Below are 57671 nucleotides of genomic sequence, written 5' to 3'. Positions count from 1 at the left end.
GTTCAACAGTCCGTAATCAGGTTTTAAAGCATGCGGAGCCGGTATATTCAGGCTATCTTGCGCACCGTGTATTAATTGACTTTGACGATGCACTTGGTTTGGCTTCAAAGGAAAATATTTTGCGTATTTATGTAGACGGTGATAATTCCTTTTATTTATTGCCGTTAGAGCATCGCAATCAAGTGTCCGTAGATATCACGGTGCCAGGTAAATTTGCTTGGAAACCAGAATTAACAAAAGAAGAGATTTTAGCGAGCATTACAGGTTTTGGTCCAACACTTCAAAAATTAGTAGAGAATATCGCATTTGAAGACATTGTGACTCGTCCATTATGTGATTTAGAACCAATTGAAAAATGGAGCACGAAATCAGTTACGCTAATTGGTGATTCGGCTCATGCAATGCTCCACAATCAAGGGCAAGGTGCAAACATGGCCATGCAAGATGCGGAGGTATTAGCAAAAGCAATCCTAGAAGCGGATACAATTGCTGAGGCACTACAAGATTATGAAGAAAAACGTAAACCAATTACAAAGCTTTACCAAGAATTATCTCGTCTATTTCCATCAGATCAAGCTGAAACTGCTTTCCCAGAAAAAGCCCACTTCTAGAAGATTGCTAAAAATAAGAAGTTCCTTACCTATTCAATAGGTAAGGAATTCGATTCGTTTATTAAATGAATCTGAACGAAAAAAATAAGGAGGCTACTCACAGATGCCAGTACATCCCGAGATAAAGAAAGTTTTGGAGTTCATACCGAAATCAGATTTGAAACAAAAGGTGATTCCAGAAGAACATCGTAAAATATTTGATGCACCAGCTTTGCCAGTGGAACAAAGAGAACAAGTATATCGTGTCGAAGACAAAACAGTGTCAACGTCTGATGCAGAACTGACTGTTCGTATTTACACACCAAAAGAAACAGACGCTTACCCAGTTTTAATGTATTTCCATGGCGGTGCCTTCTTCTCTGGAAACTTAGAAAGTCATGATGATGTAGCGCGTTCCTTATGTGCAGCATCTGGCTATAAAGTCATTGCTGTTGATTTTCGTCTTGCTCCTGACCATCCTTTTCCTGCAGCGCTAGATGATAGCTATAATGTAACAAAATGGGTAACGGAACAGAAGGATGCATTAAAATGGGATGGTAAGAATCTGGCTCTTGCGGGTGATAGCTCTGGTGGAAACTTAGTTGCTGCTGTTTCTTTAATGGCCCGTGACAAAAAGGAGTTCACAATTACAAAGCAAGTATTATTCTATCCATCATTAGACCTTGATTTTAGTGAATTCCGTTATCCATCATTATTGGAAAATGGTACAGGTTATTTCGTGGAAAGTGATCAATTAGCTGAACTTAATAGTTTCTATTTGCTAGGTGATGTTAATACAGATAACCCGCTTGTTTCACCGATCCGTGAAGAAAATTTAGAAGACATTCCAGAATCTCTTATTATTACAGCAGAATATGACCCATTTAGAGACGAAGGAGAGTTATTTGGTGAGAATTTAAAGAAAGCTGGTGTACATGTGGAAGTGAAGCGATATGAAGGCGTAACGCATGGCTTCTTAGGGAAATGGACACATCTCGATGAATATAAAGACGTTTACAAGTTTACAGGTGATTTTCTGAATGCTAAGTAAAAAGTGTTTGTCTCCTTTATAATTTAATAAAGGAATGAAAAAACCTAGCCCAGTTCTTTTTAAAAGTGGGCTAGGTTTTTATTTGCAAACTGATACTATAGGAAACCGATACATAAAAATTAATGAAAGGTGATGCTGAAATAATTATAGACTTATGGATTAATCACAAGACCATCTTCAGCAGCTATAATTTCTCCTTTAAAACCTGCATCTGCAAATACTGCTGAAATATTTTTATTATCCACCTTACCAAGACCGATATGAGTTAGAACAACTTTTTTAACATCTGAATCTGCAGCCATCTTGGCAAGTTCTTCTGTAGTGGCATGAGATTTCTTTAAACCATTTTTTAAATTTTCCCGTGCTTGTTCAGGCACGTCTGTATAATCACTAGTTAGCATTCCATCAATAACTAGAATATCTGCATTCTTTGCAAATGAGGAGAAGTTTTCAGAAAAAGTTAAATCACCTGAAATAACTACACTTTGTCCATTTGCATCAAAACGGTATGCATAGGTTGGAACTGTGTGCGGGACAGGAATAGATGTAATTTTCACGCCATCAAGTTCAAAACTATATTTATCCTCTGTGAAATCTTTAATATTCACATTTGTTAAAAGTCCATCTTTTGGCCAGCCTAAACTAGCACGGTATTCTAAATCTTCCTTAAAAAAGTTAACAGTAATATCATAAAGTTCTTGGACTTGAGGTCCTATAAGATTAAGAGAACGCCTTCCTGTAGGTCCTTGCCATCCATCAATAAAAAAGTTCCAAAAGTCACCATTATGGTCAACGTGTTGATGTGTAAACAACATATTTGTAATTCTTTCCGCAGGTAGACCAATCTTTAATAGCGTGCTAGTTGTATTTGCGCCACTGTCGACTAAGAAAAATTTATCTTGAAATTGGACTAATGTACTTGGAGCTCCACGGTTAATCTCAGTTTTTGGATTGCCTGATCCAACTGTCACAACTCGAAAACCAATAGGAACTGTTTCAAATACAGATTGTTTTACTTTGCTAGAATTATTCTGGTGGCTGTTCACTTGATTTTGTTGAGTTTTCTCACTACCTGCAGCTACTTGGTTACTACAGCCACTTATTACTACAAATAAGCATAAAACAACAAATAGAAACTTTCTATTCATATATTCAACTCTCCTTCTATTATTAAATTTTTTAAAATATATGGTTAGCAAGAAGTCCACCTCTTCAGGAAGAAGTGGACTAAACTTTTTGTGAATTAAGGTTGTACTGAAACACTAGTGTTCACTACTGGTTCCTGTGTTTGATTAACTTTAGACGGTGCTGTTTCTTTAAAGAATAATGTGAATATAAATGCAATAAGACCAGCAACAGCGGCAACGTATAATGGTGTTTGAATACCGTACATATCTGCTAAAGCACCATTTACCATTGGATTTAAGAATCCACCGATTAACTCACCAATACCGATGGTTAAACCAATTGCAAGGCCAGAGTATTGTAGTGGAACAGACTCCACTGGAATAACTGACATCGACATACCGATTACACCTGAACCGGCAGAACCGATGAATAAAAGCACCATCATTAATGGAATAGAGTCAACAAATACGATACTTAGTGGCACAAGAATTAATAACAAACCAGAAACTGCAGAAGCCGGTTTACGACCAGTACGCTCTGAAAGGGTTGGGATTAAAAAACCGAAGATTGCATAACCAACCCCGAAAGAAGCCATTACTAAACTCATTGTTGTACTAGATAAACCTTTTGCTTGTACTAAGTATGTTGGTGCAAAAATTTGGAATGCCATTAATGTTGTCATAACTAAACTAAAAACAATAATAGACAACCAAATATTGCGATGTTTAAGAATATCTTTTACTTTCACTTTTTCAGTAGATTTTGTTTCATGCATGGAGTGGAATTTCGCTGGATCTGGATTCTTAACTCCTTTTAAAATCATAAAGCTTAAAATGATCCCTGGAATAATCGTTAAATAGAATGCAGTATGCCAGTCAAACTTAGTTGCTAAAGCAACGATTAATATAGGTGCTAAAATACTTCCGAATAATGCGTTACTTGTGTTCATCGTAAAACCTAAGTTAAATCCTTTACGACGCTCAGAAGATTCTATTGCTAAAATCGATTGTGTTTGTGGAATCAGCGGACCTTCTACAATACCCATTAATAGACGTAATACAAATAACATACCGAATGTTTGTGCTAAACCATGTAATAATGAGATCACAGAAAATGCCAGTACTAAAATTGCTAACATTACTTTCTTGCTTTTCACTTTATCCGAGATAAATCCACCTAATGGACCCGAAATCGACCAAGTTAATGCCAGTGCTGATCCCAGTAAACCTAGTTGCGTGTAGTTTAATCCTAAATCTTCAGAAATCATTGGGAATAAGTAGTTAATCGCTAAACGGTCAAAGAATACAAACCCTATTACAAAGAAGAAGATTATCGTTAATTTATTTTCATAGTTCCAAAATCTCTTTTTTTCCATTAATAAAACACTCCCTTTATTAAAATTAGAATATTAAGAAAACTTTAAGCGTTTTTCCCCCATTAACAGTACCTTCAAAGATATGTTAAATATCACCACCCTTGAATATCCATTTCCTGTGGATAAAGCGCTTACATATTATTGGAAAGCTATTCATAAAAATAACCCGTAAATGTAAAGTGGTGGTTTTCATTTACGGGATTACTTCGATTCATCGTTTAACGAAATGCTGCTTTAAATTCACTAATAATTTCTTGATGACCATTATTTGAGTCATATGTCTGCTCTTGTTCTAATTCGAAACGGTCCATGATTGGAATGTCGTTTACAGAGAATAGATAGGAATCTGTAGTTGCTTTATGTTCATACCAAGCCCAGTTAGGTACAACAAAGTAGTCTCCAGCTTTCCAGTCAAAACGTACACCGTTAATAACTGTGTAGCCTTCTCCTTTATGAGCGTGATAAACCGTTGAATGTGTATGGCGTAGTGCTTTTGTATGCATCCCCGCTGGCAAATGTTGCATGCGTGTTCCTAATGTTGGATTCGCAGATTTACCTGTTGATGGATTGATGTACTCGACAGCAAACCCATGATGTGGATTTGGGTCAAATGCCATTAAACCTTTAATACCATCAACCGTACGATCCCATTTATAGTTTGCTAAAGGTGCAACTGTAAATTTATCGTCACCAACTGGACGAATCATACCACCACGGTAGCGCTGCTCAGAAAAGTTATCTGGTACTCCAGGTTGTTGTAGTCCATCCTCGTATGGTTCAAAGAATGTACCACCGATTGAATATAGAGTTGGAATATCTAAAGCATCCATCCATAACATCGGCTCAGTGCCTAAATGTTCATGACCATGCCAGAGATTTTTAGGGGTAGTTAAGAAATCACCCTCTTCCATGAAAATACGTTCCCCTTGTACGATTGTATAGGCACCAGTCCCTTTTGAAATGAAGCGTAAAGCTGACTGCGAGTGACGGTGAGATGGTGCTTTTTCTCCTGGGAGCAGCATTTGAACAGCTGCATAAATTGTTTGGGATGTAGATGCCCATCCCCAAGGTTTACGATAAGTTAACCCAGGGTTTTGAAAGTAAATAGCGCGGCGCTCTCCACCACGGTCTGGCGTGAAAATTTCTGCAGCTTCAGCCATCTTTTTATCAATTAATTCCTTCGACCATAAATAAGCTTCAGCATGTGGCTTTGGCGTCTTATTCATGATTTCAGGTATTGCTTCCCAAAGTGGTCCAAGGTTATATTGAGCAATTTCTTTCGTAAAGTCTGTTACGATTTGACTCTTCATAAATTCTGCAACTTCTGGAGTTACTCCAGCCATAATTCCTCGACTTCCTTTCAAATAAGGTGATAAGTATTAAGCATTCACTAAAGTACCTGCTACAGTAGCTACTTTATTTTCTAAAGCACCTACTTGATCGATTTCAATACGAACTACATCGCCATCTTTTAAGAATGTAGGCGGTTCCATTGCAACCCCAACCCCACCGGGCGTACCTGTTAATACAACATCACCAGGTTCAAGCGTCATCAAATTAGATAAGAATGACACTAGTTTCTGCACTGAGAATACTAGATTAGCTGTATTTGTTTTTTGGCGAACTTCACCATTTACTGTTAATACAACATCTAAGCCAGATGGGTTTTTTAATTCATCAGCTGTGACTAAATAAGGACCCATTGGTGCAGAACCGTCTACAGTTTTGCCTTGGAGCCATTGTAATGTGCGACGTTGGATATCGCGATAAGTCACATCATTAGCAATCGTGTAACCAGCAACGTAATCTAGTGCGTCTTCCTCTGAAATATTGCGCGCTTGTTTTCCGACTACAAAAGTGAATTCTGCTTCATAATCTAATTGCTCCGAAATTGGATAATATGGGATATCATCTTCAGGACCTAGTATAGTGTTTGCAAATTTAGCAAAGACAACGGGATGTGAAGGCAATTCACGACCCATTTCTAAAATATGTTCACGGTAATTATGTCCTACACAAATAATTTTTCCTGGGTTCATAACAGGAGCTTCTACTTTTACTTCGTCTAGTGAAAAAATAGCTTTCTGAGCAGAAGCAGTTGGATTAGCCAACATGAAGTTTACAGCTTGTTGTGCTAGTTCAATTGATTTTTTCCCCCCTTGATATAGTTCATCTGTTGTAGAAGGTACATATGCATGGGCAATTTCCTTGTAACGATATTCTCCAGCTGTTTTCAATTGTGTTTCGTAAGCATAATTTAGGTCAATTACTTGTTCATCTACAATGGCTCCGGCACGTGTTGCACCATTAAAAGAATAGTTAATTAATTTCATTATAATCCTCCTTTTATCAAAATAGAATACAATGTTCTCTATTTATAGAAAATATAATATAAGATCCGTCCTTATGTCAATGATTTTATAGAATTTTTATTTTGTTTAGAAAATGTAGAACATTTAGATTTATCATTGACAAATACCTTGAATTTAAGTTAAATTTCATTATAAGGGAACTAAGTTCACTATTTATATAACATTATTTTATATTAGGAGGTTAATATTCATGACGAAAATCAGTGACATTATTGTAGTTGGTGGAGGAATCGGCGGTTTAGCGACAGCGCTTTCAATTGTACAAAGAACGGGCAAGTCTGTAGCGGTATTAGAGCAAGCACCAGAATTTGGGGAAGTTGGTGCGGGAATTCAACTAGGGGCAAATGCGTTATTTGTTTTAGATCAACTAGGTGTAAAAGAAGATATTGCAAAAGTTTCTGTATTTCCAAAACGTCTTGTTTTGAAAGATGTTTATACAGCAAAAGAATTAGCAGTTTTAGATTTAACAGAAGGTTTCCAAGAACATTTCAAACAACCATATGTAGTACTCCATCGTTCAGATTTACATCGTGTACTATTTGAAGCATGTCAAAAACATGGTCGTATTAAATTTATGAATGACGAAATTATTCAGACCGTTGAACAAGCTAATGGGCAAGCTACCGTTACAAACCAAAAAGGGGAAACATATAGTGCCGAAGCAATTATTGGTGCAGATGGTTTAAAATCAAAGGTTCGTAAATTGTTTTCAAATGATGAGCCTATTTGTTCTGAATATGTTGCCTATCGCGGAACAATTCCAATTGAAGAAATCACTGCTAAAGGTGATGTAGCAATGGATGATGTAATTATGTGGATTGGTCCAAACTTACATTTAGTCCAATATCCTGTACGTCGCGGTGAACTATACAATCAAGTTGTTGTGTTTAAAACATATGACTACAAACCAGAAGGAGACTGGGGTACACCAGAAGAAATGACGCAACGCTTTGAGGGAGCTCATCCATTAGTAGAGCGCGCATTAGAATTTATCTCTACGCAATTCCGTTCGCCAATGTTTGACCGTTTGCCTCTTGAAAGCTGGACAGAAGGTAATGTGACATTGTTAGGGGATGCAGCCCATCCAATGCTACAATATTTAGCGCAAGGTGGTGCACAGGCACTAGAAGATGCCTATGTTATAGGAGAAGCATTGGAAACCGAAGCTACTTATAATGAAGCCTTTAAAAAATATCAAGCGGAAAGACAACCTCGTAGTGCAATGGTTCAAACATCTGCACGTAAATGGGGAGAAATTATTCATGCGGAAGATGACATAACCGTTTTACTACGCAATACAATTTTCGGTAATCATAAAGCTACAAACTATGAAGTAGCGGATCATTTATACAATTACTTTAATGTTCGAAAAAACGAGGTAAAAGCTTAATAGAAAAAGAGAAAGAGGAGTTATTCCTCTTTCTCTTTATATCCGTATATAGCAGACATTTCTTTACTTAATAAAATAATACGTTGGATAATTTCTGAATCGAAGGCACTAGGTACGTCTTCAGTAAAACCGACAACAGAAAAAGCACCTACAAGCTCATGTTTGTAGTTAAGAATTGGAAAGCCGATAGACGATACATGACGCACAAGTGGCTCATAGGAATAAGTAAAATGTTCCGTCCTTATTTGCTTTAGCTCACGTTGAAATTTAGCTATGTTAAATTGATCAATTGATCGTTGTTCTTGTTCAATCCAATTTGTTATTTCCAATGAATTGGCATAAGCCGCAAATATTTTACCGGAAGCTGAGGATAATGGTAATTTTGTGCCTATCTGGGCACCAATATTTAACCCGTAATTGGTATTCCAAATATTCGTAATAACGGGTCCGTCATTAATCCAAGTTGCTAATAGAGTGGTCATACTCGTCAGTTTACTAATTTCTTTAAAATATGGAGTTAATCTTCCTATAAAATCAGCATTTTGCGATGCTGCTGTTCCGTATTCTAAAAATTTATAGCCTAATGAAAAATATCCCCGTTTCTGATCACGATATAATAAGTCCATTTGCGTTAATGTATTTAAATATTTGTATAAATTACTTTTGGAAATACCCGTAATTTCTTGGATATCTGAAAATTTTAAAGGAATATCACTTTGGGCCACGGCGTCGATAATTTGAATTCCTAAAGTTAAAGAGCCTATGGTTGTATTGCTAGACATTACACTCATTCCCTTCTTCTTTTGCTTATTTGTAATGCATCACAAATAACGGTTTAAAACCGACACTAAGGAGTATTTTACTATGACATTAGAAATTTTGAAAGAAAGTTCAACAATTATCCAATCAATTATTGAACAAATGGTTCGTCTAATAGAAACAACAGACGCACCTCTATTATATAAAAAGCCATCAGCTGAAAAATGGTCTCTTATGCAAATTGCTTGTCATGTCAACGAAGCAGTAGAATTCTGGGTAGCCGATTTAGAAGCATTATTAATCGTTCCAGGAGCAAAATGGGGGCGGAACCACGAGCATGTCCGACGCTTGGCTGCTGTGGAAGAAAATTATGTTACTTCTGTTTCGAAAGAACAAGCAATTACACGCCTTGAATCGCTAATTTCTCTTACAGAGCAAGCTTTAGGTAAAGTTCGAGCGGAAGATTTAAGTAACACTGCACCAAGCTATAACCCAAATTTTGATGGTAAACCGCTGTCTTTCTTAATCGATCATTTAATAATAAAACATATAGAGAGTCACCTAGGTCAAATGGAACGTCATTTAGAAAAAGTACAATATCAAAATAGTTAATAGCATGGTAGAAAGCACAAGAGACGCATAGGCGCGCTTTTGTGCTTTTATAGCGAATATGGCAATAAAATCGACCAAACAATGATAAAATGGCAGTATTAGCACTTAGGAGGTTTGTACGATGGACTTTTCTTCTTTGAAATATGAGTTTGAACAATCTAACTTTTTTAAGTATATAGGATTTGAATGTGTAAGCGTGGAATATGGGAAAGTAATCATTCAAATTCAAAAAAGACCCGATATTTCTAATTTGAAGGACATGTTGCACGGGGGAGTGATAATGTCTGGTCTTGATATAGTAATGGGCATAACATCTAGAACATTAGGAGTTAAGGCGGCATCAACCATTCAAATGGAAGTAAAGTTTGTAAATAGTGTCTTCGAAGGAACAACTGAAATAATTGGTGAGCTTATACATCGCTCGGACCATACAGCAATTTTAAATGGCAAAGTAATCGACGAACAAGGCAATTTAATAGCATATAGTACAGCTACATTCAGACTATATTCTTAAACGAAAGTAACACTGAAATAATCAGAGTTATTTTCAAAATGGTATGTAAACAAACAAAGAATGACAAGAAGAGTGGAACGAATATGGAAAAGACGCATTTGCAATTGAGCAAGTAGAAGTATTGAAAATTCCAGCCGTATGGAGAGAAGGGGTACCATACGAAGAAAGCTTCCGAATAACGGAAGCTTTTTGAATGAGAGCGTCTCTTTGAATAATTCTAGAACTTACTAGATTTATCAATAGCATTTCAAAATAATATTACCAATCATTTTTCAAAACAATTTTTCCTATTGCTTTACCTGATTCCATATATTCATGAGCTTTGGAGACTTCATCAAACGTGAAAATTTTGGAATCTAAAAGTGGACGCAGCTTCCCTTCCTCCACAACCTTTGCAACCTTTTTCAAAACTTCACCATTATGTTTATGCATATCTTTGTTTAATATTTTCAATAACATAAAAGTAACATGCAAAGAAAGTCCCTTCGAATGCATGGGAGAGAGGTCATGAGTTGAACGAGCGGCAATGGCTGTTACCGTTCCATGTGGTGCTGCCGCCTCAAAAGAGCGATCAAGGTTTTCACCCCCTACAGTGTCAAAGATGAGGTCAAATCCTTTCCCATTTGTATATTTTTGTACATAGTCTTTAACGCTTTCTTCTCGATAATTTATCGTTACATCAGCGCCAAGTTGAGTGCCAATCTCCAACTTCTCTTTCGATGAGGCAGTTGTATAGACAGTAGCTCCTGCCCATTTGGCTAGCTGAATGGCGATATGTCCGACCCCACCGGTAGCTCCGTGAATTAAGATATCTTGTCCCGGTATAAGCTTTGCTCGATTAAATAATGCTTCCCAAGCGGTAATGGAAACCAAAGGCAAAGCGGCAGCTTCTTCCATCGTCAAATTTTTCGGCTTATGGGCAAGTAAGTCAACATCTGCCAGCATAAACTCTGCAAGAGCACCGCCAGATGTCCCTTTAAATCCACCGGCACATCCAAACACTTCATCCCCAATTTTAAAGTCGGTGACTCCTTCACCGACTGCACATACCAAACCTGCCACGTCTCCGTGTAATACTGCTGGAAACTCCGGCGCAACGGCTGGAACTGCACCAGCTCGGACTTTCGTATCAATAGGATTTACACTTGTAGCCTTTACTTGAATAAGTACATGTCCAGTTTTTACTTGAGGTTTTGAAATCTCTTTAAACTGAAATACAGATGGATCACCAAAAGATTCAATAATTTGCGATTTCATGCTAGTCACTCCTTGTTATTTGTTTTACCTGATAATGGGGAAGGTCAACGCTTGATTCCGAAGAGTCGGAAAAGAAAAAACCTTTAGTCTTCTTTTTACAGAATCAATGATACTTTATATAGTATAAAATTAATAGTAGGCACATTTTCAGCATTTACCCGAAATTAGATTAATAGATTCGAACGCGACAAAAAACTCCGAACATAAGCCCGGAGTCATTTCCCAACAATATAAGTTTTCAAAAGAGCAGCCCGTTCACGCAATCGCACTTTTGCTTCTACCACTTTCGGTGTTTCCGCAGCCACAACATCCGTATCCCAACCGAGCTTACTAGCAAGCATTTTCGCACGATGCAAATGGTAATCACTCGTAATAATCGTCACAGAATCCAAATCGTCTGGCAGCAGCTCTTGTGAAAACAATAAGTTTTCATAAGTAGAGGTTGACTGGTTTTCCACAATGATTCTATTTTCTGCTACTCCATTTTCTAAAAGAAAATTTTTCATGACTACAGCTTCCTCGATATCTTCATCGGGTCCTTGTCCACCAGATACAACTAACTTCACATGGGGATTCTCTACAGCATACGCTGCTGCCGCCTCCAAACGATAGCGTAGAGCTAGTGAAGGGACATTCCCTTTTTTCACTTTTGCGCCGAGCACGATTGCGTATTCATTGGAACCATCTGCTTTCGGCTCCAGCCCGTCATCTAGCCATTTACTTGTGACCATCCACATACCAAATCCGCCTGAAACAACTACTAGTAAAGGAATAAGCACGATCCACCTCATTTTTTTCTTCATTTCATTCACACGGACGGTTTCTTTTTCTTCAAGAAGGCGGATATTCTTGGTTCTTCTTTACGGGCTAGACGACGAAAATTTTCGATATGTAAAACAACTGCCATGGCAAATAAAAACCCCGCGACAGCAACAGGCGCGGCCCCTTCAGCAAACCAAATGGAAGCCACTATAAATACTGCATAAAATACAAACACACCGATCAATAAAAAATCCGTTAATAAAGTCATACCGATTAATAATAAAAATCCAATAAGTCCAATTGGCCAATAAATAGCAAATAAAATACCAATAATCGAAGCGGTCCCTTTTCCGCCTTTAAATCCAGTGTAAATCGGGAAATTATGCCCTAAAATAACAGCAGCCCCAGCTAAATAGAGCAATAAATCTTGTTCCACGGAAGTCCAAGAGCTATATTGTTGCACAAAGAAGCGAACAGCTATAATAACAAATACACCTTTTAAAATATCAATTACAGCTACCAAAATTCCATACTTCATTCCAAGAACGATTGCTGCATTCGAAGCTCCGGAATTTTTAAGCCCTTCTTTTTTAATATTGACGCCACTTAAGGCCTGCGCAACTTTCGAGCCGTGGATTGCACCGACGAGGTAGCTAATTACTAATATAGTCGAAATCCAAACTGCCATCATATCACCTCTCTATCTAATAACTACTATACATTAAACGTTCCAATAACAAAGAAGTTTCAGAATTTTTCATAAAAACACTTGACGAATAGATTGATAGAATCTTATACTTTGTATCAAGATGGAAAACTAAATCTAATACTCTTATCAAGAGTGGCGGAGGGACTAGGCCCTGCGATGCCCGGCAACCACCGAGTTCTAAACTCGGAAAGGTGCTAATTCCTACAAATTCGTTTACCCGAATTTGGAAGATAAGAGGAGGAACATGCGAAACTGCACCCCTCTTCTTAATCGAAGAGGGGTTTTTGTTTGTCCTAAAGATCCTCTCCTGTCTCCCGATGTGCCCATCTAAACTATTTTCTAGGAGGAATTCAAAATGACAAATCTTCAAAAAGAAACAATTCTTTTGCACGGTGGTCAACAACCAGATCCAGTAACAGGTTCACGAGCAGTGCCTATTCACAAAACGACTTCTTACGTATTTCGCGATACAGAGCATGCGCAAAATCTTTTTGCATTGAAAGAAACAGGTAATATTTATTCTCGTATTATGAATCCGACGGTTGATGTTTTCGAGCAACGAGTGGCGCTTCTTGAAGGTGGAACGGCAGCGGTAGCATTATCTTCTGGTATGGCGGCAATTGCCTTCTCGATTTTGAATATTGCGGGAGCGGGAGACGAAATAATTGCAGCAGAAAATTTATACGGCGGTACATTTAATTTATTCGCACATACGCTACCTCGTTACGGCATTACGGTAAAATTCGTTGACGCTACTAATCCGGAAAACTTCCGTGCTGCAGTGACAGACAAAACAAAAGGATTTTTCGCAGAAACGATCGGTAACCCAAGTTTAAATATATTAGATATAGAAAAAGTGGCAGCCATCGCAAATGACGTAGGTGTACCGCTATTAATAGATAACACATTCGCTACTCCGTATGGAACCAACCCGATTAAGCACGGAGCTCATATTGTTATCCATTCCGCAACCAAATGGATTGGCGGACATGGAACAACGATCGGAGGAATCGTGGTAGATGGAGGAAACTTCGACTGGAACTCGGATAAATTCCCAGGTTTTACAGAGCCAGATGTAACTTACCATGGTTTACGATATGGAATTGATGTACCAAGTGTCGCATTTGCCATTAAATTACGGGTACAACTTTTACGTGATTTTGGACCTTCCTTAAGTCCAGAAGCCGCATTTTCGTTTTTACAAGGATTAGAAACACTACATCTTCGGGTTCCAAAGCACAATGAAAACGCACAAAAAATTGCAGAATTCTTAGTAAACCACGAAGGCGTTGAATGGGTGAACTACTTAGGATTGGAAGACCATCCGTCTCATGAACTGGCGAAAAAGTATTTGCAAAATGGATTTGGTTCCATCTTAAACTTTGGCGTAAAAGGTGGAAAAGAAGCTGGTAGCCACATTATTGATAATATTGAAATTTGGTCACATGTAGCAAACGTAGGGGATGCTAAGTCACTAATCATTCACCCAGCGTCTACAACTCATCAACAGTTAACACCAGAAGATCTAGTGAAAACTGGTGTTACAGAGGACTTAATCCGCTTGTCTGTTGGGCTAGAAGCAGTAGAAGATTTACAAAATGCTCTTGATAAAGTACTTGTGGAAAAAACAAATGTCCTCTCTAGATAGAATTTTGTTGTTAATTGGGCGCAAATAGTCTACAATATATAAAATAGTCAATCTTAAATATAAAAACGCTCAATTGTGCAGATTTAGTTGGAGGAGAAAGTATGGCGAAAATAAAAGCAGCAATCTTAGGTTTCGGAACAGTCGGCCAAGGGATTTATCATATTGTCAACGAAAAAAGAGAAGACTTGAAGAAGTCGTTAGGGTTGGACATTGAAATTAGCGCTATTCTTGTCAATAACCTATCAAAAGAAAGAATAGAAACGCCTGGTGTACTAGTGACAGATGACTTTGAGGACATTATGAATGTTCAAGGACTTCAAGTAGTCTTTGAAGCAATTGTCAATGAAGAACCGGCCTATAGCTATTTATGTCGAGCAATCGATAAAGGATGTCATGTCATTACGGCAAATAAAGTGATGTTCTCTAAATATAGTATCCCCCTACAAGAGCGCGCAAAATCACGCGGCGTATTTGTCGGGTATGAAGCAACTACAGCTGGTGGAGTTCCTGTTATTAAAACATTGAAAAATTTACTTCAAGTCAATTCCGTGAAGAAAATTCAAGGGATTTTAAATGGAACTTCCAATTATATTTTAACGCAAATGCGTGTAGATGAGTGCCAGTTTGAAGATGCTTTAAAAGAAGCACAGCTTCTAGGGTATGCGGAAGCAGATCCATATAATGATGTCTCTGGTCAAGACGCATTCCGTAAATTAATGATTTTAAGTGCGCTCGCTTTTGGTAAACAGCCAAATTGGAACGACGTAAAAGTAGTAGGAATCGATGAAATATCACTAGAGGATGTTAGAAAAGCAAAACAAGAAGGGCTTCGTTACCGTCACGTTGCAGAAATCGAGCAAGATGAAAACGGAGAACTATTTGCATCAGTTGGACCACAACTTGTTGGCCCAGATCATCCTTTATATGCGATAGAAGGCGTAAATAACGCTGTTTCACTAGATACAAACTACATCGGCACATTGACATTAGTAGGACCGGGAGCAGGAATGTATCCAACTGCAAGTGTCATGGTAGAAGACTATGCAGAAATTATTGGAAAACGTGCTGGATTTTTTATTACGATCTAATACAAAAAAAGACTTCGACAATTTGCGTCGAAGTCTTTTTTAATATGCATTTAAATATTAATCCTCATCTTTCACATCAATATCATCTGGAATCGGCGTGTTTCGCCATTCGTCGATTTGGCGTTTTAACTCTTCGACTTGCTCCAAATGCGTTTGGAATTGGGCACTATTAACGTAGTAATCTTCTCCATCGAAGATTGCACGAATCTTTTTTTCCGCAATATAGCGTTTTACTTGTTCAATAGGCATAGATAAATAATTCGCAGTTTCTTCTACTGTCATATACATGGGAAATGCCTCCTATCTATATAAGTATAAGATACGATGGGCACTATCTCAATATGTGCTATATTAAAAGTAAAAAGAGAATTCAAAAGGAGTGGCGATGGGGTTGTCTATAATACCATACATATTTGTATTGCTTGGTGCTATTTTATGGGGGACGACAGGGACGGCGCAAACATTTTTACCGGAAAATGCACATCCATTTTTGATTAGTGCGGGGCGTTCTGCGGTCGGTGGTTTTTCTTTATTAATTGCGATGATTCTTTTAAAGAAAATTAAGTTTAAGAGTTGGCCTTGGAAAGAGACAATCTATGCGGCAATCTGTATATCGCTTTTCCAACTATTGTTTTTTTCGTCTGTTAAATTAACAGGAGTGGCTATTGCGAGTGTAGTTGCAATCGGAAGTGCCCCTGTATTTTCGGGATTAATCGAGTGGCTATTTTTAAAAGTGAGACCGTCAAAGATTTGGGGAATTTCGACAGCTTTCGCGTTACTAGGATGCGTTTTTTTATTTATGAATAAAGGCGAAATTACGATTAATCCAGTTGGGGTCATGTATTCACTTATTGCTGGACTTGGATTTGCCATATATACGATGTCTAGCAAAATACTTTTGCAAAAGGAAGAAACAATCCCAGTTGTGGCCATGACTTTTTCGGTTAGTGCTGTATTATTGTCACCGTTTTGGTTTTTGTATGATGTTAGTTGGCTACAGGATGGTGGAAATATAGGGATTATCTTTTACTTAGGTCTTGCAACGACGAGTGTGGCTTATGTGTTATATGGGAGAGGACTTCACCAGATTCCGTCTTCCTCGGCATTGACATTGTCACTTGCTGAACCGACGACCGCTGCATTATTGGGGGTATTTATCGTAGGAGAAATACTTAGCGCAACATCGTGGATTGGTATTTTATTGTTACTAGGCAGTATTGTTGTTTTAACGGTTGGTAGTAGATCGACTAAGCAAGAAGTAGTTGTTTGATTACCAGTTAGTGGATAAGGGCAACTAGTTGGCTTATGAGAGCAACCAAAGAGACGGCAAGAGCACTCAAATATAATCCGAGAGCAACTAATTCACCCACGAGAGCAACCAGGCTTACACGGAAGGCAACTAAATCGCATAATAAAAAGCTATCTTCAGCTAAGATAGCTTTTTTCGCATTTAAAATCCTAAGGCATTCCTGACATCTGCCGTATATGTCTGACTTACAGGAAGTTCCGTACCGTCTTGCAGTAGGACTAGTAAATTAGAAGAAAAATCTCGTATGATTCGATCGATAAAAGCCACATTGACAATATAGGATCGATGAATGCGTAAAAACGATTCTGGTAGACGTTGTTGTAATTCTTTCAGTGGAATACTAGTTTTGTATGGCTCTTTATTTGCGTAAAACCATGTTTTTTTCTGAAGACTTTCCATATATGCAATTTTCTCGATGGGTATTGGTCGCCATTCTTCTTCTAATTTTCCTGTTAAGAAACGATAAGGAGCCGGATTTATAACCGGGTGTTTTAGAGGCAGTATCACAATAAGCGCTCCAGTTTCCCCTAAAATATTGATGGGGTAGGCGATTCCGTAATAAGGTTCGCTTAATATGAAATCCTCTACTATACCTTCTGTTCTACAACAGGTCTGCATAGCTATTTCAGCAATGCTCCCTTCTTTCACTTTTTGCCGATCCACCATTTGTAGATTTTGCTTTTTAACATCAAAATAAACGTATTCACCCCTTGCTGCGATAGCGATAGAAGCCTCTTTTGGGATCCAATCTTCCACTAAAGCGATATATTGCAGAACTTGCTCTTTCGATATTTCCATCCATTTCCCTCCAGTATGAAAATTCGTCGTTCATCCACCTTATTTGTATTTCGTCCTCTTAAAACAGTTGTTCGTCTAAAAGTATATGCAAAATTCTGAATATTGTTATATAGTAGATTACAAGAAAACAAACTGTTATGGAACAGTGCAAAAGTAATGTTTTTAACTGTTTCATACATTAAATGAAAAGAGGCGGATGAAAATGTTAACAAGACAACAGCAAGTAGAACAATTACGTGCAGAGTGGGATCAAGAGAATCGTTGGAAAGGGATTGAACGCCCTTACTCACCAGAAGAAGTGATTAAGCTTCGTGGGTCCTTACAAATTGAACATACGCTAGCTCGCAAAGGTGCAGAGCGTTTATGGAATTCTTTACACAAGGAAGATTTTATTAATGCGCTTGGGGCCCTCACAGGAAATCAGGCAGTACAACAAGTAAAAGCAGGACTCCAAGCGATTTACTTAAGCGGTTGGCAAGTTGCAGCGGATGCAAACCTTTCGGGACAAATGTATCCGGACCAAAGCCTTTACCCGGCAAACAGTGTACCAGCAGTTGTAAAACGTATTAACCAAGCATTGCAACGTGCCGATCAAATCGATCAAGCAGAAGGAAGAGAAGATCAGTTCGATTGGTTCGCGCCAATTATTGCAGATGCAGAAGCTGGATTTGGTGGACCATTAAATGTGTTCGAGCTAATGAAAGGCATGATTGAAGCTGGGGCTGCAGGTGTTCACTTAGAAGATCAGTTAGCGTCTGAAAAGAAATGTGGTCATCTTGGAGGGAAAGTACTGCTTCCTACACAAAATGCGATTCGTAACTTAATTGCGGCTCGTTTAGCAGCAGACGTATCAGGTGTCCCAACTGTATTAATCGCACGCACAGATGCAGATGCGGCGGATATGGTCACAAGCGATATCGATCCGCTAGATGCAGAATTTATCACAGGCGAAAGAACGCCGGAAGGATTTTTCAAAACAAAACCAGGTATTGAGCAGGCGATTGCACGTGGCTTAGCCTATGCACCTTACGCGGATCTTGTTTGGTGTGAAACGTCACATCCAAGTTTAGAGGAAGCCAAACAGTTTGCCGATGCGATTCATGCGCAATTTCCTGGGAAATTACTTGCATATAACTGTTCGCCTTCATTTAACTGGAAAGCAAACTTAGACGATGAAACGATTGCAAAATACCAAGTGGAGTTAGGAAAAATGGGCTACAAATTCCAATTCGTAACACTTGCAGGATTCCATGCATTAAACCACAGTATGTTCGAATTAGCACATGACTACAAAACTAACGGGATGGCAGCATACTCCAAACTTCAACAAGCAGAATTTGCGAACGAGAAGAAAGGCTACACGGCTACGAAGCACCAACGGGAAGTAGGAACAGGTTACTTTGACGATATTACTCAAGTAATTTCTGGAGGAACTTCTTCTACGACAGCGATGACAGGTTCTACAGAAGTTGCGCAATTTATATAATCAATCATGGGGAAGGGAGGTTATTAATAAATGGAACAAACTACGGCTAAAAACATTGAAATAGTTGGAAAAGAAACAGAAGCAAGTAGAGAACTTCTAACACCGGAAGTATTAGACTTCATAGCATCGATTCATAAATTGTTTAATGCAAGAAGAAAAGAACTGCTAGAAACTAGACAAGAGCGTCAAAAACAGCTCGATAATGGAGGTACATTAGACTTTTTAAAAGAAACGAAAGCCATTCGAGAAGGAAACTGGACAATTGCTCCTCTTCCGGATGATCTAAAAGACCGCCGAGTAGAAATTACAGGACCGGTTAATCGTAAAATGGTTATCAATGCTTTGAACTCCGGTGCTAAAACATTTATGGCTTGCTTTGAGGATGCGACGTCACCTACCTGGGAAAATATGATCGAAGGCCAAATGAATATGCGCGATGCTGTTCGTAAAACGATTTCTTTTAAACAAGGCAATGGAAAAGAGTACAACTTAAAAGAAGATACGGCTGTTTTAATGGTTCGCCCGAGAGGTCTTCATTTGTTTGAAAAAAATGTACGCATCGATGGGGAACAGATTGCCGGCAGTTTCTTCGATTTCGGATTATATTTTTTCCATAATGCAAAGGAATTATTGGCTCGTGGAACTGGTCCTTATTTTTATCTACCAAAGCTTGAGAGCCATTTAGAAGCAAGATTATGGAATGATATTTTCATCTTTGCAGAAAAGCAGCTAGGTGTTCCAAATGGGACGATTAAAGCAACTGTATTAATCGAAACAATTATGGCTGCTTTTGAAATGGATGAAATATTATATGAATTGCGGGACCATTCGGCCGGGTTGAACTGTGGGCGTTGGGATTATATTTTCAGTTATATTAAACGGCTACGCAATCAACCAAATGTGATTTTACCAGATCGTGGTCAAGTAACGATGACATCCCCGTTTATGCGGGCGTATACACAACTTTGCATCCAAACTTGTCATCGTAGAAATGCCCCGGCAATCGGTGGAATGGCAGCACAAATTCCGATTAAAGGCGATGAAGCAGCAAATGAAGCGGCATTCGCAAAAGTGCGAGAAGACAAACGGAGAGAAGCAACCGATGGGCATGATGGAACATGGGTAGCACACCCTGGCCTAGTCCCTGTAGCATTAGGAGAATTTGATGAGCATATGCCTACGCCTAATCAAATTCATCGCAAACGAGAAGATGTGCAAGTGGTAGCATCAAATTTATTAGAAGTACCGCAAGGCTCTATTACAGAAGAAGGCTTGCGTTTAAATTGTAGTGTAGGGGTTCAATATATTGCATCTTGGTTACGTGGAAACGGGGCAGCACCGATTAATCACTTAATGGAAGACGCTGCTACTGCAGAAATATCGCGCACACAAGTATGGCAATGGATTCGTCATCCAGAAGGGAAACTAGAAGATGGTCGTAAAGTTACGGAAACTTTAGTAAGAGAGACATTGCAAGAAGAATTAGAGAAGTTGGAAAAAGCATTCGGCAGCGAAAATTATGCCAATGGTCGTTACAACGAAGCAGCCGAGCTTTTCCTTTCCTTAATAAGTGAACAAGATTTTGTTGAATTTCTCACATTGCCTGGTTACGAAAAATTATAGGAGGTGATTTGCATGAAAACAACTACTCAAGAAGTAAACACAAAACATTGTCGCGAATGCGGATGTGAAATTCATGAGAAAGTAGAGTCATCCCTTTACGAATGCGAACGTTGCATCGGCATGAACGAAGAGTAACTCCAAATACGAGAGCCCTGTCCTTCTTTTTCGAGAGAGGATAGGGCTTTTTTTATGGAACGCAGTATAAAGATACTGCGACGTAGTGCGTTGACTAGTGACCGCTAGGATTTCCGCTGCAGGACGGACGCTTTCCGTGGGGCGAGTGATGAGCCTTCACCGCCGCTTGCGCGTACGTAGTGAAGTCTTATCTTACTCAGGCAGATGAACAAAGGCTAAGAACGCCACATCGTGTGGCAACGCCTTCGTGACCAACATCGTGTTGGCCTCCACTGGAGTCGCCGCCCTGCAGCGAAAATCAATGGAAATTGCCAAATTATTGAGTTCCCATATTAACAATAAATGGTTGAACGARACAATATCCACTGCGAACGCGACAATCTACTCGAGTAGATGCCGGCCAGGCGTGTTCGACGGGATTTAAGACATAGAATTCCTATAATATGTCGGAATTATAGTTKTCTCACATCAGGTAAAGAGCCTTTTTGAAAATTGGTTGCTTTCACGAGTAATTTGGTTGCTCTCATGCAGATTTAGTTGCTTTCGTAGTAGAACTGGTTGCTCCCAGTCATCGGTTGGTTGCCCTAAGCCATTTACTGGATGCACGCAATGGAAAAACTGGTTGAAATTTTGTTTTTTAATGGGATGGTATGGATAATTGGGCAATTTTCACTGATTTTCGCTACAGGCGTCGACTCCTGCCGGATGAGTGGGCTAATGAGACATCTCAGGCGTACGCCCAAGGGCGGCGGGGAGGGCTCATCGCTCACCCGGCGGAAAGCGTACGACTGTAGCGAAAATCACAGCGGACACTTTATTCGCCTCACTACCACGTAGTATCCCTATTATGTGCGACATCCTATTGATATTAAGCATTTCCATTTGCCGTATTGGGGGAGAGTCAGACGCTTTGCGGTTTTGTTTCTTTGACAGTATTTTCTTGTTGTAAAAAGAACATATGTTTCATATACTAAGTAAAAAGGAGGAACGTTTGTGCGTAATTTGTTAGAGAAATATTTCAGTCGGGGTCAGTATGTTGAAATAATATACCTATCTAAATCGAGTGAAATGAGTAAAAGAAGGGTCAAAATACTGCAGGTACAAGACAACTCTTTTCAAGGATATTGCTTTAAAAGGAAGGCAAAGCGAACATTTCTAATAATAAACGTATTAGCGATTGCTCCTGTTAGTCAAAAAGAAAGCAAGGTGATCTAGGTGGATAATTTGGATGGAATGACGGATAGACCAGATTTATCGAAAGTACAGGATCGAGGAAGTAAAAAATGGGTTGCAATGATGCTGCCAGAACATGTAAAGCTTCTTAGAGAATATATGGAAGAGCAAAAGAAGGCTCCCCGTCCTGAACTAGACGAATGGGATTTAGATATCATTCAGGAAAATATTCAACTAGCGATGAAACGAAATGTAGAAGTGGAAATAAAAACATGGAGAAATGGAGCGTTCCATATTCATGTAGGAAAGGTAACTTGGGTGGATATAAATAGAAGAACAATTGAAATGGAAGACGTTCTTACATCATTCACATTGCAATTAGATGAAATCGTGGACGTGACTATATTAGTATGAACAAACAGAAGTAAAACAAACCACCAGCCAATAATGGCAGGTGGTTTTAGTGTGTTTAAGAATCTAAGCTTTTACTGGACTAAATTCATGAACCCATACAGTCATATGCGGCAGCCATGGCATACCAGGATGATAAGACAAAATAGATTGTTTGTAGTCCTCTACTGATTCAAATCCTTCTTGTTGTGCATGCGCATCAGTCAACTCGCCGAGCGGTTGAATATACACATTGTCAACAACAAAAGACTGACCGCTAAGTTCCATCACTTCGCCTACATCTGCATAACGTCCGTTACGTCGAGTAGCAGTTTTCTTCCCTTGTAATACTAGTTCAATATCGGATTCCTTCGTGATTAATCGTTCCACTGAACATGTTTTTGGAGGTAAATTTGTTTTTTCATGATTTGTCATGTGAAGCCCACCTTATTAAAATAATTTTACTTTGCTATTTAAATCTAAGTGTATATGTTAAAGGCATTTTGGGCTAGGGTTATAAAAGATTATTTTTAGTTAGGTGAATTAGTATAGACTCGATCCCGCGTAAATGGCTCCGATACTACTAGATGAGCGAGTGTTACTGGAGATTTTCCTTCCTTTTCAAAATATATTTGCTCTAACTCGGGAAAGTTATCAAAATAGGAATGTACAATTGTTCCGATGAACATGTTCTCCCCGGCACTTCCTTGTACATTACTTAATCCACTGTCCATGTTTAATATTAGCTTCGTGTTATTATTCTCCAAACGATAATCAATTAATCCAACTTCCAGCACCATAATCTCATCAAAAATTTGACGCACTACATCACCTGAAGGATCAATGGTTATGTTATATGGTTCTACATACTCGGCATTGGCATCCGCTTGATAGACGGTAATTGTTTCCGTTGATACAGTGCTTTCGGCTTCTTCATTTCCAGCCCACTTATAAGCTATCTGTTCTTTTTGTTCACTTAATTCTTTAGAAGTAGACCACGCGATGAGTGTATAAGCACCAGCGGGTACGTCTGTTAACTCCGTTTGTAACTCAAGCGGAATGACTATTTCTTCATTGGGCTTTAGTACTTTTTCTTGAAGCATTAAAGTAAACGATTTATCAGCTGAATACGTATAAACAATATTGTTTTCACTGTCTAAAAGCTGATATTCAATCTCTTGTCCACTTGGGTATGTTAATGATGTTTCGGCTTCCGAGTCATTTTTAATCGTAAAGGAAGCATTGCCATCCTCGGTTAACTCCAATTTAGTCAAAATAGTTTTGTCTTCTTGTGGTTGCGGGTCTCCACCTGTAGTCTGGTCTACATTACTTGTTCCACAGCTCGCTAGGAGCAAAATGATGAAAATCGAAAATAGGCCCCAAATAAGTTTTTTCATGGAATCACTCCTTTATAGGATTAGACTGTTTACCTCGTAGAAAGTTACATGTTAATTTTCTTAAGAAATTCTTCATAATTATCCTTCTGAAATGTTAAGAAATGAAAGGTACAATAAGAAACATAAGAGTAAAGGAAGGCATCCCAAGTTCGCCACATCCTGTGGCAACGGATGCATGACCCGCATCGTGCGGGCCCATAGGAGGTAAGCAAATGACACAGTTTACAGTGTTAGTAACGGATGATGACCAAGATATTCGCGATGGCATCGAAATTTATTTGAAAAATGAAGGCTATAACGTGTTAAAAGCCACGGATGGACTAGAAGCATTGCAATTAATAGAAGAAAATGAAGTGCATGTCATTGTGTTAGATATTATGATGCCGAAAATGGATGGGATTGCTGCAACATTTAAAATACGAGAACAAAGAAATATACCAATTATTATGCTTAGTGCGAAAGCAGAGGATTCGGATAAAATCCATGGATTGTCCGTTGGAGCAGATGATTACGTAACAAAACCTTTCCACCCAATGGAGCTAGTGGCACGCGTGAAGTCACAGTTAAGGCGTTATACAAAGCTTGGTACGTATCAAGGGCAGCAAGCAAGCATTGAAGTCGATGGACTCGTGTTAAACAAAGAGGCAAAGGAACTTACGGTGGAAGGCGAGCCGGTGAAGCTAACACCAATTGAATTTAAAATTACAGAACTTCTGATGGTGAACGCAGGGCGAGTTTTTTCTATCCATGAAATATATGAGCGTGTTTGGCATGAACCAGCCTACAATGCGGAGAACATCGTAGCAGTGCATATTCGAAAAATACGCGAAAAAATAGAAGCAGATCCGAAAAACCCAAGATACGTGAAGGTGGTGTGGGGAGTTGGCTATAAAATCGACAAGTAAATGGAGTTTACTATTGTCTGTTTTAGCAATTGTTTGCGGCATCATTTGTCTAGCCTACTGTCTAGCTAACTGGATGCCAATAAGCGAAATTAAAGAGAGTTTTGTTCAAATTTTACGAAATATGAGAGGAGGCGTTGCGGGATGAAGCATGCAATAGGAAGAAATATAATACTTAGCACGTTGGCGGTAATCACGGTATTAGGTTTGTTTACACTAATAGAACAAGGACGAAACTTTATTGGCACGGGCTATTTTGATAGTGATGATTTTCAAATGCAGCTATACGATTTTGAGACAGCTATAGTTCCATTAGTTTTAGCACCACCAGATAAAGAAGAAGTAAAGAAAAAAATTACGGTAACACCAGAGGAAATAGAGGAATATCGTTATCGATACGGAGACCTGCAAAGCCAATTAGATTCAATCAGAAATCAATATCAAAGTGAGACAGGGGAAGTAACAACAGAAACAGCGACAGACGCAGTACAAGAAGGGGCATCAGAAGAAGCAACCACAACAGTACAAACACCAAACGATGCTTTACTTGCAGAGCGTGATAAAAAGTTAGCAGATATCACGAAAAACTTCACAGATGATAACTATGTACAACAAAAGATTCAAGCAGAAAAAGAAGCAGAAGTAGATGCGTATTATAAATCAATCGAATATGCAAAAAATGATGTGTTGAGTCAAAAAGAAGATTTTGTATATGACTTTAAAAATGTCGAAACAGGCGAGCATTTTACAAACGGAGAAATAAGTTCGAAAAATGCATTTAAAAAAGAATATTCCAGTAAAAATGGATATTTGAAGAAAAGTACCGTTTATGATGGAGTTGATGACTTCAGAAATATAAGAAATTTAATGGACAATGGATTTGCCCGTTTTGAAGGAACCATTGCTATTCCAGAATCGAGTATTTTAAGTGGGCATAGAGCTAATGAATATAAATACTTTTTAGCAAACCAACGTAAGTTTTACGGAGTAGTCATAGCGGGAATTTTGGCGGCAATTGCATTTACTTTATTATGGAGAAAAAATAGCGAAACGTTTCGACATAAAGACAAGGAAGAGAAATATCGTCAGTTGCCGATTGATGTAAAACTAGCAATTTTCCTTATTAGTATTTTAGCGGAAATTATTACTATTGGGTTTTTGAAGGATTTCGTATTATATAGAGACTATGATATGCAAATAATTACATTTATTTTTGCAGTAGTTTTCACAGCGTTGACATTGTATCAATGGAAGTGGATGCGCGCCGGTTTTGGTCCAGTAGATTGGAAAAATACCCTTACTTATAACTGGATAAAATCATTACAAGGGTTTTTCTTAAAACAATCTATCGGGCTACAAACGTTAATCATGTTAATCGTCGTGTTTTTCTGGGGTGTTGGAACATTGCTAGTACTAATGCTACCAGTAGCATTAATCATTTGGATACCGGCGACTTTATTAATAGGAATCCCAGTACTTGTTGTTTTAACGTCCAGAATGGCGTACTTGAACCGAATTTTCGTGAAAACAGAAGAAATGGCAAAAGGCGTCGTTGGAAATGAAATTGAAGTAAAAGGGAAATCTGAATTTGCAGAGCATGCAAAGCGTTTAAATGAAATACGTAGCCTAATCAAATCTTCTCATTCCGAGCAAGCAAAAAGTGAGCGACTGAAAACGGAGCTAATCACAAACGTCAGTCATGATCTTCGCACACCATTAACATCCATCATTACGTATACAGATTTGTTGAAGAATCCAGGCATTACAGATGAAGAGCGAGCATCTTATATTGCCATTTTAGATAAAAAATCGATGCGTTTAAAAACATTAATCGAGGACTTGTTCGAAGTGTCGAAAATGGCATCGGGAAATATCGAGCTAGATAAACGGAAAGTCGATTTAACCCAATTATTGCAACAAGCCATTGCGGAACACCAAGAAGATATCGATAAATCGGGCCTAGAATATCGTGTAGCTATCGGCACAAAACCAATCATGTCTTATGTCGATGGACAAAAATGGTGGCGAGTGCTCGATAATTTAATCATCAATACGTTGAAATATACACTCCCGAATACAAGGGTGTACATCAACTTGGACCAAGTGGACGGAGAAGCTGTTTTTGTTATCAAAAATATTGCCAAGTATGAATTAGGCAATGACGTGAATGAATTAACCGAGCGATTCAAACGAGCAGACACATCGCGCCATACAGATGGTTCGGGCTTAGGGCTTGCGATTGCCCAATCAATTGTGGATTTACACGGCGGCAGTTTACGAATGGAAGTAGACGGAGATTTATTTAAAGTAACAGTGAAAATAGGAGTAATTTAACAAGAGCGGGGAATCCAATGGGGGATTTCCCGCTTTTTTTGCCGTAGATTTAGCGGGTAGTTGGAAAGCTATCGTTCTTCACATCAAAACCAAAAAAAGAGAACTCCCCATTATCGAAGGTCATCCTCTTTTGTGTCGATTACAGTTTCTATTTTTTTCTTGCTCTTTTTTCATCGCTTCCATTTGATCTAACAAACTATCAAGTTTATCCTGTATTTCGGAAATTTGTTTTTGTTGATCTTGCGCTGCCCGCTGCCCTTCTTGCGCCGCACGCTCCTCTTTCAGAAAGTCGCGATTTGCTTCATACAACGCAATGCCTTCCCCGATAGTACCTACTATATATCCGAGCGAAAGAATGACAGAACCTATAAATCCAACAGTCAAGCCAAAGTTGGGTGGTAATCCATCATTCGGTTCGTCAGGTCTCATATATGCTAACATCCTTTTCTTCTTCTTTTCATTAGCATATGACAAATACCCTTTATAGGTTATTTTTTCGGTGTAACAAGCTGATGTTCAAATGCATAAATAACAGCCTGTGTTCGGTCGCTTACTTCCAGTTTCGATAAAATATTGCTGACATGTGTTTTCGCTGTTTTTAATGCGATAAAGAGAGTGTCCGCAATGTCTTGATTTGTTTTTCCTTCCGCCATTAGCAGCAATACTTCCAGTTCCCGATCCGTTAAATCTTCATGTAGTGCATGTTCAGAGCCTTGGCGCATGCGCTTCATCATTTTGTTCGTTACTTCTGGCTCTAAAACGGCATCGCCACTAAGCGTTTTACGAATGGAGTCCGCTATATGCGATGCTTTGGATGTTTTTAGCAAATAACTGATTGCGCCGGCTTCAAGCGCGGGATATACTTTGTCGTCATCGATAAAGCTTGTGACGATCATTACTTTTGCTTCTGGCCACTTTCGCACGATTTCACGTGTCGCTTCTGCACCATTCATAATGGGCATAACCATATCCATTAAAATAATATCCGGTTTATGCTGGAGCGCCATTTCTACGGCTTCTTGCCCATTTACTGCTTCTGCGACAACATCCATATCAGGCTGCGCTTGTAAATAAGCAGATACGCCAATTCGAACCATTTCATGATCATCCGCTAATAATATTCGAATCATGTTCTATCTCCTTCACTTGTTTTGTTTCCCTTAGTATTTCTTGCTTCTCAATCGGTAATTTCACTTCCACAATCGTCCCTTGAGAAGGAACCGATACCACTTTACACGTAGCACCAATTTCTACGGCACGTTCTTTTACATTTTCCAAGCCATAGGATCCTGTTTTTGCGTCTGATAATTCAAATCCAACGCCATTATCTTGTACGCGGAAAATAGCTAGACCGTCACGTTCAACAAATAATATATCGACCTCTGTAGCTTTTGCATGTCGCAATGTGTTCGACAAAGTTTCTTGCGCAATGCGGAATAAATGGTCTTCTGCTCCCTTTGGCAGTACCACTTCTTCTAAACGGTAACGTATAGTAAAAAATACTTTCTGTTGAAGCTCGACTAAAAGCTCTTCCATTCCTTGCTTCAATGATTTATCATGCAAGGCAGCTGGACGAAGATGAAGAAGTAAGGCACGCATTTCGAGCTGAGCTTGTTGCACAATTTTTTCCGTTTGCATTAATGTTTTGGAAGCATTTCCGTGCTGCGATTCCTCTATTTCCACCATTGTGGAAAGGAGCATAGATGCTGCAAACAATTGCTGTGAAACCGAATCATGCAATTCTCGTGCTAGTCTTTGTCTTTCTTGGACGATTCGTTCTTGAATAAGCTTATCCTGTGCTTCTGCTTTTTCATTTGTAATTCGTTGTAATGTTTTTCGCTGCGTTAAAATGAGTTGCTCTAATTGGGTAGCTGTAACTTGTAGCCGTTTGGAATATACATACTTTTTTTTACTTGGTATATGATTTTCTGCTTCTAACAAAGGTCGTAAGCCTGTTTCAATCTTTTTTTCTTGATCTCTTACCTTTTGAAGTGTGTTCAATGAAAAACTAAAACTTATAAATGCTAAAATAACAATAATCCAAACTCCAAAAGGTACTTGAGCATACGTATTCTCTAGTAAAGACCACCACATAAGATCGTTTGGCCACCCCCAAACGGCATATAAAAGAAGCGCTGCGAGTGCCAATAAAATAATGAAAATCGAAAACCCTTGCCCTAGAAATATCTTCATTTTCGAATCACCTCGATATCCCCGATCCAAGTAGACACAGTGATTACTAACTCTGAAGCATATGTCACATCATCCAAATAACCATCCTTTAATACGATTGATTGGTTCCATAAGCGCTGAGCACCGCGTCCGAAAATATTCGCTTCTCCAATAATCGTTGCATAATGGAGTCGTACAGGAATTTCATATGGCACATAAATAACCACTTTTCCGAGGGTTTGGCGAATAGAAATAAAAGAAGTACCTTTTGGTAAAACAGTTTCCGTCACATCAATTACATGCTCCCCGTAAAAACCTTGTACATGGACATCCTGCCATTCATATGCTTGAAAAGGAGTCGTTTGGGAGGAAAATAACTTATTTTGAATAATACTATTTGGCGTCTCTTCATATACGTTACCAAATGGACGGACTACATTACGTATCGGTTCATTTTTCCAAAGCTTATAAAGGATGTACAACATAAGGGCCATCAGTAAAAGTCGTAAACTCCACATGGAGAATACAGCCATTAGAAGAAAAATAACACCAGTCCAAAACAAAAAACGACGTTGTTTACGAAGGCTAAAGTAGATCATCCCAATACCAAGAAGGGCTAATACAATACTACCGTTTCCAAAAACTGTAGCTTCAATGAACATAAGAAAAACAAAACAGATGAGAATAAAGGCAAGCTTGTTCGTTTGGTTTTCCTTCATACCGTTTCCCTCCTTTTTCACGAACAGTAAGATATAGACTTAAAAACGTTAAGTACATAGCTTATTGTTCGTCAAGATATAAAGAGAGGAGGAGATTGTTTCTCCTCCAATCATTATCTATAGTTTACACAATTTCTTGCTTAGTTTGTGCGTTTTTTTCTAACATTACTAAACGTTGTTCCATTGAAGTTACTTCATGTTCTTTTTCAATCTTTTGTCCTAGGCGCTCGATATAATGTTCCATCTCTTGGAATGTACCGAAGTTTTTTTCTTTTTGTTCCGGTTGTAGCACACGATCCATTTGGTGATGTGCACGTGTAACGTTTTCTTTGCCCATTAATTGTAGTTGACGAACTTTCATGTCTTTTATCTTGTGTTTCATCTCTTCGTATTTTCGTTCTAAACCAAAAAGTTCTTCTGTTGTTTGTAAAATACTATTTTTTAGTACAGCAGTTCTTTCGCTATAAGCATCTACTTCTGCTTGTGCAAACGCAACTAAGTCTTCTTCGCCGCTTGCAGTTGCAAGTTCTACTTGAGCGTTACGTTTTTCTACCATTTGAGTAGTTTCTTCCAGTTCTTTTTCAAGCTGATGTTTTAATTGACCTTGACGTTCTAACCATTTACCAGTTTGCTCTGTTTGTTTTTCTGCCTCGCGAATGTATTGGTTTAGCATGGCGATTGGGTTTTTTTCTTCTTTTTTGTCGAATAGTTTGTGTAAATCTGCCTCTACTGAATATTTTAATCGATTCCATAATGATGTCATGTTTGTTTCCTCCTTATTTTGAAAGTTCGTTCCATTGTTTTTCGAAATTGACAAATGGATCATCTGATTTTACAGCTGATTTGGAAAAGCTTACAGATTCGTTGTTCCATTTTTTAACTACGTACCAGACACCTACGATTGCCAAAATTCCGAAGAAACCAGGTATGTTCACTACTGCAGAGATTAATCCTAGAATACCAACGCTTGCCCAAAAGATTTTTAAAAAAGTAGATTCACTTTTTAGATAGAAGTGCATCCCCGCAAATACGATTAACGCTGATACTCCTAATCCTAATAGGGAACCTAGGTTAGCAAGAGCTACGATTCCGGCAGTAATACCAAGTACTAATAAACCAAATTTTTTCATGTGAGTGTTCCTCCTCTCGTTTGTAGTTATAGCTTACCAATTCCACGAACTTCTCCAAACGGGCTTAGAATTGATTTTCGTATCGGTCTAGAGGCTTAGTCTTAGTAGGGTAGAATCTGCTATACTAATGAAAAATACATAAAATGGGGAGCTGAAAATGAAGAAAGTAGGCGCTATTGTTCTAGCTATTGCTGTGTATACCGCTATTGTGTTTTATTTTGGTTGGTGTGTTTTCACGTGGTTGGACGTATTCCTGCCAGTGAATAAGGTGATTTTCACCATCGTATGGACACTCATTGGTTACGCCTTATTTATCGCAAGAATCGACCACCGATTACGGTTATTTCATATAGTAGGCTCCTACTGGATGATTATTATGCAATACGGAATAATTCTTTTTCCAATAGCAACTATTTGCACGTGGATTTTCCCCTCACAATTAATAGTTATTGGTACAATCGTTTGTTTGTTGTTTATCATCAGTGTTGCCGTCGGTTCGTACAATGCCTATACGCCGGTCGTTCGTGAGTTATCGATTACATTGCCGAGAAAAGATGCGATGTTAGACAAATTAAAAGTAGTAGTTGCTTCTGATTTCCATCTTGGTTTATTATCCAATAAGGCGCATTTACAACGTTTTGTGAAAAAATCGAATGAACAGCAACCAGATGTCGTATTATTAGTAGGGGACTTGGTGGACGATGATCCGATTTGGTTTGTGAAAAAAGGGATGTCCGAAGTGATGAAACAACTCACTTCTACGTATGGTAATTACGGGGTACTTGGAAATCACGAGTACTACGGCAAGAAAATCCCGCTATTAGTGGAAGAAATGGAAGCTTCTAATGTAAAAATGTTATTAGATGAAACAATTATAGTAGCGGATTCGTTCTATTTAACTGGTAGGGAAGATTTGACGAATAAAGAGAGAAAGCAGCTTTCAGAGCTAGTTCCGCTTAAAAGCAACCTTCCTTGGTTTGTGATGGATCATACGCCTTCTAATTTATTCATTCCAGAAAAAGAAGGAGTGGATTTTCATGTGTCTGGACATACACATCGTGGACAGATGTGGCCAAACCATCTTTTCACACGAAAACTATTTGAACTCGATTATGGGTATAAGCAAAAAGGAAGTTTGCATGCAGTCGTATCTTCGGGTTTTGGTTTTTGGGGACCACCAATTCGTTTAGGGAGTCAATCAGAATTTTGGGTAGTAAACATTAAGTTAGAGGACGTGGGAGTATAATGGAAGCATGGATTGCAGACTGGATGAACCAGTTTGGATACCTGGGTGTATTTTTATTAATATTAATAGAAAATATTTTCCCACCAATACCTTCAGAAGTAATTTTAACGCTCGGAGGATATATGACGACAACAACATTGATGACCAAGTTTGGTATTATTGTTGCGTCTACTGCTGGTTCGGTAATTGGAGCAGCAATTTTATATTGGATCGGTACACTGTTAGATGTAGAGCGTTTAGAGAAAATAGTGAAGAAGTATGGGAAGTTTTTACGACTGACGATTAAAGATATTCATAAGGCAGATGCCTGGTTCGACAAATACGGTGTATGGGCGGTGTTTTTCGGAAGATTAGTTCCGCTTGTTAGAAGTTTAATATCTATTCCAGCCGGTATGTCGAATATGAAGTTTAGCCTGTTTTTATTGTTCACCACGCTTGGTACACTTATTTGGAATACGGTATTAGTTTCAGTTGGAGCAGCAGTCGGTGAGAATTGGGATCAAATCGTAGGGTATATGGATACTTACTCTAATATCGTGTATGTTATTTTAGCAATTGTAGGTATTGCATTTCTTGTTTGGTATTTTAAAAAACGTGACTAAGGAGATCTTATGGAATTTCTAGAATTATTAAGAGCATTAATATTAGGTTTTGTTGAGGGTATGACAGAATTTGCACCAGTTTCATCTACAGGTCATATGATTATTGTGGATGATATGTGGCTGAACACAAAAGACTTTTTAGGAGATTATTCTGCGAATACTTTTAAGATTGTCGTACAATTGGGTTCCATTTTAGCAGTAGTCGTGGTTATGTGGAAACGATTATTTAGTTTGGTAGGATTGTATAAAATAGATAGTGAGCAATCGAGTAAACAGTTCAATTTATTGCATGTAATTGTTGGAATGCTGCCTGCAGTTATTTTAGGATTCGCGCTTAAAGATTTTATTGATGATAATTTATTTGGTGTAAAAACAGTTATATTTAGCCTTATAGCTGGATCTATTTTAATGATTATTGCAGATAAGTTGGGACCGAAAAAGCCGAAAATCGTTAGTTTGGACCAAATTACATATGCACAAGCATTTAAAGTGGGCTTGGTACAATGTCTATCCTTATGGCCAGGTTTCTCGCGTTCAGGTGCAACGATTTCTGGTGGGGTATTGTTCGGGATGAGCCATAAAACAGCAGCAGATTTTACATTCATCATGGCCGTGCCAATTATGGCTGGAGCAAGTTTAGTATCTGTTATGAAAAACTGGGAACATATCAATATGGATGATATGGGATTTTATGTAGTAGGTTTTATTAGTGCGTTTGTATTTGCGCTAATATCGATTAAGTTTTTCTTAAAATTGATTTCGCACATTAAATTAATGCCATTCGCAATTTACCGTTTAATATTAGCGGCAGTTCTGGCAATTATTGTATTTACGTAATGAAAAGTGATGGACATTTTAAGGATGTCCATCTTTTTATTTGATCAAATAATTGTTAAAATGATTCTTTGGATGCAATTAATTCTTTCCTCTGTACAAGCATAAACACAATATGTTAGGCTATATAAAGAATATAAACACAATATGTAGTATGTGAACGATAATTAGGTACCATTATGGTTTAAAAGGGAATTCGATGAAATACCGAAGCTGTCCCCGCAACTGTAAGTGTAGACGACTGTTGAATTAACCACTGCGAGCAATCGTGGGAAGGACAGCAGGAGGATGAAACACGAGCCAGTAGACCTGCCTTTTTATCGTACGAAGCAACACTTTCTTCGGGGGTTGAGAGGTGGAGGCGAAGGACTCTTCTTACTCATTTCCATGGAATAGTCTTATTGTTTCCTACTTTTACATTTTGAGCGATGACTCAGCCGAAGATGGCTAGATGCATCGCTTTTTTATTTGTATTAAAAACAAGGAGGAATTTACATGACAACAATTACAAACACAACAAAACAAGAATTATTGCACCAACTAATAAAAGAATTTGGGGAAACAAACATTGCTCCATTAGTAAAAGTACATGAAAAATGGATAGTAAAACATCCGGAAGGAACAACATCCGAATGGTCCAAATCGATGTCGCTAGAAGCATTAAGCTTTTTAGACGAGCAAGAAACATACTGGACATTTGTCGCAGCCCTCATTCATTTAGCTGACATATATGAAAAGGTAGCACAAATAAGAAGCACTTCAGCAGACCGAGTATACAAAAAGTTTGCAAGCAATGTACAACTGCTTGTCACTAAAGGGCTTTATGATAAACGCATTACAGATGCTTATTCAGTCGAAGAACTACAACAATTAGCTGAAATAATCGTGCCAGAACGTGATTATTTATTCACTTATATCGGATTAAAAACATTGCTAGATCGCTATGTTGCCAAAGACTTTGATAATTCTATCGTGGAGCTTCCGCAAGAACGTTGGATGATGATTGCGATGACATTAATGAAAGATGAGAAAGAAGATCGCCTCGCAAAAATAAAAGAATCTTACTGGGCAATGAGCAATTTATATATGACGGTTGCAACACCAACCCTTTCCAATGCAGGAAAGCCTCATGGACAGCTTTCTAGTTGCTTTATCGACACGGTAGACGACAGTTTGCAAGGAATATATGACAGCAACACAGACGTTGCAACCCTTTCCAAATTCGGTGGCGGAATTGGTGTATATATGGGGAAAGTACGAAGCCGCGGTTCATCAATAAGAGGATTTGTCGGAGCATCCAGTGGTGTACTTCCTTGGATTAAACAATTAAATAACACAGCAGTAAGTGTAGATCAGCTTGGTCAGCGTCAAGGTGCGGTAGCTGTTTATCTAGATGTTTGGCATAAAGATATTTTCACATTTTTAGATTTACGTTTAAACAACGGAGATGACCGTCTTCGTGCGCACGATATTTTCACAGGTGTTTGCTTGCCGGATTTATTCATGGAAAAGGTAGATGCACGCGAGGAATGGCATTTATTTGACCCACATGAAGTTCGTCAGTTAAAAGGTTATTCATTAGAAGACTTTTATGATGAAAAACGTGGAGAAGGTTCATTTCGACAAAAGTACGAAGAATGTGTGAATGATAGTCGCTTGTCTCGTGAAACAGTACCAGCAATCGACTTGATGAAACGCATTATGCGCTCTCAACTCGAAACGGGTGTACCTTTTATGTTTTATCGTGATGAAGTGAATCGTAGCAATCCGAACAAGCATGCAGGTATGGTATACAGCAGTAATTTATGTACGGAAATTTTCCAAAACCAAAGTGCTACTACGTTTGAATCGATTCAATTAGAAGATGATGTTATCGTCACTCGCCGTAAATCAGGAGATTTCGTTGTATGTAATTTATCCTCTATTAATCTTGGACGAGCTGTTCCAGCGGATGTTTTGGAGCGGTTAATCAACATTCAAGTGCGCATGCTCGACAATGTAATCGACTTGAATATGATTCCGGTTCCACAAGCGGAGCGCACAAATGCGAGATATCGTGGAATTGGTCTTGGAACATTTGGATGGCATCACTTATTGGCTTTAAATAGTATTCGCTGGGAATCGGACGAGGCAGTGGAGTTCGCGGATAAGTTATATGAAAAAGTTGCTTTCTTAACGATTCAGGCATCTAGCGAACTTGCCAAAGAAAAAGGGGCATATCCTTTATTTGATGGATCGGATTGGCAAACGGGAGTTTACTTTGAAAAACGCGGGTACGAAAGCGAAGAGTGGAATGAACTGCGCCAAGATATAGCTGCAAATGGAATCCGTAACGGCTATTTAATGGCGGTTGCACCGAACTCATCGACGTCTATTCTAGCTGGAAGCACGGCCAGCATTGATCCGATTTTCCAAAAGTTTTACTCTGAAGAGAAGAAAGATTATAAAATTCCGGTAACAGTGCCGGATTTGAATTCGGAAACAACATGGTTTTATAAATCAGCTTATTTCATCGATCAGCATTGGACATTAAAACAAAATGCCGCACGCCAACGTCATATCGACCAAGGTGTTTCATTAAATTTATACGTGCAAAACACAATTAAAGCAAAAGAACTACTAGATTTACACTTAGATGCTTGGAACAGCGGTCTTAAAACAACCTATTATGTGCGCTCGACTTCTGTTGAATTAGTCGATTGCGACTCTTGTTCAAGCTAATGAACGCAATCGTTTGCTATTTGAGCTATAGCGGAAACACAGAGGAAGTAGCGGAATTAATAAAGGACCAGCTTGTAACAAGTGGATATGATGTGGATATGTATATGATAGGTTTCGGCACTGTGCCGGACCTATCCACATACAATCAGCTGTTTTTTGGTACATTCACATGGGATAAGGGCAGCACACCAGAAGAAATGAAAGATTTTGTCCGTGAAGTTGGCTATAAACCGGACAATGTATATGTATTTGGTTCTGGGGATACCCAATTTGGTGGAGATGATTTATTTTGCGGAGCTGTTGATAAGTTGAGGATATTTTATAACAGTACATACGAAGGATTAAAAATAGAGCAATCTCCAAGAGGCAGCCAAGAAAAGATAGTAACTAAATGGATAGAAGGAGTTTTAGAACATGGAAAAAGCAAAAACATTAGACCCTAGAAATCCTAATAAATCGACAGGAATTTTTAACGGCAAATCGAGCGGGATATTAAATTGGAACGATATCGCTTATCCACACTGGTATAAAATATATAAACGATTACTCGGAAATTACTGGCAAGCAGACGAAGTGAATATGTCGAGCGATGTAAAACAATTCCCAAATTTAACGAAGTCAGAGCAAGATGCCTATTTAAAGGTTATCGGGTTACTGGCAACCCTTGATGCTCCACAAACGAGAACAGCATTATTACTATCCTTATATGCAACAGATCCTTCCGTTCAATCTATTATGGCTGTAATCGCACAACAAGAAGCGGTGCATAACGAAAGTTACTCTTACGTTTTATCATCTGTTGTATCATTAGATCAGCAAAATAAGTCATTTGAGTTTGGAAGAACAGATGCTATTTTGTTGAAGCGAAATGAAAATATTATTAAATATTACAATGAATTTGTGGAAAACCCTACAACCGAAAATATAGTCAAAACATTAACATACACAACCTTATTAGAAGGCTTATTTTTCTATTCCGGTTTCGCATATTTCTACAATTTAGCTCGTTACAATAAAATGGTTGGTACATCAACAATGATCAGCTATATTAATCGGGATGAACTCGAGCATGGGCGTTTTATCTCCGAATTATTTAGAGCTACATTATCCGAAAATCCTGAGCTTAACAATGAAGAACTAATAGGCTGGGTTTACGACCAATTCAAAGAATCAGTCGAGCATGAAATCGAATGGTCTAATTATGTTCTAAAGGATATCGAAGGAATCGATTTAGATGATATGCAAGGCTATATCAAATATCGGGCAAATAAAATGCTACGTCTGCTAGGGCTTAATGAAATCTACCCTGACTATGTAGAAAATCCGATGAAATGGATTCGTGCATACGCCGACAATATTGATGGTACAAAAACAGACTTCTTTGAACAAAAATCCCGTCAATACGTTAAAGTGAATGCGATTGATAATGGGTTTGATGATTTGTGATTTATATTAAATTCATCTAAAGTAGAAATTTAAGTAGAGAAGAGCTAATCGTTATGAGCGACTATAGTTGGTTGCTAATGATGAAAATATTCTCTTTGTTTTTTTAGCAGCGTCTTCTCTTCTTCATCCTCTTTATTCTTCACAAAAATCCCCTATTAAAAATGGGGATTTTTTTCATGCATGTGATTTGTGTTGGAATGGGCATTTACCTTGAATTGGCTCAATATCATCCCCAATAAAGAATTGCTTCCATTCATTATGGGTTGGGTCACCGAAGTGGCCGATATCTGGATGTTTAGGCAGCTGATCCCAAACTTCTACACGTTTACGAACTTTTTCACGTGACATAATTCCACCTTTTTCAGTTCCTTCTAATCCTTCGAATATCTTGCGAGGTTGAAATCCAAGCACCATCGCATTTCCTAGGTGACGTGTCTTTCTTTTCTTATATGCAGGAGCATTTCCGAAAACGAAGATTGGCTCTCCATTAAACCGGAAGTCCCATAAATAGTGATCAGGGTCGAGAGGACTGTCTTCTGGCCATTCCACTTCATCGACTTCATGTAAATATTGAAGGATATCCCAAAATTGTTTCCGGTAATCTTCAATAGAACCTTCTTTCTCAAAAGGCTCTACAAATACAAAAAGACCGTGTCGTTTGTATTCAGGTAATTTAAATAGATCTAAAAAGCCCTCTACAGCTGCCGGTAGATTACTCCAATCGGACTGATTGATATATGCATATCGGAGCTCACCTTTCAGTTCTCCACTCATTCCAAAAAAACATGGAAACGTTTTATCTGTAACCGTCTTATGAAAAGTTTCATATTCCTTGTATAGCCAACTTGGCAAGTCCGTTCTCGTATGAAAATCATCTTTAGTTAATAAAGCCTGTTCTTTTGTAATCATACAATCGCCTCCACTTATTTTTTCACATATCTCTTATTGTCTAGTCTTTACGCTACCCTAAACTAAACTTCCTAAAACAGCGATATTCAAATAAAAAATTTTACAAATAGGTTATGGAATGAATATATAGGGAATAGAAAGGAATGAATAAAGAAACAGGAGGATGACTTAGGATGAAAATAATACAAAATCAAGCTCAAATATATTGTCAAAGCGAATATGGAACACTTCAAAAAGTCGTCTTATGTGAACCTCAATATATGGAAATTAAAGAAGTGATTAATGATGTTCAAAAGAAATATATAAACGATAATATTGACCGTTCACTCGCCGTGACACAGCATCAGATATTTCAAGATACTCTACGAAATGCCGGTGTGGAAGTGATTAAACTACAACCAAGTAAAGGATACCCAGAACAAGTTTTCACTAGAGATATTGGTTTTACGATAGGAAATCACTTATTTATTTCCGAAATGGCGAACCCGATCCGTCAAGGTGAAGAGAAGGTGTTAGCTAATTGGATGAATGAACATGATATTTCTTATAAGGAGCTTACAACACATTCAATCGAAGGTGGCGATGTAATCGTAGATGGTGATCGTATATTTATTGGAATTAGCGATCGTACATGTATGAAGGCCGTTGAAGACTTGCAAAGAGAATTACCGGATTTCGAGATTCTGCCTATTCCTTTTAACCCAAAATATTTGCATCTAGACTGTGTGTTCAATATCCTTTCCTCAAAAGATGCGTTGATTTTTCCCGACGCGCTAGATCCAAAAATCGTGGAACGTCTATCGACCATGTATCATTTAATCGAAGTGAATGAAAGGGAGCAGTTCTCAATGGGAACAAATGTATTGTCTATTGGTCAAAAGCGAGTGATTAGTTTGCCAATAAACCAGGAAGTTAATGATCAGTTGAGAAAACATGGATATCAAGTGTTGGAGATCGATTTCTCGGAAATTATTAAATCAGGTGGATCATTCCGATGTTGCTCCATGCCAATTTCTCGCCAATAAGAAAAAAGAGAGGCTGGTTGTGACGTTATTCACGGCTAGCCTCTCTAAAGATAAAATGGCAATAAGTTTGCGCAAAGACCTTCGGAAACGATACAAAACTAATTTGCATTTTTTTATATTATCAAGCAATCCACTCTAATATTTCTATGCGGTTACCAAAAGGATCATGAATATAAACGCGATTTGCACCTGGCAAATCAGTATCTACAATGTAACTAACTCCGTTTTCTGCTAAATGAGTTTTCAGCGCTTCCAAATTTTCAATTTGAAAAGCAGGATGGGCTTTTTTAGCTGGTGCAAATGGTTCTTCAATACCGATATGAATTTGATAATTTGCAAACTCGAACCAAACTCCGCCTTTTTTTCTTAATGTCTCTGGCTTTTCGATTTCTTGAAATCCAAGTATTTCACCAAAAAATTGTCTTGCAATTGCCTCTGAACCTGTAGGAGCAGCTAATTGAACATGATCGATTGATTTAAAAACAAATGACATGAAAAATCCCCCTTGTGTTGTTCTAGTTTAAGCTTAACCGAAAGTTAGTTATTTGAAAATTTTATAGTAATTATAGATTGGTATAAAAAAAACTAATGACAAATAAAATTCCCTATTAAAGGTGTTTTAAATTTCCAATATATGTTATTTATTTTGCATTAATTGGCGAAGAGCAACTAATAGGCCGGTTAGAGCAATCAATTAAGAAGTAAGAGCAACCAAATCTAGCATGAAAGCGACCAATTCAACATTAAAAGCAACTAAAAAAGTTCCCACCTCTCAACAAGGTGGAAACCATCTACATTTTCAACACTATTTTATTCACTGTATTCCGATTCCGTGCAGTAGACGCCATACCGAGCTTTCTTTCAAAAAAAGCATTAGTAAATTTGGTCTGATGATAGTTTTTCGACAAACTAATGATGATATTTCGACGTTTCCATACAATAAATTCATCGTCTACTAAACTATCCAACAATGCTTGCTGTTCATCCGAAATGTCGTACGTTAAAAACATGACATACACCTGGTCTTTCAAAAAAGTAGGATGCTCTTGTATTTCTTCTAGCTCTTCCTTCGAGCGAACGACAACTGGAATTTCAAAGCCGTACGTTTCGCGAAGCGCATTCTCCATCTGCTGAACATCATAAGTCGCATTCTCAAAAATTACATTCCCTGTTTGTATATAAGTTCGTACATTTTCATAACCCATCGCTTCAAATAATGCCTTCAATGATTTCATATCCACTTTATTTTTAGCGCCTAGATTAATCCCACGAAGTAAGGCAACAAAAGACACACTTCCCACCCCCTAGTTAATATCTACTTCTATATTAACCAAGCCATAGTCTATTCGTACAGCTTAAAACTAACATGAATAGAAACAAAATAACCAAAGCTAAATCCACTTTTCCAATCGAAATCACTCGAAAATAACTACTTCTCCGTTCACCAGTAAAACCCCTTGCTTCCATTGCAAAAGCGGCACGCTCCGCCTTCCTTACAGCACCCGCAAGCATAGGGATTAATACACGCCTGACACCAAGCAAGCGCTGCAACGCATTTTTCTCAACGCCAATTCCTCTTAGTCGATGAGCTTGCCCGATTTGTATAAATTCATCTTTCAAAACAGGGAGGAACTGATAACCGACCATCACCCCATATGCAATTTTAGGAGATAGCCTTAATTGCTGCATTAAACTTAAAATGAAGGTCACAGGATTCGTAGTCATTGCAAATAATAAAGACAAACTAGAGAATGCCAAAACGCGAAAACTCAACGAAAGTGCATGATCCAATTGTAATTCCGTAATTTGCAAATTCCAAATGGACCATACAACAGGTCCTGACTGATCTTTCGCAAATACAAGCGTAGTCCAAAAATAACCGAAAGCCGTTACAAAGAACGGCAGCATGAATAACAACCATTTCTTCCAATTAATTTTACTAAAGAAGACTTGCAGCAAAAGGACACCAATCCAAAACACTAGTGGCGTCCAGGGATCAAAGAAGAAAGCCATCGTGAACATACAAACAGTAATCGCCAAAAATTTCACAGAAGGATTCATCCTATGCAAAGCATTTTTCATGAAGCATCACCTCTTTAGGAGGGAGCAGATGATGGTTCAGCAACAATTGCACATCACTCCATACTACCTCAGCTTCCATTTTCCCAGTCAAACATCCATCATTCATTAATAAAATTGAATCCGCCAAACAATAAGCAAATTCCATATCATGTGTGATGATTAAAAATGTCGTTCCCTCACAGGCACGTTCATCGATCAATTGAAATAATTCATACAAAGCTTGTGCGTCTTGCCCAGAAGTCGGCTCATCCATTAAAATTACTTCTCGTCCGTCCGAAAGCATCGCAGCGATTGCCACCCGTCGTTTCTGCCCGTGACTAACCGCAAAAGGATGTGCATCCGAAATAGATACCAATTGCAATCGAGTCAGCAGCTCATCGACGTTATTTCCACCGCCAAATCCAACTTCCTCTCGCACCTTTTTAGTAAGAAACAAAAACTCAGGAGACTGAGGAACATACCCTAATGACTTAGGCTCTACAGTCCCGCTAGATGGAATTAGCTGACATAATGCTTTCAACAAAGTCGATTTCCCACTCCCATTTGGACCAGCAAGCACAGCAATTTCTCCGCGATTTAACGCAAAAGTGGTTTCTTGCAAAAAGGATTTTGTTTGCACTTTATTAACAACTAACGAAGCATCTTCTTGTTTACTACTTTTTCTTTTTACTAAAGCAGAAGTAACTTCGGTTTTATTCAATGAAATCGTTCTTTCAAAAAAATCTCCCCATAAATCCAGTCGATGCTCAATAGCCACTATTGTCATCGTGCGTTTTTGTTGCAATTCATCTAACCACTCTACATATTTTTTAGCCGTAAATGGGTCTAAATGGGAAAGCGGTTCATCTAACAGTAAAACTTCCGGTTCCATAATGAGTGCACATGCAGTAGCAATCCGCTGTTTTTGACCACCGGAAAGTTTTTGGATAACCGAGTGGCGAAACTCAGTTAAATCTGTCAGTGCCAACACTTCAGAAATCTTTTTTTCCATTTCCTCTCGCTTCACATGTAAGTTTTCCAATGTAAATGCAAGTTCTTCTTCAACGGTTTGCATACAAAATTGAGCATCAGGATCTTGGAAAACGGTCGCTACTCGATGATTTATTTCCCCGGGAATAAAAGAAGAGCTGTCTTTGCCAAAAAGCTTTACTGAGCCAGACAAAATACCATCGCAATTATCCGGATACAAACGATTGCACAAATAAAGCAAGGTCGTTTTCCCACATCCGCTAGGACCGGTAATCACAACTCGTTCACCGCGCTGAACGGAAAATGAAAATTCTTCAAGTATCCACTTTTCCTCATCAGGATAACGAAAGCTCACTTTGTCAAAACAAATTACATCATGCACGAGCCTCACCTTTTTTCGAACGTGCTATCGCATATCCTCGGAGGGAACCAGTTGCTAGCAATCCATCTGCTACCGCCTTACCGCCTACTCCAGCAAGTAATGCACCGCTCATTATGCGAATTCCTAGCATTAATGCTACATAGCCGGTGCTATACACAGCGAATCCACCTAAAAAGTATCCGTACACAAAACTAAATACAGAAGAACCAACACCGGCTAACATCAATACCCACAAATCAAATCGTTTATAACGAGTCGCTGCAAACACTGCTTCCGCCCCTAAACCTTGAATAACTCCTGAAAGTATTAAGCGCGGTCCAACTGCATTCCCAAGTAAAACCTCAATGGCAGCAGCAATCGTTTCTGAAACGACTGCAGCACCGGGCTTACGAATAATGTACATACAAATAATGGACACGATAAACCAAATACCGAAAATCCATTCATAGGCAATTGGACCGATAAATCCAGCCCAAATATTGCCGACATGTAAGAACAATAAATACACAATCCCAAACACGACTGCAAATAAAGACATCAATACAATTTCTTTTAGTTTCCAAGATTTCAACATATCATTGACCTCCATGCGAAGGACTATTAATACTCATCGAAACGGTCATGACTAAATGTTTATATTCTTCCGAACGAGCATGTGTAAAAGTCTCTTCGTAAAATGCAAATACATCATGAATATCCCCGTGAATACCGCTTGCATAATGCATGGATTCATTGAAAACCCCACGCTCTTTAGCACGAGCCACTTCTCGGTAAATGACATCCATATAATTCGGATTATTCATCGGATATAGAGCAAATTGAGAAGATACGTACTGCTTTGTCTTATCCGTGTTTGCTACTTCATCCGTTTTATCTAAATACGCATCCCCTGCAGTATCTCCTGGACAGCCGGCAGAAAAAGTCCCCGATAAGGCAACGTGTACGCCTGTTTTAGCCGCATGCAGTGTAAGTGCTTTTGCGACGTTAAACAGATGCACTTGTTTCCCACGAATAACTGTCGACACATCATCTGTATGCATCCAAACATTCGACGTATCCGTTTCTTGAAGTGCTCCTTTAATCACCGAAATAAAATCATTGGTCATCGGATGTAGCGAAAAACGAAATCCGACGATAGGGCTTAAACCACATTGCATAATAAAAAACCTCCCGATAAATTTTCATAAAAAAAGACCACATCCGTGAAGATGCAGCCACTTATCCAATATGAAAAATTCGGAAAGTCACCGCACTTCCTCACGCAGGTATTATCCTGATCGAGTTATAAGGGATCGGAGCAAATGCTCGCATCTCAGCCATAATGGGCACCCCTAGTGCAGAAAACGGTATGTAGTTTTTTTAAATGTGCCCCCAGTATACCCTATGAAAATTTTAATGTAAATGTAGTTGAAAAATTTCATTAACTCGTCCATGCTTAAATCATTAAGATACTTGGAGGTAAAAGCTTTGAAACAAATATTTATTACTCGTAAATTACCAGATGAAATAGTGAATCCATTAAAAGAAAAATTCGATGTGAAAATGTGGCATAGCGAAGAAATTCAAATGACCTACGATGAATTGAAAACCGAAGCAAAAGATGCACATGCTCTTTGGACAATGCTTTCAGATAGAGTAGATCGGGAATTGATGGAAAGTCTTCCTAACTTAAAAGTAGTGAGTAATTTAGCAGTTGGCTACAATAATATTGATGTAGAAGCGGCAAGAGAGCGTGGTATAGTAGTTACAAATACGCCAGGTGTATTAACCGAAACGACGGCGGATCTGACATTTGCATTACTTTTAGCAACTGCTAGACGCGTAACAGAAGCAGAGCGTGATCTTCGTGCTGGTAAGTGGAAATCATGGACGCCTATGGGACTTACTGGTATGGACGCTTTTGGTGCAACGATCGGAATTGTTGGTATGGGGCGCATCGGTGAAGCAGTAGCAAGACGTGCAAAAGGATTCGACATGAAAGTCCTATACCATAATCGCACTCGTAAAATCGAGGCGGAGGAAGAATTCGGTTTTTCGTATGTAGAACTGGATGCACTTCTGCAAGAATCAGATTTTATCGTTTTACTAACTCCTTTAACACCAGAAACAAAAGGATTGATTGGTGAACGTGAGTTAGGATTGATGAAAGAAACTGCTGCAATTATTAACGTAGCACGTGGTGGAATTATTGACGAACCAGCACTATACGAAGCATTAACGACGAATAAAATATGGGCAGCAGGACTGGATGTATTTGAAGTCGAACCAGTGCCAATGGATCATCCATTACTCACTTTACCAAACGTAACAGTGCTACCTCATATCGGAAGCGCAAGTATTCATACTCGTATGGCTATGATGCAGATGAATGCGGAGGCTATTGAAGCCGTGTTGGAGGAAAAAGAACCTGAAAATCGGGTAGTTTAACCTTAATTAATAAATGAAGTTCCAAGTTCGTAATAGAGCTTGGGATTTTTTTTATCTCATGAAATAGATAATAGAAAAATAATTGATCAAGTTAAAGAATGATACACCCCTTATATACCAAGGAATGAGCGTCCTATATTAAATATATTAAAGAAATACATTGACATATTTTCAGAATAAATATAATATTCTTTTATGAAGATATTGTATACAAAGTTAATAATGTATACAATATTTATTGTTTAGAGGATATTGTAGAAATAAAATTGTATACGCTTACAAAATGGGAAGGGGAGAGAATTCATGAACACAGAATTAATCATCAAAGATTTAGTACTAAGAGCAAGGAAAGCACAGAAGATAGCAGAGGAATTTACTCAAGAGCAGGTGGATCAATTAGCAGCAGCAATAGTTTACAAACTTTCTCGTTTGGAAATTGCCACAGAAATAGCTGAGGGATGTTTGCAAGAAACTGACATGGGGACGATAGAAGCAAAAGTTAATAAGTTAGCAAAAAAGATGCCTGCGATCTTTTATCAAATAAAGGATGTTAAAACCGTTGGAATTATTGAAAGAGATCCAGAAATGGGGATTAAAAAAGTTGCTAAACCAATTGGGGTGATTGCAGCTTTAGTACCAAGTACTAATCCAGAAGCGACCCCAGTATTTAAGGGTGTACTAAGTCTGAGAGCTAGAAATGCAATCATTTTTGCTCCACATCCCAAAAGTAAAAATACAACGAAAAAAGTTGTCGATATTATGAGAGAAGTATTAGAGAAAAACGGTGCTCCAATGGATTTGTTTATTTGTATTGAAGAACCCTCAAAGGATATGTCTCAAGAACTAATGAAACAATGTGATCTAACTATGGCTACTGGTAGTGGAGATATGGTAAAAGCAGCCTATAGCTCAGGTAAGCCTGCATATGGTGTCGGAGCTGGAAATGCAGTAGTAATAGTTGATGAAACCGCTGACATGGATGATGCATCAAATAAAATAGCTATTGGTAAAACAGGTGATAATGCCTCGGGTTGCTCAGCAGAAAACTCATTAATTATTCAAGAATCCATTTATTATGATTTTCTAGAAAAACTTAATCATGAGGGCGGTTATCTATTAAATAATGATGAAAAAGAAAAACTAAAAAATGTCATGTGGGTTGATGGTCATTTATCAAGAGATATTGTTGCAAAACCAGTTAGAAAAATTGCTGAGTTAGCTGGTATTAATATCCCAGAAAACACAAAATTTTTAATGGTTGAAGAAGAAGGTGTAGGAACAGAATATCCATTTTCAGGAGAGAAAATGTCTGTAGTTCTAACGCTTTACAAATATATTAATTTTGAGGATGGGATAGAGAAGGTTAATAGAATTACGGAGTATTCTGGATATGGCCACTCTTGTGGTATCCATTCTAACAATGTTGAGAGAATTGAGCAGTTGGCATTGCAAACAAAAACTGCAAAAGTAATTGTTAGACAACCTCATGGGGCTGCAAATAGTGGCAACTGGTTTAACGGTTTGGCAAATACATTCTCATTAGGCTGTGGAACATGGGGAGGAAATATTGTTTCAGAGAACGTAACACAAAAACATTACATGAATACAACTTGGATAGCAGAACCAATTAATAGATCTGCGGCCACTGAAGATGAGATTTTTGGAGATTTACTTACAAATGTTAAGTATTGAGTGAAGGGGAAAAAATCCATGTATAATTTCAAAATTAGACCAGAGATAAGCGAATTAAAAACTTTTGATGATTTTGTAATGCAATTTGACGTTAACAAAGAAGATACTATTTTTACTGAAAAGTTTTTATACACCAAGTACATGAAAGGAAAAGTAATGTGTAACTTTATTTTTCAGGATGACTATGGATTAGGTGAGCCGAAGGATATTGTAATTGATGAAATTCTAAAGAGTATTGAAGGGAAAGATATTCCAAGAATTATTGGAATCGGTGGGGGATCAATACTAGATATAACCAAATTGTTATGTATTGACAATGCAAGAACAACAAAAGAAATATTTGAGGATCAAATATCACTTGTAAGAAACAAAGAACTTATTTTAATACCGACTACTTGTGGTACTGGTTGTGAAGTAACTTGCGTTTCTGTAGTTGATATTACAGAGAAAAAAACCAAGATTGGAAAAAGAATAGAATCAAACTTTGCTGATCATGCAGTATTAATTGAGGAACTTCTCGATGAAATTCCAGCTGGAATATTCCTACACAGTTCGATTGATGCGCTAGTGCATGCTATGGAGATTTTTGTAGCAAGTACAACAAATCCATATAATGATATGTTCTGTAAGGAATCCATCAAAATCCTAGTGTCTAAATTTAAAATTTTAGAAGAAGAAGGGCTTGAAAAGAGATTTGATTTGATTTCTGACTTTTTAAGAGGAAGTACACTTGCAGGAATTGCATTATCGAATACACTTTGTGGAGCGGTTCACGCGTTTGCAATGCACTTTGGTAGTGTTCATAAAGTTCCGCATGGAGAGTCTAATGCCAGATTCCTAATGGGTGTTTTCAATAAATATGCGGAAATTGCTCCAAATGGAAAACTAGAAGAGCTATCTGAAATTATTGGTGAAGCATTAGGTATACCTTATACAGAGAAAAATGTTTCTTTTGAAAGATTAGAAGAGCTATTAAATAACTTGTTACCAAAAAAGAGATTAAGAGAGTATGGAATGCAAGAACAAAATATTGAATCTTATGTTGACAAAGTAATAGAAAGTCAACAACGATTACTAGTTAACAACTATGTACCGTTATCTAAAGAGGATTTAATCTCAATTTATAACAGTGTTTATTAAGAAATACATCTTTTTAAAACTAAGGAGGATTAATATGAAAAAAATAAATACTTACCTTGTTTTAAGCTTATTTGTTGGGATATTACTACTTGCAGGATGTAATTCATCAGAAGTCGAGGGAAAAGCTGTAGGATCTGATAAAGAAATCGTAATTAAATTCGGGCATGTTCTTGCGCCAACACACCCTTATCAGTTAGGTGCAGAAAAGTTTAAAGAAATTCTTGAGGCGAACTCACCGCAGCCTGTAAAAGTGGAACTGTTTCCTAGTTCGCAATTAGGAAGTGAGAGAGATTTAACTGAAGGATTACAGCTTGGAACAGTTGATATAGCTATTGCACCGGGAACTATTACATCTTTTGAACCGGCAATGGGAGTATTCGATTTACCCTATATCTTAAGTAGCAGAGAGCACGCATACAAGGTTCTTGATGGAGAAATCGGTAAAGAAATAGCATCTAAATTACCTGAAAGTAATATTAGGCTATTAGCTTATTGGGAAAATGGATTTAGACATGTTACAAATAGTAAGCATCCAGTTAATACGCCAGAAGACCTTAAAGGGCTGAAAATAAGAGTACCTGAAAATAATGTATATGTAGATACTTTTAATAGTTGGGGCGCGAATACAACCACAATGGCATTTAGTGAATTGTATACAGCTCTTCAACAAAAAACAATAGATGCACAAGAAAATCCACTTGCATTAATCTATACAAACAAATTTAATGAAGCACAAGAGTATCTTTCTTTAACTGGACATTTCTACGGTCCTGCACACCTTCTGATTTCAGAGCATACATGGAAAAAGTTCTCCCCAGAAATGCAAGAAGCTGTTCAAAAAGCAGCTGATGAGGCAAGAGACTTTGAACGCCAGTTATTAAAAGATGAAGAAGATAAGTATATCCAAGGGCTAGAAGATGCAGGTATGAAAATTAACGAAGTAAATTTAGAAGAATTCCAAAAAGCTGCGGAACCAGTTTGGGAAAAATATAAAGACCAATATGGAGATTATATTGAGAGAATTCAAAATGAAAAATAATTAAGTTTGATTGAGTAGGGGAAAAATTCTCCCCTATTCTACAAAGGGGGATGGAGCTATGAAAAAAGTATTATCAAGGATTAACAATATAGAAAATTATATTTTATTGATTACTTTTCCTCTAATGGTTATATTCGTAATGCTATCCACTGTTTTTCGATATTTCGAATTAGGGTCGTTAACTTGGGCTGAAGAGGCTTCCAGATACTTAATGATATGGTTAGCATTCGCAGGAATTGGATTAGGATTTAAAAACAATACACATCTCGGATTAAGTTTTATTGTGAAAAAGTTTAATTTTAAAGTTCAGAAGTTCTTTCATTATTTGCGTGCATTACTAATTTTAACTTTTGGACTAATTGTTACTTATTACTCAATGATTCTAGTAAATACACAGATTATGAATCCACAAATTTCTCCGGGATTAGGAATTCCAATTTGGTATGCATACGTTGCAGTTCTTTTTGGGGGAATCTTAATTATCGTTAGAACGATACAAATGTCGTTAGTTCCGTTTACGGAAAAAGTATACAGTGAGGATGTGCAATTATGACAATAGCGATACTATTCATAAGTTTAGCTGTCTTACTAATAATTAACATTCCAATCGCTGTAAGTTTAGGTCTTTCTACTATTATCGCGATTGTATTCAGTGATATTTCTGCTCCACTAACAATGATTCCGCAGAGAATGTTTACTTCAATAGATTCTTTTCCCTTTATGGCTATTCCATTCTTTATGCTTTCGGGATCAATAATGCAGACAGGGGGTATTTCAAAAAGGCTCATTAATTTCGCCAATAGTTTAGTTGGATCACTACCAGGTGGTCTTGGAATAATTACAGTTTTATCTTCAGGATTTTTTGGAGCAATTTCGGGATCCAATGCAGCAACTGTATCAGCTATAGGTAAAGTTATGATTCCGGCGATGGAAAAAGAAAAATACCCAACAGACTATGCAGCAGCAGTAGTATCGTCAGCTGGAACTTTAGGTGTAGTAGTTCCTCCTAGTGTTCCAATGATCACTTATGGAGTTATCAGTGGCGTTTCTATTGGAGCATTATTTATTGCAGGAGTTATTCCAGCAATATTAATGATTGTTGCACTTTGCTTGGTTCTTATGATTATTGCAAAAAAGAACAATATGGAGAGCAAAAGGCTTTCTTCTTCAGATGTGTGGAAGTCATTTAAAGAAGCATTTTTGTCTTTATTAATGCCAGTTATCATTTTAGGTGGAATTTATGGTGGGATTTTCACACCAACTGAAGCAGCTGCTGTATCTTGTGTATATGCCTTAATCATAACTTTCTTTGTTTATAAAGAAATTAAAATAAAAGACTTGTACCATATCATCTTAAGCTCCGGTCAAAGTACAGCAATTGTATTTTTCGTAATTGCAACCTCAAGTGCATTCTCATGGTTATTAACAGCAGAGAGAATTCCAGGAACTATTTCTTCTGCAATTCTAAGCGTGTCAGACAATGCGATTATCATTTTATTATTAATTAACGTTTTATTACTTTTATTAGGTGTTTTCCTTGAGACTAATGCGATTATTTTACTAGTAACCCCTATTCTACTACCAATAGCTGTTCAAGTAGGATTAGATCCAATCGTATTAGGGATAATTATTATAGTAAACACTTCAATTGGTATGATAACGCCACCGATGGCACTAAACATCTTTATTGCATCGGAAATTGCAAACGTTTCCATAGAGCAAATAAGTAAAAAAATTATTCCATTCTTTTTAGTTCTCGTCGTAGTGGTTTTATTGATTACATTTATTCCAGAGCTAGTTCTTTTCCTTCCTAATCTTTTGAATTAAAGTTGGCAAATTAGCTTCGATAAAGAAAAAATAATAAAAGAGGTAGTGATACTTTTGAAAGTACCAGATCAAGTTAAAATCATTGAGGTTGGACCGAGAGACGGACTACAGAATGAATCGAAGTTTGTTCAAACAGAAAATAAAATAATCCTAATTAATAAACTTGTAGAGAGTGGTTTCAAAGAAATAGAAGCTACATCATTTGTTCATCCAAAGTGGATACCAAATTTAGCAGATGCAGAAGAAGTGATGAAAGAAATTAAAAATCTTCCAGCTACTTTTTTTGCCCTTGTACCAAATGATTTTGGTTTTAAAAGAGCAATGAAAAGTGGAGTGGATGGTATTACATTTGTTATGTCAGCCACTGATTCTCATAGTAAAAAAAATTTAAATTGTACGACTAAGGATTCTCTAAAAAACTTGCAACCCCTCGTAACAGAAAGTATTAGCAATCAATTGCAATTTAGAGCATCCGTTTCAACTGCATTTGGATGTCCATTTGAAGGTAACCCTGGATTTGATAAAATTAGAGATATAGTTAGCGAATTACAAGATATTGGTTTTAAAAGAATTGGCCTTTGCGACACGATTGGAGTTGCAAATCCACTTCAGGTTCAAAATTGGATGAACAAACTAACAAAAGAGTTTAATGAGGTTGAGTTTGAATTACACTTTCATAATACATACGGAAGGGGGCTTGCGAATGTATATGCTGGGATTCAAGCAGGAATTAAGTCATTTGATAGTAGTATTGGAGGGCTTGGAGGTTGTCCATATGCACCTGGGGCAACGGGAAATATTTCAACTGAAGAATTAGCATACTTGTTGAAAGAATTAGAAATTGAAACTGAAATTAATAAAGAAAAATTAACTGAAACCTCAAATTTTCTGTATAAAGTTATTGGGAAAGATCTTGATAGTCAGATTTGGAGAGTGAATAGGCATTCTAATGTAATATAATAGGGTAAAGGTTTAAAGTGAGGGGAATTATAAATACTTCGCACTTTAATGTATATTATGTGGGGGGCATTAACTTGTTGACTTCAAATCAAACTAAAAAAAGTAGTCTATCTGAACAAGCATATTTAATAATAAAAAAACAAATTATAAACGGAAAATTATCTCCAGGTGAAAAGTTAAAAGAAACTAAACTAGCGGAAACATTAAAGATTAGTAGAACTCCTATTCGAGAAGCTTTAAAAAGATTAGAGATGGAGGGTCTTGTTTCCATTCATTCTTCACAAGGATTGGAAGTTACTAACTTTACTCCTAAAGCAATGTTCTCGCTATTTGAATGTAACTCAGTACTAGAAGGATTGGCAGCAAAAAAAGCTGCTGAAAATATTGATGATAATACTATTACATTTTTAGAAGAAACTCTTTATTTATCGGATAAATACTTTGAAGAAGGACAATTGGAAAAGGTAGTAGAAAAAAATACCGTTTTCCATGATACCATTGTTCAAGTAAGTGATAATGCTTCCTTAATCCATATGATGATTTTGATGAGGTCACAGATTTTAGCATATAGATCATTTATTAGTTCATTTTATTTCCGTGCGAGTTTTTCTGAAGAACATAAGAGTATTTTTAATGCAATCAAAAGTAAAGACGGTGAACTTTCCGAATTACTTATGAGGGAACACATTATTAAAGATTACGAAGCAATTTATTCACAATTAGGGAATTACTTTAATGAGCAAGAATAATAGTTGGTTTCATCTGTTAAAATCACTATTTGGTATTAGTAACTATGTGGCATAGAGATGCAATTTTTGACGAACCAGCACTATACGAAGCATTAACGACGAATAAAATATGGGCAGCAGGACTCGATGTATTTGAGGTCGAACCAGTGCCAATGGATCATCCGTTACTTACTTTATCAAACGTAACAGTGCTACCTCATATCGGAAGCGCAAGTATTCATACTCGTATGGCTATGATGCAGATGAATGCGGAGGCTATTGAAGCCGTGTTGGAGGAAAAAGAACCTGAAAATCGGGTAGTTTAACGAATAGGCAATCTGGAATCGAAAAATAATCGATTCCAGATTGCCTATTTTGTTTCTACTAATATAGGGCAATTTTTTATATTGTACCGAATATGGGGAAAGTGCATTGTTACGGTATCTGCTAGACTTCGTGCTTGCGGCTCATGCGGCCCGGCGCACTACAGCAAGTATATCCACTCTATCTATTCGGAGAAGATTGTTCAATATAAAATGCGTAACGTTACAGGAATTACTCGCAACATTATATGGCATTAATACAACATTCTCCTTCAAACTCGCAACATTATCGACCATTTACGCTACGTTTATAAATAATGGGTCAAATTCCCGGTCGTCTCACACCAAGTCAACTTGTTATTTTGAGGATTTGGTTGCTTTCACCAGCAATTTGGTTGCTCTCACGTTGATTTGATTGCTTTTGGAATAGAATTGGTTGCTTTCAATGACCGAATGGTTGCCCTAAGCCATTTACTGGATAAAAACATTCGAAAAACCTGTAGAAAATTTTATTTTTAGCGAGTCGATACTGAATAAGTAAGCAATTTCCATTGATTTTCGCTCCAGGCGTCGACTTCAGTGAAGGCACATCGCTTACCCGGCGGATAGCGTACGATTGTAGCGAAAATCCTAGCGGTCACCTTACGACCCATTATCCCTATTATTCGCCTCATGCCATTCATTTTTCCAATATGCTATGTTGGGGCAAAGATAGTCGCTTGCGCTTTTGTTCTTCAAAAAAAGCATTATATTCACTTTTTCATCAAAGCAACTAAAGACCTAAAATAAATGATTAAAATTTCATAAAAAATTCCACAATATATATTCTATACTACTAAAAAATTGGTTCTAACTATTCGTAATAATTAAATTAGAATAGATTTTTCAGGCTATTCTATTTGCAATGAATCTTCAAGTCTAGTAACATAAACAGTTATAAATTAGATGTTCCAATAATATGGTAATTTTGGGTGTTTAATATTTTATAAGTTTTATACGTTCAAACTTATGGAGATTGGGTATGGAAAGGGGGATAGGACTATGCGTCTAATTTAAAAAAAGAGAAAAAAGGGGTAAAAATTAATGAAGAAATTGATGTTGTTCATTTCACTCTGCTCAATTTTAGTGTTAGCTGCATGTAGTGAAGAAGCGGGTACAGACAGTATTAAGACGATTAAGTTTGCAGATGCAGGGTGGGATAGTGTTCGTGTTCATAATAGCATTGCACAGTTAATCGTTGAAGAAGGTTACGGCTATGACACAGAGGTTACAAGCGGAACGACCGCCGCTACAATGCAAGCCCTTGAAAAAGGAGACATTAATGTCAACATGGAAGTATGGACCGATAACATTAAAGAAGTCTATGAAAAAGCCATTGATAGCGGAAATATCGTAAAAGTAGCTACGAATTTTGCAGATAATTCACAAGGATTATATGTTCCAACTTACGTGATAGAAGGGGATGCAGAACGAGGTATTGAACCGATTGCACCAGATTTAAAAACGGTTCAAGACTTAGAGAAGTATCCAGATATTTTCCAAGATCCCGAAGATAATAGCAAAGGACGTATTGTCGGAGCACCATCTAGCTGGGTAGTAAGTGAACACTTGGAGACGAAACTTGAAACATATGGCCTTGACGAACAATATAACTATTTAGCACCAGGATCTGATTCGGCAATCGTTGCAGATTTAGCTGGAGCCTACAAAAAAGGAACACCGTGGGTAGGTTATTATTGGTCACCAACATGGGTTACAGCAAGCTATGATTTAACTTTACTAGAAGATAACCCGTACGACGAAACAGTTTGGGAAGAATCCAAAGGAACTGAATTCCCTCCAAACGACGTAGTCATTGCGGTTCATAAGGACTTGCCAACACAAGCAAAAGAAGTAGTTGACTTCTTAAGTAAATATTCTACAAGCAATACATTAACGGAAGAAGCATTAGATTATATGAATGCAAATGAAGCAGAACCAGACGAAGCCGCACATTGGTGGATGAAAGAGCATGAAGATATTTGGACAACTTGGGTGTCCGAAGAAGTTGCCGAAAAAGTGAAGGCTGCTTTGAAATAATGATTCATGAACGAAATAATCTAGCTAAGAAACGTGAGGTGGGTGCGACTGTTCCTTTAGTGCAGTCCATGATTTATGACAGAATTTCCTGATGTTCGAATACCAATTGGAGATGGCGTAGAAAAGTTTATCGATTTTTTAGCATTATATTTGGATGCGTTTTTTGATTTTATTTTTGTTATCTCCTCTACACTGATCAAGGGACTAGAGGCAGGTCTTCTAGCTATTCCTTGGTGGTTATTCATGATTATCATCTTTTTATTAGGATGGTATTTTACTAACTTGTACGGGGGCCTTCTTTTTTCCTTTTTCATTTTCCTAATCGGTACTTTCGATTTATGGCCGGAAACGATGACCACTATTTCGATTGTATTAATCTCCGTAGTACTATCTCTTGTAATCGGTATCCCATTAGGTATTGGGATGGCATTTAGTAAAATAATGTCTACTATTATGCGACCAATACTTGATGCCATGCAGACGATGCCAAGCTTTGTTTATTTAATTCCTGTTATATTCTTCTTCCCATTAGGGAATGTGCCCGCTGTTATTGCAACAATCATTTATGCGTTGCCTCCAGTAATCCGCTTGACGGAACTAGGAATTCGTAATGTAGATGAAGAAGTAGTCGAATCTGCACAATCGTTCGGTTCGTCAACGAGTCAAATGCTTTTGAAAGTGCAATTACCACAAGCATTGCCAACCATTATGGCGGGTATAAACCAAACAACCATGATGGCACTAGCTATGGCCGTTGTTGGATCGATGGTCGGGGCACAGGGACTCGGTGAACGAGTGCTATATGCGATTAATCGGATTGATATTTCCCTTGGTTTTGAAGCTGGTATAAGTATCGTTTTCTTAGCGATTATTATTGACCGAATTACCGGGGGAATTGCTAAACGCCTTCAGAAACATAGGAGGGATGCAACGTGACAGTCAAATTAAAACTAGAAAATGTATCGAAAATCTTCGGTCCGAGACCTAAAAAAATTATTCCAATGGTTGAAAATGGGACACCTAAAGAAGAGATTCTCGCCAAAACAGGGCATACAGTCGGTGTTTATAATGCTTCAATGGAAATTATGGAAGGCGAAACATTCGTTATTATGGGGCTTTCCGGAAGTGGGAAATCCACATTAATTCGTTGTTTAAATTTACTTAATCGCCCCACATCAGGTGCTATTTATGTCGATGGGGAAAATGTTGTAGATTATAATAAAACCCAGCTTAAATATTATCGACAGAAAAAAATCGCGATGGTATTCCAACACTTCGGCCTCTTTAGCCATCGAACCGTTCTTGAAAACATCGAATACGGACTCGAAGTGCGAGGTATGTCCAAAGCAGAGCGCCAAGAAATAGCACAAAAACATATAGAAACGGTTGGTCTAAAAGGATATGAAAACCAATATCCAGATGAGCTTTCAGGTGGTATGAGACAACGGGTAGGTATTGCAAGGGCGTTAGCAAATGACCCAGACATTTTGCTCATGGATGAACCTTTCAGTGCACTCGACCCGCTCATTCGACGAGAAATGCAGCTCGAGCTATTAGATATACAAAACCGATTGCAAAAAACAATCATTTTCATCACTCATGATGTCAACGAAGCATTCAAAATTGGCGATCGTGTAGCAGTGATGAAAAATGGGAAGGTAGAGCAAATCGGTACACCTGAAGAAATTTTAGATAAGCCAGCAAGTAATTATATTTCGGAATTCATCCGTGATATCGATCGTTCTAAAATATTGCAAGCGGAACATATCATGACAAAACCTTATGGCCTAGTATCATTGAAAGATGGTTTGAATGTGGCGACTCAAGTAATGCGGGAGAACGGTATATCCAGTGCATTTGTAACCGATCGTAAACGCCAAATACAAGGGATAGTTACGATTGACCAAGCAATTGATGGGCTGAAACAAAAAAAGACTTTACAAGAAGTAATGCTCACAGAAGTAAAAACCGTTCGACCGGATGAATATGTGCAAGATATTATTCCATACGTACTCGATTCCAAATATCCAATTGTCGTTACCGATGAAGAGTTAACGATTAAAGGAATAATTTTACGCGTGCATGTATTAGCTAGTTTGATAAGTGATAATCTAGAAGAATAAAAAGAAACTCCCGAATCTCTATTTTGAACCACCGATTCGGGAGTTTTTCTGTGCTTACGAGATTATTAAATTCTATACATGTGGATAACTTTTTACATGTAACACAAATAAGTTATGACATTTTTCGAACGAACGTAGTATGGGGATACTGCGACGTAGTGACCGCTGTGATTTTCGCTGCAGTCGTGCGCTTTCCGCCGGGTGAGCGATGAGCCATCCCCGCCGCCCTTAGGCGGACGTTGGGATGTCTCATTTGCCCACTCATCCGGCAGGAGTCGACGCCTGTAGCGAAAA

Annotated in this window: 59 protein-coding genes and 3 riboswitches (1 of these 62 running past the window's edge); of the genes, 34 read left to right on the top strand and 25 right to left on the bottom strand. The window is 37.9% G+C overall.

The features are described from left to right. Window positions 1–611, top strand: partial view of an FAD-dependent oxidoreductase gene (locus tag AC1DFT_RS09550; protein ID WP_477918961.1) — the 3' portion only. Its footprint begins 487 nt before the window's first position; the window shows 611 of its 1098 coding nt (coding positions 488–1098); its start codon lies off the left edge, out of view; it ends in the stop codon at window positions 609–611. Window positions 612–714: 103 nt separating this feature from the next. Then, window positions 715–1641, top strand: a complete 927-nt coding sequence (locus AC1DFT_RS09545; protein WP_477918960.1) for an alpha/beta hydrolase — start codon at window positions 715–717, stop codon at window positions 1639–1641. Window positions 1642–1793: 152 nt separating this feature from the next. Here the strand turns inward: AC1DFT_RS09545 and AC1DFT_RS09540 are convergent, their stop codons facing one another. The 4 genes from AC1DFT_RS09540 to AC1DFT_RS09525 all read right to left on the bottom strand — a co-directional run bounded on the left by AC1DFT_RS09540 (window position 1794) and on the right by AC1DFT_RS09525 (window position 6477). Beyond that, window positions 1794–2789, bottom strand: coding sequence for an MBL fold metallo-hydrolase (locus AC1DFT_RS09540; RefSeq protein ID WP_477918959.1), 996 nt, complete (start codon window positions 2787–2789; stop codon window positions 1794–1796). Window positions 2790–2884: 95 nt separating this feature from the next. Then, window positions 2885–4144 carry an MFS transporter gene (locus AC1DFT_RS09535; protein WP_477918958.1) on the bottom strand — a complete coding sequence of 420 codons (1260 nt, stop codon included), beginning with the start codon at window positions 4142–4144 and terminating at the stop codon, window positions 2885–2887. A 218-nt stretch (window positions 4145–4362) separates the two neighbouring features. Continuing rightward, window positions 4363–5487: a cupin domain-containing protein gene (locus tag AC1DFT_RS09530; protein WP_477918957.1), complete on the bottom strand. Its 1125-nt coding sequence runs from the start codon at window positions 5485–5487 to the stop codon at window positions 4363–4365. A gap of 36 nt (window positions 5488–5523) precedes the next feature. Beyond that, window positions 5524–6477, bottom strand: a complete 954-nt coding sequence (locus tag AC1DFT_RS09525; RefSeq protein ID WP_477918956.1) for a fumarylacetoacetate hydrolase family protein — start codon at window positions 6475–6477, stop codon at window positions 5524–5526. 229 nt (window positions 6478–6706) lie between these two features. On the opposite strand from AC1DFT_RS09525, the gene AC1DFT_RS09520 reads away from it, so the two are divergent. Further along, window positions 6707–7906: an FAD-dependent monooxygenase gene (locus tag AC1DFT_RS09520; RefSeq protein WP_477918955.1), complete on the top strand. Its 1200-nt coding sequence runs from the start codon at window positions 6707–6709 to the stop codon at window positions 7904–7906. Window positions 7907–7926: 20 nt separating this feature from the next. Here the strand turns inward: AC1DFT_RS09520 and AC1DFT_RS09515 are convergent, their stop codons facing one another. Then, window positions 7927–8688 carry an IclR family transcriptional regulator gene (locus tag AC1DFT_RS09515; protein ID WP_477918954.1) on the bottom strand — a complete coding sequence of 254 codons (762 nt, stop codon included), beginning with the start codon at window positions 8686–8688 and terminating at the stop codon, window positions 7927–7929. Window positions 8689–8770: 82 nt separating this feature from the next. Between AC1DFT_RS09515 and AC1DFT_RS09510 the strand changes: the two genes are divergently transcribed. Next, window positions 8771–9277 (top strand): DinB family protein, encoded by a 507-nt coding sequence (locus AC1DFT_RS09510; protein ID WP_477918953.1) that lies wholly within the window; start codon window positions 8771–8773, stop codon window positions 9275–9277. A gap of 121 nt (window positions 9278–9398) precedes the next feature. After that, window positions 9399–9791 carry a PaaI family thioesterase gene (locus AC1DFT_RS09505; protein WP_477918952.1) on the top strand — a complete coding sequence of 131 codons (393 nt, stop codon included), beginning with the start codon at window positions 9399–9401 and terminating at the stop codon, window positions 9789–9791. Between the two features lie 258 nt (window positions 9792–10049). Here AC1DFT_RS09505 and AC1DFT_RS09500 read toward each other — a convergent pair whose 3' ends face one another. The 3 genes from AC1DFT_RS09500 to AC1DFT_RS09490 all read right to left on the bottom strand — a co-directional run bounded on the left by AC1DFT_RS09500 (window position 10050) and on the right by AC1DFT_RS09490 (window position 12498). Next, window positions 10050–11048, bottom strand: coding sequence for a zinc-dependent alcohol dehydrogenase family protein (locus tag AC1DFT_RS09500; RefSeq protein WP_477918951.1), 999 nt, complete (start codon window positions 11046–11048; stop codon window positions 10050–10052). Between the two features lie 215 nt (window positions 11049–11263). Further along, window positions 11264–11827, bottom strand: a complete 564-nt coding sequence (locus AC1DFT_RS09495) for a YdcF family protein (protein ID WP_477918950.1) — start codon at window positions 11825–11827, stop codon at window positions 11264–11266. 29 nt (window positions 11828–11856) lie between these two features. Then, the gene (locus AC1DFT_RS09490) at window positions 11857–12498 is read right to left on the bottom strand and encodes a glycerol-3-phosphate acyltransferase (protein WP_477918949.1); all 642 of its coding nucleotides are present in this window, start codon (window positions 12496–12498) and stop codon (window positions 11857–11859) included. Between the two features lie 141 nt (window positions 12499–12639). Continuing rightward, window positions 12640–12756: riboswitch (SAM riboswitch) on the top strand. Between the two features lie 118 nt (window positions 12757–12874). Between AC1DFT_RS09490 and AC1DFT_RS09485 the strand changes: the two genes are divergently transcribed. Then, window positions 12875–14167 carry an O-acetylhomoserine aminocarboxypropyltransferase/cysteine synthase family protein gene (locus AC1DFT_RS09485; RefSeq protein WP_477918948.1) on the top strand — a complete coding sequence of 431 codons (1293 nt, stop codon included), beginning with the start codon at window positions 12875–12877 and terminating at the stop codon, window positions 14165–14167. A 101-nt stretch (window positions 14168–14268) separates the two neighbouring features. Next, on the top strand, window positions 14269–15255 hold the full coding sequence (locus AC1DFT_RS09480; protein WP_477918947.1) for a homoserine dehydrogenase: 987 nt from the start codon (window positions 14269–14271) through the stop codon (window positions 15253–15255). Window positions 15256–15312: 57 nt separating this feature from the next. On the opposite strand, the gene AC1DFT_RS09475 is transcribed toward AC1DFT_RS09480, so the two are convergent. Beyond that, window positions 15313–15543 carry an excisionase family DNA-binding protein gene (locus tag AC1DFT_RS09475; protein WP_142538991.1) on the bottom strand — a complete coding sequence of 77 codons (231 nt, stop codon included), beginning with the start codon at window positions 15541–15543 and terminating at the stop codon, window positions 15313–15315. Between the two features lie 97 nt (window positions 15544–15640). Here AC1DFT_RS09475 and AC1DFT_RS09470 point away from each other — a divergent pair, with 97 nt between their 5' ends. Beyond that, window positions 15641–16525: a DMT family transporter gene (locus AC1DFT_RS09470; RefSeq protein WP_477918946.1), complete on the top strand. Its 885-nt coding sequence runs from the start codon at window positions 15641–15643 to the stop codon at window positions 16523–16525. Window positions 16526–16705: 180 nt separating this feature from the next. On the opposite strand, the gene AC1DFT_RS09465 is transcribed toward AC1DFT_RS09470, so the two are convergent. Beyond that, window positions 16706–17362 carry a LytR/AlgR family response regulator transcription factor gene (locus tag AC1DFT_RS09465; protein WP_477918945.1) on the bottom strand — a complete coding sequence of 219 codons (657 nt, stop codon included), beginning with the start codon at window positions 17360–17362 and terminating at the stop codon, window positions 16706–16708. A gap of 202 nt (window positions 17363–17564) precedes the next feature. On the opposite strand from AC1DFT_RS09465, the gene aceA reads away from it, so the two are divergent. The 4 genes from aceA (at window position 17565) to AC1DFT_RS09445 (ending at window position 22193) form a co-directional block, all read left to right on the top strand. Continuing rightward, the gene (gene aceA / locus AC1DFT_RS09460; RefSeq protein ID WP_477918944.1) at window positions 17565–18848 is read left to right on the top strand and encodes an isocitrate lyase; all 1284 of its coding nucleotides are present in this window, start codon (window positions 17565–17567) and stop codon (window positions 18846–18848) included. A gap of 30 nt (window positions 18849–18878) precedes the next feature. Continuing rightward, window positions 18879–20471 carry a malate synthase A gene (aceB, locus tag AC1DFT_RS09455; RefSeq protein WP_477918943.1) on the top strand — a complete coding sequence of 531 codons (1593 nt, stop codon included), beginning with the start codon at window positions 18879–18881 and terminating at the stop codon, window positions 20469–20471. Window positions 20472–20483: 12 nt separating this feature from the next. Continuing rightward, window positions 20484–20606 carry a YhfH family protein gene (locus tag AC1DFT_RS09450; protein ID WP_218145522.1) on the top strand — a complete coding sequence of 41 codons (123 nt, stop codon included), beginning with the start codon at window positions 20484–20486 and terminating at the stop codon, window positions 20604–20606. Between the two features lie 1233 nt (window positions 20607–21839). After that, the gene (locus tag AC1DFT_RS09445; RefSeq protein WP_477919051.1) at window positions 21840–22193 is read left to right on the top strand and encodes a YolD-like family protein; all 354 of its coding nucleotides are present in this window, start codon (window positions 21840–21842) and stop codon (window positions 22191–22193) included. Between the two features lie 63 nt (window positions 22194–22256). Here the strand turns inward: AC1DFT_RS09445 and AC1DFT_RS09440 are convergent, their stop codons facing one another. Together AC1DFT_RS09440 and AC1DFT_RS09435 are read right to left on the bottom strand one after the other, a co-directional pair. Further along, window positions 22257–22604 (bottom strand): ASCH domain-containing protein, encoded by a 348-nt coding sequence (locus AC1DFT_RS09440; protein WP_477918942.1) that lies wholly within the window; start codon window positions 22602–22604, stop codon window positions 22257–22259. 95 nt (window positions 22605–22699) lie between these two features. Further along, entirely contained in the window at window positions 22700–23566 is an 867-nt protein-coding gene (locus AC1DFT_RS09435) for a BsuPI-related putative proteinase inhibitor (RefSeq protein ID WP_477918941.1), read from the bottom strand. A gap of 212 nt (window positions 23567–23778) precedes the next feature. On the opposite strand from AC1DFT_RS09435, the gene AC1DFT_RS09430 reads away from it, so the two are divergent. Genes AC1DFT_RS09430 through AC1DFT_RS09420 form a run of 3 tightly spaced genes read left to right on the top strand, consistent with a single transcriptional unit; the run spans window position 23779 to window position 26802 of the window. Beyond that, complete coding sequence (locus tag AC1DFT_RS09430) at window positions 23779–24471, top strand: response regulator transcription factor (RefSeq protein WP_477918940.1); 693 nt, start codon at window positions 23779–23781, stop codon at window positions 24469–24471. Further along, window positions 24449–24616 carry a hypothetical protein gene (locus AC1DFT_RS09425; RefSeq protein ID WP_477918939.1) on the top strand — a complete coding sequence of 56 codons (168 nt, stop codon included), beginning with the start codon at window positions 24449–24451 and terminating at the stop codon, window positions 24614–24616. The genes AC1DFT_RS09430 and AC1DFT_RS09425 overlap by 23 nt, the downstream gene beginning before the upstream one ends. Further along, entirely contained in the window at window positions 24613–26802 is a 2190-nt protein-coding gene (locus tag AC1DFT_RS09420; protein WP_477918938.1) for a histidine kinase dimerization/phospho-acceptor domain-containing protein, read from the top strand. Before AC1DFT_RS09425 ends, AC1DFT_RS09420 begins: the two co-directional genes overlap by 4 nt. A 120-nt stretch (window positions 26803–26922) precedes the next feature. On the opposite strand, the gene AC1DFT_RS09415 is transcribed toward AC1DFT_RS09420, so the two are convergent. From AC1DFT_RS09415 to AC1DFT_RS09390, 6 genes are all read right to left on the bottom strand, one after another. Further along, window positions 26923–27231 (bottom strand): hypothetical protein, encoded by a 309-nt coding sequence (locus AC1DFT_RS09415; RefSeq protein WP_477918937.1) that lies wholly within the window; start codon window positions 27229–27231, stop codon window positions 26923–26925. 59 nt (window positions 27232–27290) lie between these two features. Beyond that, on the bottom strand, window positions 27291–27932 hold the full coding sequence (locus AC1DFT_RS09410; protein WP_477918936.1) for a response regulator: 642 nt from the start codon (window positions 27930–27932) through the stop codon (window positions 27291–27293). Further along, window positions 27907–28995, bottom strand: a complete 1089-nt coding sequence (locus tag AC1DFT_RS09405; protein WP_477918935.1) for a sensor histidine kinase — start codon at window positions 28993–28995, stop codon at window positions 27907–27909. The genes AC1DFT_RS09410 and AC1DFT_RS09405 overlap by 26 nt, the downstream gene beginning before the upstream one ends. Then, window positions 28992–29693, bottom strand: a complete 702-nt coding sequence (gene liaF, locus AC1DFT_RS09400; RefSeq protein ID WP_477918934.1) for a cell wall-active antibiotics response protein LiaF — start codon at window positions 29691–29693, stop codon at window positions 28992–28994. The genes AC1DFT_RS09405 and liaF overlap by 4 nt, the downstream gene beginning before the upstream one ends. Before the next feature lie 124 nt (window positions 29694–29817). Beyond that, complete coding sequence (locus AC1DFT_RS09395) at window positions 29818–30456, bottom strand: PspA/IM30 family protein (RefSeq protein WP_477918933.1); 639 nt, start codon at window positions 30454–30456, stop codon at window positions 29818–29820. 13 nt (window positions 30457–30469) lie between these two features. Then, window positions 30470–30823 carry a lmo0954 family membrane protein gene (locus AC1DFT_RS09390; RefSeq protein ID WP_477918932.1) on the bottom strand — a complete coding sequence of 118 codons (354 nt, stop codon included), beginning with the start codon at window positions 30821–30823 and terminating at the stop codon, window positions 30470–30472. A 157-nt stretch (window positions 30824–30980) separates the two neighbouring features. Here AC1DFT_RS09390 and AC1DFT_RS09385 point away from each other — a divergent pair, with 157 nt between their 5' ends. From AC1DFT_RS09385 to AC1DFT_RS09360, 6 genes are all read left to right on the top strand, one after another. After that, window positions 30981–32069: a metallophosphoesterase gene (locus AC1DFT_RS09385; RefSeq protein WP_477918931.1), complete on the top strand. Its 1089-nt coding sequence runs from the start codon at window positions 30981–30983 to the stop codon at window positions 32067–32069. Beyond that, window positions 32069–32671 carry a DedA family protein gene (locus AC1DFT_RS09380; RefSeq protein WP_477918930.1) on the top strand — a complete coding sequence of 201 codons (603 nt, stop codon included), beginning with the start codon at window positions 32069–32071 and terminating at the stop codon, window positions 32669–32671. Before AC1DFT_RS09385 ends, AC1DFT_RS09380 begins: the two co-directional genes overlap by 1 nt. A gap of 9 nt (window positions 32672–32680) precedes the next feature. Next, window positions 32681–33508, top strand: coding sequence for an undecaprenyl-diphosphate phosphatase (locus AC1DFT_RS09375; protein ID WP_477918929.1), 828 nt, complete (start codon window positions 32681–32683; stop codon window positions 33506–33508). Between the two features lie 149 nt (window positions 33509–33657). Further along, window positions 33658–33836: riboswitch (cobalamin riboswitch) on the top strand. A gap of 164 nt (window positions 33837–34000) precedes the next feature. Continuing rightward, window positions 34001–36226, top strand: coding sequence for a ribonucleoside-diphosphate reductase subunit alpha (locus AC1DFT_RS09370; RefSeq protein ID WP_477918928.1), 2226 nt, complete (start codon window positions 34001–34003; stop codon window positions 36224–36226). Then, window positions 36226–36669 (top strand): flavodoxin, encoded by a 444-nt coding sequence (locus AC1DFT_RS09365; RefSeq protein WP_477919050.1) that lies wholly within the window; start codon window positions 36226–36228, stop codon window positions 36667–36669. Before AC1DFT_RS09370 ends, AC1DFT_RS09365 begins: the two co-directional genes overlap by 1 nt. Continuing rightward, window positions 36641–37672, top strand: a complete 1032-nt coding sequence (locus AC1DFT_RS09360; protein WP_477918927.1) for a ribonucleotide-diphosphate reductase subunit beta — start codon at window positions 36641–36643, stop codon at window positions 37670–37672. The genes AC1DFT_RS09365 and AC1DFT_RS09360 overlap by 29 nt, the downstream gene beginning before the upstream one ends. Window positions 37673–37846: 174 nt before the next feature. Here AC1DFT_RS09360 and AC1DFT_RS09355 read toward each other — a convergent pair whose 3' ends face one another. Next, entirely contained in the window at window positions 37847–38581 is a 735-nt protein-coding gene (locus AC1DFT_RS09355) for a YqcI/YcgG family protein (protein ID WP_477918926.1), read from the bottom strand. Between the two features lie 173 nt (window positions 38582–38754). On the opposite strand from AC1DFT_RS09355, the gene AC1DFT_RS09350 reads away from it, so the two are divergent. Then, on the top strand, window positions 38755–39606 hold the full coding sequence (locus tag AC1DFT_RS09350) for a dimethylarginine dimethylaminohydrolase family protein (protein WP_477918925.1): 852 nt from the start codon (window positions 38755–38757) through the stop codon (window positions 39604–39606). Window positions 39607–39727: 121 nt separating this feature from the next. Here the strand turns inward: AC1DFT_RS09350 and AC1DFT_RS09345 are convergent, their stop codons facing one another. From AC1DFT_RS09345 to AC1DFT_RS09320, 6 genes are all read right to left on the bottom strand, one after another. Then, window positions 39728–40099, bottom strand: a complete 372-nt coding sequence (locus AC1DFT_RS09345) for a VOC family protein (RefSeq protein WP_477918924.1) — start codon at window positions 40097–40099, stop codon at window positions 39728–39730. Window positions 40100–40397: 298 nt separating this feature from the next. Further along, window positions 40398–40898, bottom strand: coding sequence for a DUF1697 domain-containing protein (locus AC1DFT_RS09340; RefSeq protein ID WP_477918923.1), 501 nt, complete (start codon window positions 40896–40898; stop codon window positions 40398–40400). 34 nt (window positions 40899–40932) lie between these two features. Further along, complete coding sequence (locus AC1DFT_RS09335) at window positions 40933–41688, bottom strand: energy-coupling factor transporter transmembrane component T family protein (protein WP_477918922.1); 756 nt, start codon at window positions 41686–41688, stop codon at window positions 40933–40935. After that, on the bottom strand, window positions 41669–43039 hold the full coding sequence (locus tag AC1DFT_RS09330; RefSeq protein ID WP_477918921.1) for an ABC transporter ATP-binding protein: 1371 nt from the start codon (window positions 43037–43039) through the stop codon (window positions 41669–41671). The genes AC1DFT_RS09335 and AC1DFT_RS09330 overlap by 20 nt, the downstream gene beginning before the upstream one ends. Next, entirely contained in the window at window positions 43032–43610 is a 579-nt protein-coding gene (locus AC1DFT_RS09325; protein WP_477919049.1) for an ECF transporter S component, read from the bottom strand. The genes AC1DFT_RS09330 and AC1DFT_RS09325 overlap by 8 nt, the downstream gene beginning before the upstream one ends. Before the next feature lie 4 nt (window positions 43611–43614). Beyond that, window positions 43615–44196, bottom strand: a complete 582-nt coding sequence (locus AC1DFT_RS09320; RefSeq protein ID WP_477918920.1) for a YkoF family thiamine/hydroxymethylpyrimidine-binding protein — start codon at window positions 44194–44196, stop codon at window positions 43615–43617. Between the two features lie 80 nt (window positions 44197–44276). Continuing rightward, window positions 44277–44382: riboswitch (TPP riboswitch) on the bottom strand. Window positions 44383–44506: 124 nt separating this feature from the next. Between AC1DFT_RS09320 and AC1DFT_RS09315 the strand changes: the two genes are divergently transcribed. From AC1DFT_RS09315 to AC1DFT_RS09260, 12 genes are all read left to right on the top strand, one after another. Beyond that, window positions 44507–45466 carry a 2-hydroxyacid dehydrogenase gene (locus tag AC1DFT_RS09315; protein WP_477918919.1) on the top strand — a complete coding sequence of 320 codons (960 nt, stop codon included), beginning with the start codon at window positions 44507–44509 and terminating at the stop codon, window positions 45464–45466. Window positions 45467–45769: 303 nt separating this feature from the next. Further along, window positions 45770–47158 (top strand): aldehyde dehydrogenase family protein, encoded by a 1389-nt coding sequence (locus tag AC1DFT_RS09310; protein ID WP_477918918.1) that lies wholly within the window; start codon window positions 45770–45772, stop codon window positions 47156–47158. Between the two features lie 18 nt (window positions 47159–47176). Beyond that, window positions 47177–48298: an iron-containing alcohol dehydrogenase gene (locus AC1DFT_RS09305; protein WP_477918917.1), complete on the top strand. Its 1122-nt coding sequence runs from the start codon at window positions 47177–47179 to the stop codon at window positions 48296–48298. Window positions 48299–48332: 34 nt separating this feature from the next. Next, window positions 48333–49337, top strand: a complete 1005-nt coding sequence (locus AC1DFT_RS09300; RefSeq protein ID WP_477918916.1) for a TRAP transporter substrate-binding protein — start codon at window positions 48333–48335, stop codon at window positions 49335–49337. Between the two features lie 58 nt (window positions 49338–49395). Beyond that, complete coding sequence (locus AC1DFT_RS09295; protein ID WP_477918915.1) at window positions 49396–49890, top strand: TRAP transporter small permease; 495 nt, start codon at window positions 49396–49398, stop codon at window positions 49888–49890. Next, entirely contained in the window at window positions 49887–51164 is a 1278-nt protein-coding gene (locus AC1DFT_RS09290) for a TRAP transporter large permease (protein WP_477918914.1), read from the top strand. Before AC1DFT_RS09295 ends, AC1DFT_RS09290 begins: the two co-directional genes overlap by 4 nt. Window positions 51165–51218: 54 nt before the next feature. Beyond that, window positions 51219–52124, top strand: a complete 906-nt coding sequence (locus AC1DFT_RS09285; protein ID WP_477918913.1) for a hydroxymethylglutaryl-CoA lyase — start codon at window positions 51219–51221, stop codon at window positions 52122–52124. A gap of 77 nt (window positions 52125–52201) precedes the next feature. After that, window positions 52202–52873 (top strand): GntR family transcriptional regulator, encoded by a 672-nt coding sequence (locus AC1DFT_RS09280; RefSeq protein ID WP_477918912.1) that lies wholly within the window; start codon window positions 52202–52204, stop codon window positions 52871–52873. A gap of 44 nt (window positions 52874–52917) precedes the next feature. After that, the gene (locus tag AC1DFT_RS09275) at window positions 52918–53178 is read left to right on the top strand and encodes an NAD(P)-dependent oxidoreductase (RefSeq protein WP_477918911.1); all 261 of its coding nucleotides are present in this window, start codon (window positions 52918–52920) and stop codon (window positions 53176–53178) included. 1080 nt (window positions 53179–54258) lie between these two features. Further along, window positions 54259–55254, top strand: a complete 996-nt coding sequence (locus tag AC1DFT_RS09270) for an ABC transporter substrate-binding protein (RefSeq protein ID WP_477918910.1) — start codon at window positions 54259–54261, stop codon at window positions 55252–55254. A 75-nt stretch (window positions 55255–55329) separates the two neighbouring features. Next, window positions 55330–56190, top strand: a complete 861-nt coding sequence (locus tag AC1DFT_RS09265) for an ABC transporter permease (protein ID WP_477918909.1) — start codon at window positions 55330–55332, stop codon at window positions 56188–56190. Continuing rightward, window positions 56187–57377, top strand: a complete 1191-nt coding sequence (locus tag AC1DFT_RS09260) for a quaternary amine ABC transporter ATP-binding protein (protein ID WP_477918908.1) — start codon at window positions 56187–56189, stop codon at window positions 57375–57377. Before AC1DFT_RS09265 ends, AC1DFT_RS09260 begins: the two co-directional genes overlap by 4 nt. The last annotated feature ends 294 nt before the right edge of the window (window positions 57378–57671 follow it).

This window comes from Psychrobacillus sp. 05T411 (assembly GCF_056396485.1).
The sequence above is the reverse complement of the archived record's forward strand: the minus strand, read 5'-3'. Positions and strand labels throughout refer to the sequence as shown.

Coding starts and splice junctions, on each gene's coding strand:
- AC1DFT_RS09545 (WP_477918960.1), top strand. CDS start 715: ATGCCAGTACATCCCGAGATAAAGAAAGTTTTGGAGTTCATACCGAAA.
- AC1DFT_RS09540 (WP_477918959.1), bottom strand. CDS start 2,789: ATGAATAGAAAGTTTCTATTTGTTGTTTTATGCTTATTTGTAGTAATA.
- AC1DFT_RS09535 (WP_477918958.1), bottom strand. CDS start 4,144: ATGGAAAAAAAGAGATTTTGGAACTATGAAAATAAATTAACGATAATC.
- AC1DFT_RS09530 (WP_477918957.1), bottom strand. CDS start 5,487: ATGGCTGGAGTAACTCCAGAAGTTGCAGAATTTATGAAGAGTCAAATC.
- AC1DFT_RS09525 (WP_477918956.1), bottom strand. CDS start 6,477: ATGAAATTAATTAACTATTCTTTTAATGGTGCAACACGTGCCGGAGCC.
- AC1DFT_RS09520 (WP_477918955.1), top strand. CDS start 6,707: ATGACGAAAATCAGTGACATTATTGTAGTTGGTGGAGGAATCGGCGGT.
- AC1DFT_RS09515 (WP_477918954.1), bottom strand. CDS start 8,688: ATGTCTAGCAATACAACCATAGGCTCTTTAACTTTAGGAATTCAAATT.
- AC1DFT_RS09510 (WP_477918953.1), top strand. CDS start 8,771: ATGACATTAGAAATTTTGAAAGAAAGTTCAACAATTATCCAATCAATT.
- AC1DFT_RS09505 (WP_477918952.1), top strand. CDS start 9,399: ATGGACTTTTCTTCTTTGAAATATGAGTTTGAACAATCTAACTTTTTT.
- AC1DFT_RS09500 (WP_477918951.1), bottom strand. CDS start 11,048: ATGAAATCGCAAATTATTGAATCTTTTGGTGATCCATCTGTATTTCAG.
- AC1DFT_RS09490 (WP_477918949.1), bottom strand. CDS start 12,498: ATGGCAGTTTGGATTTCGACTATATTAGTAATTAGCTACCTCGTCGGT.
- AC1DFT_RS09485 (WP_477918948.1), top strand. CDS start 12,875: ATGACAAATCTTCAAAAAGAAACAATTCTTTTGCACGGTGGTCAACAA.
- AC1DFT_RS09480 (WP_477918947.1), top strand. CDS start 14,269: ATGGCGAAAATAAAAGCAGCAATCTTAGGTTTCGGAACAGTCGGCCAA.
- AC1DFT_RS09475 (WP_142538991.1), bottom strand. CDS start 15,543: ATGTATATGACAGTAGAAGAAACTGCGAATTATTTATCTATGCCTATT.
- AC1DFT_RS09470 (WP_477918946.1), top strand. CDS start 15,641: ATGGGGTTGTCTATAATACCATACATATTTGTATTGCTTGGTGCTATT.
- AC1DFT_RS09465 (WP_477918945.1), bottom strand. CDS start 17,362: ATGGAAATATCGAAAGAGCAAGTTCTGCAATATATCGCTTTAGTGGAA.
- aceA (WP_477918944.1), top strand. CDS start 17,565: ATGTTAACAAGACAACAGCAAGTAGAACAATTACGTGCAGAGTGGGAT.
- aceB (WP_477918943.1), top strand. CDS start 18,879: ATGGAACAAACTACGGCTAAAAACATTGAAATAGTTGGAAAAGAAACA.
- AC1DFT_RS09450 (WP_218145522.1), top strand. CDS start 20,484: ATGAAAACAACTACTCAAGAAGTAAACACAAAACATTGTCGCGAATGC.
- AC1DFT_RS09445 (WP_477919051.1), top strand. CDS start 21,840: ATGACGGATAGACCAGATTTATCGAAAGTACAGGATCGAGGAAGTAAA.
- AC1DFT_RS09440 (WP_477918942.1), bottom strand. CDS start 22,604: ATGACAAATCATGAAAAAACAAATTTACCTCCAAAAACATGTTCAGTG.
- AC1DFT_RS09435 (WP_477918941.1), bottom strand. CDS start 23,566: ATGAAAAAACTTATTTGGGGCCTATTTTCGATTTTCATCATTTTGCTC.
- AC1DFT_RS09430 (WP_477918940.1), top strand. CDS start 23,779: ATGACACAGTTTACAGTGTTAGTAACGGATGATGACCAAGATATTCGC.
- AC1DFT_RS09420 (WP_477918938.1), top strand. CDS start 24,613: ATGAAGCATGCAATAGGAAGAAATATAATACTTAGCACGTTGGCGGTA.
- AC1DFT_RS09415 (WP_477918937.1), bottom strand. CDS start 27,231: ATGAGACCTGACGAACCGAATGATGGATTACCACCCAACTTTGGCTTG.
- AC1DFT_RS09410 (WP_477918936.1), bottom strand. CDS start 27,932: ATGATTCGAATATTATTAGCGGATGATCATGAAATGGTTCGAATTGGC.
- AC1DFT_RS09405 (WP_477918935.1), bottom strand. CDS start 28,995: ATGAAGATATTTCTAGGGCAAGGGTTTTCGATTTTCATTATTTTATTG.
- liaF (WP_477918934.1), bottom strand. CDS start 29,693: ATGAAGGAAAACCAAACGAACAAGCTTGCCTTTATTCTCATCTGTTTT.
- AC1DFT_RS09395 (WP_477918933.1), bottom strand. CDS start 30,456: ATGACATCATTATGGAATCGATTAAAATATTCAGTAGAGGCAGATTTA.
- AC1DFT_RS09390 (WP_477918932.1), bottom strand. CDS start 30,823: ATGAAAAAATTTGGTTTATTAGTACTTGGTATTACTGCCGGAATCGTA.
- AC1DFT_RS09385 (WP_477918931.1), top strand. CDS start 30,981: ATGAAGAAAGTAGGCGCTATTGTTCTAGCTATTGCTGTGTATACCGCT.
- AC1DFT_RS09380 (WP_477918930.1), top strand. CDS start 32,069: ATGGAAGCATGGATTGCAGACTGGATGAACCAGTTTGGATACCTGGGT.
- AC1DFT_RS09375 (WP_477918929.1), top strand. CDS start 32,681: ATGGAATTTCTAGAATTATTAAGAGCATTAATATTAGGTTTTGTTGAG.
- AC1DFT_RS09370 (WP_477918928.1), top strand. CDS start 34,001: ATGACAACAATTACAAACACAACAAAACAAGAATTATTGCACCAACTA.
- AC1DFT_RS09365 (WP_477919050.1), top strand. CDS start 36,226: ATGAACGCAATCGTTTGCTATTTGAGCTATAGCGGAAACACAGAGGAA.
- AC1DFT_RS09360 (WP_477918927.1), top strand. CDS start 36,641: ATGGAAAAAGCAAAAACATTAGACCCTAGAAATCCTAATAAATCGACA.
- AC1DFT_RS09355 (WP_477918926.1), bottom strand. CDS start 38,581: ATGATTACAAAAGAACAGGCTTTATTAACTAAAGATGATTTTCATACG.
- AC1DFT_RS09350 (WP_477918925.1), top strand. CDS start 38,755: ATGAAAATAATACAAAATCAAGCTCAAATATATTGTCAAAGCGAATAT.
- AC1DFT_RS09345 (WP_477918924.1), bottom strand. CDS start 40,099: ATGTCATTTGTTTTTAAATCAATCGATCATGTTCAATTAGCTGCTCCT.
- AC1DFT_RS09335 (WP_477918922.1), bottom strand. CDS start 41,688: ATGAAAAATGCTTTGCATAGGATGAATCCTTCTGTGAAATTTTTGGCG.
- AC1DFT_RS09320 (WP_477918920.1), bottom strand. CDS start 44,196: ATGCAATGTGGTTTAAGCCCTATCGTCGGATTTCGTTTTTCGCTACAT.
- AC1DFT_RS09310 (WP_477918918.1), top strand. CDS start 45,770: ATGAACACAGAATTAATCATCAAAGATTTAGTACTAAGAGCAAGGAAA.
- AC1DFT_RS09305 (WP_477918917.1), top strand. CDS start 47,177: ATGTATAATTTCAAAATTAGACCAGAGATAAGCGAATTAAAAACTTTT.
- AC1DFT_RS09300 (WP_477918916.1), top strand. CDS start 48,333: ATGAAAAAAATAAATACTTACCTTGTTTTAAGCTTATTTGTTGGGATA.
- AC1DFT_RS09295 (WP_477918915.1), top strand. CDS start 49,396: ATGAAAAAAGTATTATCAAGGATTAACAATATAGAAAATTATATTTTA.
- AC1DFT_RS09290 (WP_477918914.1), top strand. CDS start 49,887: ATGACAATAGCGATACTATTCATAAGTTTAGCTGTCTTACTAATAATT.
- AC1DFT_RS09275 (WP_477918911.1), top strand. CDS start 52,918: ATGTGGCATAGAGATGCAATTTTTGACGAACCAGCACTATACGAAGCA.
- AC1DFT_RS09270 (WP_477918910.1), top strand. CDS start 54,259: ATGAAGAAATTGATGTTGTTCATTTCACTCTGCTCAATTTTAGTGTTA.
- AC1DFT_RS09265 (WP_477918909.1), top strand. CDS start 55,330: ATGACAGAATTTCCTGATGTTCGAATACCAATTGGAGATGGCGTAGAA.